Raw genomic sequence first — 51406 nt, forward strand, 5'->3', positions numbered from 1 at the left:
GGAGTGCATGTGTCCTGCATCAGATCTGCCTTCGTCAGCTTTCCTATGCCATAGGAAAATCGTAAGAATTTACTCAGAAAATAGTCACAATTTCATAGGTCTAATGATAAGAACAAAATCCACGATCTTGGTAAGATATAGACGTACCGAGATCGTGGATTTTTTTAAGGGAGGAATGAAATGGCGAGAAAAAGAATGACTGAAAAGTTTCCCTGGCTTCTGCCAATCAGACAAGGGCAGAGAAAGCTGTTTTTTTACGCAGGGATGTATCTAGATCGAAACAAATATGCGCAGACGCAGAAGAGCAAGCATCTGCCCTATGAAATATTTAAAACCAGTTCATTAATGCTGAACCAAAACAGCGGTTTTGATATGAAATATCAATTCAATAAGGTGCACAACCTGAAACTGGCTGCCAAGAAAATTGACGGGCTGCTGATAAGGCCCGGCGAAGTATTTTCATTTTGTTACGCGACCAGAAAAGCAGATCAGGCCGAACCCTATCGAGACGGTCTCAGCCTGGTCAACGGTGAAATCGCCGGTGAATACGGCGGCGGTCTGTGTCAGTTCAGCAACTTGCTCTACTGGATGTTTCTGCACACGCAATTGACGGTGATCGAACGGCACGGCCATGAAGTCGAAGCCATCCCGCCTGCAGAAGCAGATTATCTGGCTGGCGTAGACGCAACAGTCGCAGAAGGATGGCTGGATCTGAAGGTAAAAAACAATACGGCTCACACCTACCAGATTATCATCGATTTTGATGCCAAAAACATAAATGGAACGATTTTGGCCGATAGTAAAAAATGTTTTGATTACGAAATCTACAACCAAACGCTGCGCTACGTGAGAGAGGGCGATAAAATTATCGAGAAATCTGTGGTCAACCGCAGACGCACTAGCCGTTTTACAGGACAGACAGAGGATGAAAAGCTGTACGACAACACTTGCATGATCGACTATCCGCTGCCTGCCAATATAGAGATTACAGAAGAGGTTTAATCATATGAAAAAGAATGTTTTAGTTTTATTTGGAGGCTGCTCTCCAGAATATCCAATTTCGCTGAAGTCGGCTTACGGCATATTAACGCACATCAACGCAGATAAATATAACGTGCTGCCCATGGGCATCACCAGAGATGGCAGATGGCTGCGTTATCATGGAGATTACGAAGAAATTCTCAATGACACATGGCAGCAAAACCACCGGCAGTGCACACCGGCTTTTCTCTCGCCTGATCGTTCAGTTCACGGTATCGGTGAAGTGAAAGAAAATGGCCTCTCCTTTACCTATGTGGATGCCGTCTTTCCTGTTCTGCACGGGAAAAACGGAGAGGACGGCAGTGTACAGGGATTGGTCGATCTGGCTGGAATCCCGACGATCGGCTGCGGAACCCTTTCCTCCGCCCTCTGCATGGATAAGTACCGCGCCCATCAAATCGTCAGTCTGGCGGGAATAAAAGTACCAAAGGCGGCCTTCTTCAATCACAAGCCAACAGCAGAAGAATTATATGAGGAATCAAAGGCTCTGGCCTATCCGCTCTTTGTAAAACCTCTGCGAGCCGGTTCCTCCTTTGGCATCAGCAAAATCGCCGAAAAAACCCAATTGGTCGAGGCTGTTGATTTGGCATTTCAATATGATAGCGAAATCATCATAGAGGAGAGCATCGAGGGGTTTGAGGTAGGCTGCGCCGTTCTAGGCAATGACCAGCTGACCCTGGGCCGGGTAGACGAAATCGAACTCTCTCATGGCTTTTTCGATTACACAGAGAAATACACGCAGAAGACAGCAAAAATCCACATGCCCGCCCGCATCGATGAAGCCACTGAAGCACGAGTTCGAGAGGCTGCCGCAAAGATTTACAAAGCTTTGGCATGCAGCGGTTTTGCCCGGGTTGATATGTTCCTGACACCGGCAGGGGAAATCGTCTTTAATGAAGTAAACACCATCCCGGGATGTACGGACTGCAGCCGCTTCCCGAGCATGCTGCGCGGAATCGGTATGGATTATGCAACAGTCGTAGAAACATTAATCAGTTTGGAGATATCATAATGAGAACGATTAAATTTTCAAAAGGGGATAAATATAAAGGGAATTTGATTTTGGTCAACGGGCTTTGGCCTCTTCAGGATGAGGAGGCACCGCCCTGTGTGCCGATTTTGGATACATTCCCGCAAGTTCTTCTCCACATCAAGGCCTCCGCCTGCCTGCGTCAGATTCTAAAGACGGTCAATGGGTTAGACCGCATCATCCCGGTCAGCGGTTACCGCCCTCTGTCCGAGCAAGAAGAAATCTATCGGGACTCCCTGGCAGAGAACGGAGCAGAATTTACAGGCAAGTTCGTCGCAAAGCCAGGCTGCAGCGAACATCAAAGCGGCCTGGCCATCGATCTGGGACAGAAGGCTGACTACATCGATTTCCTCTGTCCTGATTTTCCCGACAAAGGTGTCTGTGGCGATTTCCGTCGTCTTGCCTCAAAATACGGCTTTATACAGCGCTACACCGAAGAGAAGGAGGAGATTACCCATATCGCCTGTGAGCCTTGGCATTTCAGATATGTGGGGTATCCGCACTCCGAAATTATGGAAAGCCTGGGACTCTGTCTTGAAGAATATATGGAGTATATCAAACGTTTCTCTACCGACGACAGCCTTTTAAAAGTGCAGTGCGGGAGGCGGCAGATTGAAATTGCTTACGTGCCCGAAGCACAGTCAGAAATCCAGGTAGCAGATGAGGCCATCACTGAGATTTCCGGCAACAACGTCGACGGCTGCATCGTCACTCTTTGGAACCGCTGTCTGTATTGATGATATATTTCAAATCTCTTAAATAGCCCTCTAAATTTAATCCCATAATACGCTCCTAACTTTTACCTTTCTCTTTTATACACAAATTTCACCGTAACTGCAAATTTATATAAGCAATACAGAAATTTAGGTCAATTCACCATATTTTTCACAGAAAAAGAAAGATTATATGTTATACTTATTTTATAGCAATACACTATCACAATAATATATTACATCATTGCTGTAATATTGAGAAGGTAAACTTTTAAAATTATAATATAAGGAGGGAAAGATGAACAGAGATTTGAACGAAGTCAGCAGCTTGCAGAGCCAGAACAGCGAAGCAACAGCGGATATCTATTTTAGAAATACCTATACCATTGTATCCACCGTCGCCTATCTGCTAGGCGTACCAGAGAAGATTTTTCAGAACGAGTTCGGTTCGCCGAGACCAGAGATTTATGAGAGATTAGAAAAAGAAAAAAGTGCTCGCATCATACGCAACCTATGTATGCTGAGAACGGCCATAGAGAGAAATTTTGGATATATCAATGAAAAAATGACCTTTGAATATAAAGGACTCATGTCCATGCCAGAACTGATTCCTATTGATGCAATCACAGAATTGGAAAGAGATCATATCAGCATAGTAAAAACGCATTCAAAGCTCGTACATTATGTCATAGACATCAACCGCCTTATCATGGATAGGATTAACAACTGTAAAGACTTTTTCCCTATGTGGCTCAAATGGCAGTATTTGAGAGAAATCTTCATCATGCCCAATGGTCTGACAGAAGAAGGCACCAAGGATGCTGCTAACGTTTATTACATGAACAAGAATTATTACCCTTATCGCATGTACATGAACTGGCCGCCGTCAGATCAGGGGAATATACTCTACAACGATAAAAAATTTGTAACATTATTATACGAATGGAATTTTGATAAATTTGAGGATTTCAGCAAAGTATCCGATGCTGGCAGTCGTACAAAAGGCAATATCTATCAATTTCTCGAGGACAGCGACCGCACCGTGGTCGTCGTCGACTGTGAAAATTCAGATCCATATAAGTTGTGTGCCGTGTTTAATCATTTGGAATCAGCCATGCTGGAAAAAATCGCCCGCATTGTGCTCTTCGATGATGTACATACCACTGACGCTTGGACGATCTTAGAGCAATATGTTCACGTTCCCATTGAGCACATCGTCATTGAACGCATCAAACAGAACAAGTCTCTAGTGGATATCCGTCTCACCGCCGATGCCTGCAAAGAATTCTACCAAAACAAGACAGATTCCTTCGTCATCGTCTCCAGCGACTCTGATTACTGGGGTTTAATCTCCGCTCTGCCAGACGCCCATTTTCTCGTCATGATTGAACGGGAAAAATGCGGTCCGGACATGAAAACAGCTCTGGCAACGTCAGGTATTTTCTATTGTTTTCTCGATGATTTCTACTCTGGTGACAACCAGGATATCATCGTCAACGCACTGATCAGGGAGACGAGAAAATACCTGGACTTTACCGTAAAGTTCAATGTGCAGGACCTGATGAATCACATCCTGCAAGCTACCAGAGTAACCCTCTCCGACGAAGAGAAGAAACAATTTTTCGATAAATACCTGAAGTCTATGCGGCTTGTCATCGATGACAACGGAGAGGTCCGCGTGGAACTGAATTCCTGGAAATAAAGCTGTGCAATGATAAAAGGAGCCGGAAGGCTCCTTTATTTTAATGCTTCTTCATAAACGGCCTGTACCTTTTCTAAAGTCGGTACTCCTTCGTGCATCTTCTTTCCATCCACATAATAGGTCGGCACGTAATAGTAGTCCAACGTATCAGCTAAAGCGCTTTCCCGCTCTTCATCAGCAATACGCACCTCCACAGCCTTGTATTCCGGATGTGCCTCCTGCAGCTGGTCCATCATTTTCAAGGCCTGCTGGCAATAAGGGCAGCTTTCCAGTATCATCATCAAAACTTTCTTCATGAGAATTTCCTCCTGCGTTGTAATAGATATATGATACCCCGGACAAGCCAAAGTAAACGCTGCCCAGGCCTCTAAGCTCTCTCAATAGCCAATCTGTAGATTTCACGCGCTTTGTAAAGGTCATCAATCAAAATATACTCGTCAGGCTGGTGTTCCGTACATTCCCTGCCTGGGAATACCGGTCCGAAAGCGACGATATTGTCCATGGCTCTGGCATAAGTGCCGCCGCCCATGACCATTGGCTCGCTGTCATCACCTGTGACCTCACGATAAGCCGCCAACAGTCCCTGGATAAACTCGCTGTCCTTGTCCAAGAAGACAGAGCGCTCCCCGCCTGCCACATGGACCGCTACCCCATACGGCTCCGCGCGTTCTCTAATGCGTGTCTCCACTTCTTCTGCCGTAAAACTGATCGGATAACGGATATCCAAAGCCAGGTAGACCCACTCCGCATCCGCTTTGATCACACCAGGATTGATGGTTATTTCTCCGCTCTGTTCATCGGACAGTTTGCAGTTCAGCAAAGAGCCGTCGTAAGTGAGACCGATGGTCTCGTTGTAAAAGTCCGCAAACTTGCCGTGAAGTTCCTTTATCACAAGACCGATAGCGTTTTCACCCAGCCAAGGCATACTGCCATGGGCCGACTTTCCCTCTCTCATCAAAGCGTGCTCCATGCCATCCTCATCTAAATAGACAGCCTCGCATTTACCGGCCACCATGTTGGGTGCTTCACCACCTTCCACTGATACGAGACCGGATTGATCTTTTGGCATCCGCAGTACCAGGTCCAGAATCCCTTTTTCTGCGTAGATCAGTGGGAAGTCAGCGTCAGGCGTAAATCCGAAGTCCGGCAGTTCCTCATGGGTCTTATAATATTCCATGTCCTTCCACTCGCCCGTCTCCTCGGAGCAGCCGAAGATGATCCGCACCCGCTTGCCCAGAGGTTTTCCGCTGTCTGCAAGTTCCTTCATCGCATAGATCGCAGCAATGGCAGGACCTTTATCGTCGATAACTCCTCGCCCATAAATACGATCTCCTTTGATCGTGGTGTCAAAGGGTTCCACCGTCCAGCCAGGGCCGGCCGGCACCACGTCCAGATGCACCAGAATACCCATCAGCTTGTCTCCTTCACCGATTTCGGCATAACCCATGTAGTTTTCACATCTCTTGGTGCGGAAGCCTAATTTACTGCATAGTTCTAAGCAGTATTCCAACGCAAAATGGGGTCCCTTGCCAAAGGGCAGCGGGCCTTCGGGCTGTCCGCTGACACTCTCAATGGAGACAAGGCCTTTCAGATCCTGCAGCATGTTGTCTTCTTTGATATAAGCCATATTTCACCTCTATTTTTTATTAAAAGGGATATACGGAACCTCCAGTCCAAAGTGTTTTGGACCAAAACACGCAAGTCCTGCCTCTGTGGTCCAGATTTCCGGGGCCGGCAGCGCAAAGATGTTCAGTTCCATACCCTCTTCAAAGTTTGGCGTCGTCAGCGGCTTGCCGTCTTTATCTACCATGCAGATCAAATCGGGAACCACCACGTCCACCTCGTCATTCCTATATGATATAATATTTTCGTTTTTAAAGCAAATTTTATACGCTTCGCCTTCGTAATCGTCTTTTCCGTTGAGATAGATTTCCCCATAGTTAAAGCCATCTCTCTGTTCCCAAGGCGTTTTTTCTACATTTCCCTTGAACAAGAATTTACCTTCCATGTTCTCCGTGATGGCTTTCGCTACTTTTTCACCGCTTTTGCCTGCTTCACGTTCTTCCCTCAGAATTTCTCCGATTTTCATCGCATAGCTGATGGCGCCAGGAATGATGGACTCTTTATAGTCTTTTCCTTTCATCGGATGATCCGCCACGCCTACCATGGAATTGCTCACTACAGCGATCGCTCTTGTAATTTCCTCTGCTCTGAAGTCGTCCACTGCGTCTTTCAGGATTACCACATCACCGTAGTCGGTGGCTACAGCCATAGGTGTAATCGGCTTGTTCTTTACAAAATAAGTGGAATGCTGCAATTCCGGCACCGATCTTCCCGCCGGGTCTGCGTCCATCAGCGGCAGCTCCAGCTGGCATGCCGTATGTAAAGCTTCTGCAGTGTTGGAGCCGCCCAGTTCTGTGGAAGATACAGCAAAGAACTTCTCGCCGAAGTGCTCCTCCAAGCTTCTGAAGGCCAATATGGATGCCGGATATCCCAGGTGCGGAAGTCTCTTGTACTTTTCATCCTCTTCTGCATCTAAGGCTGGCGGTGCACCGCAGCCGTAAGGTGTAGCGATGTAAGCGTTGTCCGGCAGCTCGTCCAGATCTGCAAGCCGCAGCTGTCTGCCCTCTTGAAAATCCTGCTCCATCATGGCAAGGCCCTCTTCCAGATTTCCGCCGCCCCCTGTACCTAGAACGGTGCAGCCGTAAAGAATATCGATAATGTTTTGTTTTGTCAATGTTTTCATGATGCTCTCTCCTTATTCAATCTGCCGCCAGTTTCTCTCGACTGAGACGGCACAAATTTTTCAACGATCAGATAAATGACGAAGCCCGATAAAATCCCCAAATACTCGATTTTAAACAGGTAAGCGATTATTGCGCCCAAGGCCCAGGAGGCCACTCCCGTCCAGTTAAATCCTTGAACAGGATGCCAGTTTTCAGCTTTCCCTTTGCCGACGATCCAGTAGTCCGCCATCATGACGCCGCCCACAGGACAGACCAGGAAGGACAAAAAGCTGAGGAAGCCTTCAATATGGTTAAGGATTCCCACGGCACCGAGAACGGTTCCCACCAGTCCTGCGATGATGGTGACTTCCCGTCTTCTGTGGTCAGATACACCAAGAGCCATGACAATATCCAGTCCCGCGCTGTAAGCGTTGGTAGAATTTGTCGTCCAGGTAGACAGGATCAGCGATAACACTCCGAAAACCGGAATCCCCACAGCGATGAGTACCATGCTGATATCATAATTGTCGGCGATTTTGGTCAGCAGTACGCCCAGAACCAGGGTAATGACACCCATAGGGAAAACACCCCAGACGACGGATTTGATGGTATCCTTTCTCGATTTCTGAAATCTGGTGATATCAGCAGCAGTGATGGTACCCACTGCATAGAAGTTAAAGGACAACCCTACTCCGCCCAAGAAACTCATGGTCTGGGTCACCTCTTTACCCATGCCGGACATGCCGTATTCTCTGATTGCCAGGTAGGTGCCCAAAGCCATGACCACGATCAGAAACGGAATGGACACATAGTCCAGTTTTTCCAGAGCACTCATGCCGAATACAGCTGTCAGCAGCATGATGAGTCCCCACAAAATGCTGGATACGACCAGCGGAACCTGGACGCCCACGTACTCACTCATAAAATTAGTAAAGGCCTCCCCGCAGACGCCATTCTGAATGCCAAACCAGCCGATCAGGTTGATGGCAAAAATCAAGCTGACAATGTATCTGCCGCCTTTGTCGCCAAAAGTGGACTTTGTCAGAGTACACGAAGCCATTCCCAGGTCGCAGCCCATCATACCCAGAATGGACATGACCACGACCACGATCACATATCCTAGCGTACCAGAAATAATTGCAGGCCATACGGGCATAGCTTCGGCCAATAATGCGCCCTCGAGAAACGAGGGAACGCAGACACAGATTCCGGCCTGTACGAAAGCCATAGAAATCCAGTTTTTCCGCTCATCTTTTCCTATGGGCGTCAATGCATTCGCTTCTGCATTGTTTTTCTTTTCCATTTTTACCTCCTTCATCACTGCAGCGGTTACTTTTTAAATTTTCTGTATTTTACCACTGTCCCCTTTCTCTTGTCATTCGTCATATCATCAAAATACGACCTTATACTTTGTGCATCTGCACATCGACCTCTTGTTTTCACAGCGGGGCTGTGTTACCATAATAGCAGAAAATCAGAAAAGGAGAAATAGATGAGTGTTACGATCAAAGACTGTCTGCAGCTGCCCTCCCTATCTTTAGGCAGTGTCATTGCAGGCGAAAAAGGAATAGACAGCATTGTCAATACAGTTTCCGTCGTTGAATTCGATACACCAGGAGACAGTTATTCCATCTCTAACGAGCTTCTGTTGTCTGCCCTTTACTCTATCAAAGATGATGTTGATGCACAATGCAGAGCTTTGGAAGAATACAAAAAATGCGGAGAAGTAGGATTGGTTTTGTTCTACGCAGACCGCATTTTGGAGAGAATTGACGATAAATTAATAGAGACGGCGAATAGGCTCAATTTTCCCATTATCGTCCTACCTGGGGCTGATATGGGTCTGCGATACAGCGATGTCATCAGTGAAGTGATGGAGGCGGTTTTTATGGACAAGAAAACCCGGAATTTTTTTGTCGATAACACACTGGAACGGTTGTCCCAGCTCTCACCCTCCAAACGCACCATAAACAGCCCCTTGGCGCTGGCCTCTGACTATGCAAAAGCGTCCTTTTTTCTCTGTGATGGAGAAGATAACCTGATCGGCTGCTCCTACTGGCCGAAGACTAACGCCGTCAGCTTTTCAGAAGTCTTATGTATGTTCAGCGGCAAAGCGGACAAATACACAACCCTAGAGAGAGACGGGCAGCTCTATCGCTATTACAAGCATCCTTTCACCAACAAAGACGGTGCCCGCCTGTTCCTGCTGGCTGTCAGCAAAAACAACCGACTGACTTCCGCCATCATGGAACAAGTTGTGGAAATCATTCAGCTGTTTGCCGCCGTCTGGAATTACAACCTGAATCTGACAGCAAAGGAGTCCTTGATCCCTGCTTTGATTGAAGGTGACCTGGATCTGGCCGAACATATCTGCCAGGATCATCTGATCAGTCTATCCGAATACGATGCCTTTGCCATTTTAAGTCTGAATAAGGACGCTGCAGAAAAGACGAGCAACGAGCGGTTTATTAAAAATCTCCGTGAACGATTCTACGATATTGCCAAAAGCGCCATCATCGATTCTTTTGCCAATTACATCATTTTTCTCTTTTCCTACAGTAACAATCTGGCAAAGGATCATATTCTTCTCGACGAAGTGGTGACGGAAATCAATCGCTTTGAAGCGGTGCAAAATTATGCGCTTTTTTCTAATATCGGGTCGGCATCCCAAGTGCGGCATCTGTATATCAGTTATACGGAACACATCGAGACAGCGATGAAAATCTATCCCCGCAAATCCTTTTTCAACAAAAGCGAAATCGACTTTGCAGGAAAATGCCGGGCTGTTATCAGTTCGCTAGATGGTGAAACAGAAAAATACCTGCAGATGCTCTCACCACTGATTGGTGAAACTGATGAGGAGCTCCTGCTGACCCTGACGACCTATTTTCTAGATGCTGACGCAGAAGTAAAAAAGACGGCGGAACTCCTGTACGTGCACCGAAATACCATTCAGTACAGGCTGGCAAGAATTAAAAATTTGATCAACATGGATTTTGGCAAATTTCCCATGTCCTTCGATATTTATATGGCTGTCGCCCTAGAGCGCGTTCTTGCAATGTAAACAGTAAAAATGGCGGGGAACCTTTTGGTTCCCCGCCGTCATCGTCTCCTCCTTCTAATGGGAGGTTTTCTTTATTTGTTTCTTCATGATTTCTTTTACTTTTGACTTTAAAATGATCTTATCTTTTTTATCTTTCTTTCCCACCAGACATAACTGGGGAAAAATCACACACCACCAGTTGTGGCCGTCACCCCTGCCCAATGTGATTTTCAGAGCCTCGTAATTCCCCGCCGGCAGTGTCAGATCCTCGTAGCTTTTCTGCGGGATAAAGCTCACTTTTAGCTTTGCCCTGGCCGGATAATCGTAGCCGTTCTCTTTGATAATCTTTTCGGAAATCTGTTCAATCTCGTCAATATTGTCATTGATATACTGGCGCGCATCGTCGATGTTCTCCTGCCCGTCCATAAATTCAAGGATTCCATCTCTCACTTTCAATTTCAGCTCCTGATCTTCTTTCGAATCGCTGTTGGCGATGACGTGTAAGCGGATCATCCCCGGATGATCATTTGGTGTATGATTTATGTAATAAGTTCCCGTGGCTGCCACCAGCAGAAAAAAAATGAGCCAAACAATGATTTCTCTCTGTAGTAATGTCACTCTCATAAAAAATTCCTGTCCTTTCTGAAACAAGTATGGACAGGAATTCAGGATATATACATTTTTCACAAAAATTATTTAGTACGAAGTCGGACTAGTTTGTTTTTGCCATCTTACAGGAATGCTACTTGACAATCAGCAGCCGCTGCCCGCATTCCGGCTCATCTTCCAGATTGTTTGCCGTTCTGATATGATCTTCTGTGGTGCGGTAGCGTTTTGCCAGTTCCCACAGAGTTTCACCTTGCTTCATGGTGACGATGACCATCGGATACTCTTTTTCTTTCGGTTTGTCGACAAAATGCGGTTTCTCCAGAAGGACGACTTCGCCTTCGTCATAGGTCTCCACGCCCAGCATGATGGTACAATTGATCTCGATCTGCTTCTCGTTGATCAGTTCCACCCAGGCGGATTTGATGAGAGGCCTGCAGCAGGCTTTCTGGCCTGTAACAGCTTTTTCCATATCTACGGAACCTCTAAAGTCAGGCACGATTCTCGCCGCCTTGAAGCAATCGTCCTGATCCTTCCATAAGGCACAGCAGGAAGCGGCTCCTGTCACGATGACCTTGCCTCTTTCGCAGACACATTCGCAATCCAAAATTTTGGCGTTACAGTAAACAGCTTCTGACGCCTTTGCTCCTTCTGGCAAGTTGACAATCTCTCTGATGGAAGCCTCCGACATGGCCGCATCGGAGATGTTGGAAACCTTCTTTGTTGAAAACTCGTAGGCAAAGTTCTTTTCTCGGTGATAGGCGTCGATAATCATATCTCTGCGTCTGCTCTCATAGAGTTCTACCCGGGTCTGCACGTCTCCTTTGATACGGAAGTGTATTTCATCAGGGTTCTCTTCATCGTGTTCGATGACCACCGCCAAATCTTTGCTGTTAAAAAAGGTCTTTACAGAATTCCAGTTTTTACCCCTATGCTCTTTCTCAATAGGCACGAACTGGGTGAACTCAATTCTCTGATTATGTTGGCAGATAACGGACCGCGGTTCTTCTTCCGATGGATCTGCCGCAGAATACAAGAGGCTGCAGAATACAAAGCCATTGATGACCACCTTTTCGGTCGTCACCTGACGATAGTTTTCTGTAATCATAAAATCCTGTTTTAATATGTATTCCGGTTTGGAATTGGTGTCTTTCCCCTTAAAGGTTTCGTCAATGGAAACTTCGTCTTTCTTGATCAGCTCCAGACAGGTCAGAGAGGTCTCCGCCCTTTTCATTTCCAGCTGTTCATCTCTCAGTCCATCAAAAAACTGAAATTCCCTCTCGCAGAACAGCTGTCCGGAAAATTCTAAGGTGATCTTGACGCGGAATTTCCGCTCGTTGATAATCATGTATTCCAGAGCTTTTACCCTGCAGGCAAACACACCTTCTGCCTGATCCAGCGGGTTGAGACTCCACTGATATTTATACGGCACCTTTGATGTAATCGCTACCGGCTCCTTGTCATCAGATTCTGAATCATAGATGGTCTGAATGGTAATCGCTCCTGTAATATTGAGCAAGTCATCTGTCTTGGGAGATACTTTTTTCTCTGCTGGCATGATATCGCACGCTGCATCCATCAAAAGTATTTCCCTCATATCCGGTTTCGTGTCCGGCACCAGTATATCCTCTTCAAACTGGTAGCTTACGGTCTGTTCCTCCGCCGGATAAACAATTTTCTCTGTATTGTAAATAGCTTCTGCCTCGATGGTCTTGGGTGCTCTGGCTGGCTGCAGGGCGTACTCAGGTATATCGTTCTCGTATGTCATGGCTCTTCTCCCTTCAAAGTTGTTCCTGTTAAAAGGTATGCACAAAGAAGTATGAATAGAACAATCGAGGTGAGATTAATGAAAAACTATTGTTCGAAAAATATTCTTGAATCGAAAACCCAAATAGCTGCGTATTTTCGATTTAAAAACTCATTTATGATACATTGTTTTATTATGTAGTAAATATCAATGAATTCGACATTTCGGGAGGTGATTTTATGTTTGATTTTGGTCAGCGCCTGAGGGAACTCCGTGAGCAGCGCCATCTTTCCCAAGAAGCCATGGGCAAAATTGTCGGCCGCAGCAAACCAGTCATCAGCAGTTATGAAAACAATTTAAAAGAGCCACCATTGGAAGTCTTAAAAAATATAGCAGGGTTTTATAATGTATCTCTGGACTACCTGGTAGGTTTCGAGAAAAAAGAGATGGTATCTGTAGAAGGTCTGACAGAATCGCAGAAAGAGATCATTCATTCGCTGGTATTTGAATTCCACGACCCAAAACAGGCCGCTGTCGGTTTTAGTGAAAGGCAACAGGCAATTATGAGTGAGTTGATGAAAGAGTTTTCGAAGAAGAAGTAAGGCGACAAGGTGCGGGAATCAGCGGAGCCAGTGCCTTTTGTATTATCTATATTTCAATAAAAATAGGTTTGCATTTCTGTTATTTTAAGTCAGTTTTGCAAACCTATTTTATATAATTTATCTGTAAGTATTATTCAAAAAATCTATACAACCTTCAGGAACACCCAGCTCACTTTCAAGTATAGAAACGAGAACAGTTAGCTTTCGCTCTATTTGCTCTGGTGTCCATGTAAAAATACCAGGGTCTAATAGAAAGCAAAAAATAGAAAGAATTGTTTCACTTAATTCGAGCGGATAAGCACAATGGAATACTTTTTCTTCATTCCCTTGCTCTATGATCTGTGCAACAATTGGTGAAAGACTGGTTAGTATTTTAGCCAAAGATTTTTGGTGTATACCTGCATTCTGTGGCTTATGGAGATATGCGTCTAAATCACAAGATATGATAGAACTTCGGTAATGAATATATAAGTGCTTTAATTTTTCAATAGCATTTTTTCCAGTAGCCGAGGCAATTTTTTGACAATCATCAATGATAGTCTGATAAGTTCGTTCTACTAAGGCGTCAAAGACTTCTTCTTTTGACTTAAAATAATAGTACATTCCTCCCTTTGCTATTCCAGCTTTTTTTGCTATATCACTGACGGAACAGCTTTCTCCTTTCTTTTCCGACAGTAATTTCAACATAGTATCCAATATTAGGTCTTTCTTTTCCATAAAATCACCACCTTTTGTAGAAATTATATCACAATTCAATGCACTTGAACAACGGTCAATTTTGTGTTATGATAATGTTGAACATTGGTCAAAAAAATAAAGGAGCGGTAAAAATGGTAGAAGTAATTATCTTTTTAGGGTTGTTAGTCTGTATGTTTATCCTCATAGTGACAGAGATTATATGGGGAATTAGTTGGTTATTAAAGAAACGGAAAAAAACTTTATCTTCAAAAAGTCAGGTGCGTTTAAAAAGAAACACCATTTTGCTAACAGTGACAATTATATTAACGGGAGGTCTTATGGCATATAGTCAAATAACAGCAAGTACACCCGAAATCAAAGATGAAAATGGAAAAGTAATGGAAAACAGCATCGCTAAATTAGAAAGAGTTGATTTAAACGACAGAAGTGAGTGGATAAGTATTCGTGGACAAAACAAAAAAAATCCAGTTCTTCTTTTTTTGGCAGGTGGTCCGGGTGGTTCACAAATGGCGGCAGTTAGGCATGAACTTTCAGAATTGGAGAAGCATTTTGTAGTCGTTGTATGGGAGCAGCCCGGTTCTGGTAAATCATATTCTGTTGGAAACGAAAACTTAACTGTAAATACCTATGTTGAAGATGGATTAGCTTTAACAGAATATCTGCGCAACCAATTCAATCATGAGAAGATATATCTTGTAGGTGAATCTTGGGGAAGTGCTCTGGCAGTATTTCTTGCATCAAAATCACCGAACTATTACCATGCTGTAATCGGAACAGGACAAATGGTTGATTTTATAGAAACCGAAAACTTAGACTATGACAAAGCTATTGAAATTGCAACAGAAAAAGGTGATAAAGATAAAATTAATAAACTAAAGGAGAATGGTCGTCCTCCCTATCATGGTTCTGATGTTACATGGAAAAGTGCTGAACATTTAAACTATTTATCTTCGTATATGAGTAGCAATCCTAAAATTCAAAATAGGGGTTATAATACATTTCGTGATATATTTTCATCTGAATATAGCATAATTGATAAAATTAATTATTTACGAGGTATTGTTACTACATTTAATCATGTATATCCGCAGCTATATGATATAGATTTACGCACAGATTATTCAAAAATCAATGTACCGATTTATTTTTTTCTTGGCAGACATGATATCAATGCCCCCACTTCCTTAGTAGAAGATTATTTGAATGTTTTAGAAGCTCCTCATAAAGAAATTATATGGTTTGAAAATTCTGGTCATAGCCCTTGGATAAATGAAAGCGATAGATTTATCAAGGAATTAATATCTATTTCAAAATAAAAGTATTCTTAACTGATTTCAGTTTTTTTGAAGAAAACCGTAGATTATGTGTTACTAATAAGGGAATTACATATAATCTACGGTTTTGGTTTTGTATATTTATCATATGGTTATAATTATAGCGTCATATCAAAGCTCTTTCGTAAATGGTAAATCAGTAGCAAATTTAACTTAACTTTAAAAGGAAGTATTCCCTTTTATCTTCCCAGTAATCTCCTGCCATGAGGATTGCGCTGTTCTTCCCGGCAGAAAAGCTATTGCTAAGGGGAAGCTTGTACTGCTGTTCCTCTGGCAGTTCTAATTTCTCAACTGTAATCTGATCGCCATCAACGATGGCATAATACTGGTTCTTGTTCTCATCCTCAATCAAGAAATAATCTCCGATCGTCGTCATCCATGGATCTTTCAGCTGGATATCGCGGTCGATGGCCTCGCCATTTTTCAGGTTTATAGCCGTAAGATTTTCCTCCGATCCATTTTGCCAACACAAAAGATACTCATCATTTACATCGTACCTTATGTGACCATCATTCCCATCAAACTTTTGCTCCCACAGGATCTTGTTCCCATCAGTTGCAAAATATTTCACGCTCTTGTCGTTCCATATCCAGATATAACAGATGCCGTCCGCCACTTTCATCAATTCCATTTCGTCTATATCGTCGTATTCAGCAACTGTGACGGTTTTACCATCTTCTAATTTTCGTACACCGCAGTGGTAGCCGTCGCTCCAATCTTCATAAGTATAATAAATTACACCATCTTCAACAATCATGGATTTTTGAGAGTTCATTTCTTCTTCTCCCTGGTCGATTACCGTCTTCTTATCGCCTTCCTGATAAATAACCTGCCAATGATAAGGATACTGATTGCTCTGATCTACCCAATAGCAGGAGTACAGAAGTCCATCTTTGTATGGGACCGCCACTCTACCATAGACATCTTTGTCCATCACATACTCTTTGTCGACGCTTTCGTCAGCAATGTCATATATGACGAACCGGTCTGCCGACGTTCCTACCACAAATTCATCCGCATGCTCTCCCCCTATCCGAAAAATCATCTTCTTGCTGTCACTGTAGGATAATACTTCCTGTTCCTCTCGTTCAGCGTCCAGCTTCAAATTCACATTGATCTTGCTGACTTCAAACTCCGGCGCCTTCACCTGCTCGTCTGAAGAAGTTTTCCCGCACCCGGTCATAAGGGCAGCTGCCAGCACCAGGACCATCACCGCAGCACAATACTTTTTCATTTTTCTCTCCTCTCTGCATCACTGTTCATTACAGTCATAACGCTCTCTGTTAAATACCGATTATCATCACACGCTGCGCGCTGCATTTTTGCCAAAATTATAATTCTGGTTTCAATCTATCAGAAAAAGTATCAATTTTTTAGATTTCCTCATACAATGTTTCCATATCGAAAACTTAATTCAATACATATTCGCACTTTAGGAACATCGTTGTAGTACATTGTTTCCTATATGGGAACTATATTTAAGGAGGTGATTCTATGTTCGATTTTGGACAACGCCTGAGAGAACTCCGTCTGCAGCGCCACCTTTCTCAAGAAGCCATGGGTAAAAAAATTGGACGCAGCAAACCGGTTATCAGCAGCTACGAAAATAATTTAAAGCTGCCAACTTTGGATGTCTTAATAGACATTGCGGCACTGTACAACGTTTCTCTAGACTATCTCGTCGGCTTCGAAAAGAAAGAGATGGTTTCTGTCGAGGGCCTTACAGAATCACAAAAAGGAATTATTCACACACTTTTAGTTGAATTCTATGATCCAAAGCAAGCTGCCGCCGGATTCAGTGAAAGACAGCAGACCATCGTGAGCGCGTTAATGAAAGAATTCTCAAAGAAGAAGTGAAAAAACTAGTAAAAAGCGTGAAGAGAGAATTCTATTTTTCCTTTGCGCTTTTTGTGTAGTGGCGGTCAAAGTCAGGAACTCTCCTGCAGATTAAATACCTGCCCCTTCTCGAAAAGGCCAAAGTCTTCCAATACAGTGATTTGGGTATCTGAATTCACTTTAAATTTTAATTTCTTATCTCTCAACCAGTCAAGGACGAGAATATCGCCGTGGAATAAGCTATGTTCTACGTTATAAGATTTTACCAACGTGCCACACGAATCTATAGAGCACACGCCCCCTTCTTGCAGAACAAAATTGCCTGCATACTCTGACAGCGCACACACACTCATCTCCGCATCACGGCAGGAATATCTGCCTGTCTTTGGAATGACAGATGGCTTTTGATGGGAGCTATAAACAATCAAAGTGCAGCCCGCCACTGCCATAATCACCCCAGCAATCAGTAAAACTTTTAAGTTCTTACTCATAAAATCCCCCCTCTCCAATTAAAACTATTAAACCATGTGCAATCCACTAAAAATAGAATCGGCACAGATGATTCAATGGTTTCTTCCCTGTGACAACGTCGTAAGATTGTGCGTTCATTATACCATGACAATTCCTCTGAAATTAGAATCCAACGTCATGATTCAATGAACGCTTCCTTGCGACAACGTCGTAAGATTGTGCGTTCATTATACCACAACCGGCTTTTCTGTTTGTTAATTTTAAGAATTTTTAAAAAAATCCCCCCTTTATCTTAATACACCACTTTTTTCACTGTTTATTGCAATGCCAGAGAACCAATCCGCCAACTTGTACATATCATTTCTGCGAAACCAAACTAGTCCGATTTCGGACTAGTTTGGTTTTGGCAAAAAGGCATGTGCTCTCCTTGAATCATTAATAAGCACTATAAAACCCGGCATCTCTGCCGGGTCATATCCATCACGTTCTGCTTTCACACACGTTCTCGTATTATTTGTTATGTAGGTTACAGGTGCTTGAAGACATCCTCGCCCTCTCTGACGACGAACTCTTTCAGCTTTTTCACATGGTTGTCAGCAACCAGTCTGGCTGTCTCCGCATCACCGCTGGTGATAGCATCGATGATTTCTCTATGCTCTACCGGCATGTTCTCATATCTTGAAAAATCATCATAATACAGGTAGCGGAATCTCAAAGCCAGTTCCTGTACTGTCTCGCTGAGGTGAATTAAAGTCTTGTTTCCACTGCAGGAAACGATATGTTTATGAAACAGTTCATCGTAATGGATGATCTTTTCTGTGTCGCTATTATTAATCGCTTCGCTGTAACCCTGCGTAATTTTGACCAGATCTTCAATCTGTTCCTCACTCATTCTTTCAGCAGCGAGTGCCGCCGCAAGTCCTTCCAGATCCTCTCTCACTTCCAGCGTATCCAACATGTCCTTTACAGAAATATCAGATGCATAGGCGCCTCTTCTCGGCTCAATTGTGACCAGACCTTCCTTCTCCAGTTTTCTGATCGCCTCTCTGACTGGGGTTCTGCTGACGCCCATTTCATCAGCCAGTTCGACTTCCATCATTCTAGTTCCCGGTGTGATTTTTCCAGTTAAAATCTGCATTTTTAACTGTTCATAGACAATTTCTCTTAATGGTCTGTGGTTCTGTAAATCAAAGTTTAACATATCAATCTCCTATTTTATTTTGTGGTTTTTGTCCAGTAAGCTTCATAACGTTGCTTTCTCAGCATCTCGCAGGCGTTTTTCGCATCAGAGATGCTCTTAAAAATGCCGAATACCGTCGGTCCGCTGCCACTCATCAATACTTTTTCAGCTTCTGCATTCTGTGATAATAATTCTTTCAGCTTCTTTACCTCCGGATATGCCCGAAGAGTATAATTTTCCAAAACATTGATGCAATTGTCATAAATTAGAGCAAAATTTCTATCCATTATGCCTTTGGCCAAAGCATCATTATCCGGACGTTCTTTTATTTTACAACTGTCAATTTCACGATATACCTCCGCAGTAGACACACCCATCGGCGGTTTGGCAATTACCAGCGACTGTTTGACCCCCTTTAGAGGCGTCAGCTCTGTGCCGGTTCCTGTTGCTCTGGCACAGGAAACTGCCATCTTGTCTTTTCGAATGCTCTTCGGCAGACAGAAGTTATAACCAGCCTGACCCATGACGCAGAAAGGAACATCAGAGCCCAGTCTTGCACCCAGACTACATAATTCAGACAAACTCAGTCCCAGTTTCCACAACTGATTCAGTCCGTGAAGCACGGCGGCGCCATTCCCGCTGCCGCCGGCAAGCCCGGCAGCCACCGGAATCCTCTTAAAGATTTCAATTTCCACTCTGCCTCCAGGCACTTTGTCCGCATATAGGGAGGACATCAAAGCCGCCGCTTTGTAGGCCAGATTCCTCTCATCCACCGGCAGATAATAGCGGTTCGTCGATACTTTGATATCGACGTTACCTTTAGGTTTTGCTTGGTCAGGTAAAAATCTGACATTTACATCGTCGTGAAAGGATATCTGATGCATGATCATATCCACAGCATGCATACCGTCTTCCGTAATTCCAGTAACATCGATGGAGAGATTTATCTTTGCAAAAGACAATATCTTTATTTCTTCCATGCGTCCCTCTTTATCCGTAAATTTACGTACAAAATGAGCGGTAGGCCGCTCATTTTGCATTAACTATTTTTTCTTTTTCTTTTTAGCGTTTGCGGCTCTTCTTTTTTCAAGTCTTTCTTCTTCTGCTTTTTTCGCTTCTGCGATGGCTTTTCGGCCTGTTATATAACTGCTTCCGCCAGCAGAAACCGGTTTCGGACCTTTTACTTTGTAGTTGCCATTATCATCTTCTTCATAATCATCGTCGTCCACATCTTTCTGACGAGAGATCTTCTTTGCCTCCTTGGCAGCTTTCTTGGCCATTTCCTTTTCATGAATGGCGATGACTTCATCCACAGATTTGCCCGTTTTCTTTGCCTCTTTATACGGGTTAAACGGTTCTTCTCTTACCTTGCCTTCTTCCTGCTGTTTAGCAGTCTGTTTCTTCATCTGGCGTGAAGTAAAGAAGAACATGCCGCCCATCATGATTACCATCATGATCATGTACACCTTGGTACTCTGGCCCTGGTTCAAAGTAGTAAAAGAAATCTTCTGATCCTCACCCAGGGTATTCCCAGCTTTATCCTGCAGCTTTCCGGAAATAGTCAACGTGTACTCTGTGTTGTCCTTAATATCCTTGGCTGTATTGATCTTGTTCGTGTCCGCCAGTACCATGATCTGTTTCTTGTCTTTTGGGTTATTGTAGAAAACTTTGATGGGAATTTTCTTTCCCTTTGGATCGGTAATGGTAAAGCAATCCTTGTTTACCTTTTCCAATTTCTCACTGTCCATATCGTTGTTGAACCACAGCTTTACGCACATGTTGTCCTTGGTGGTGTTCTTCTGTCCGTCGTCCGGATAGTTATCCACCAGTTCCAGTGACTGCGCGCCAAAACAGACAGAAGCTGTCATTGTTACAATTAGTGCTGCAAGGCATACGATAGCGCCTATTCTTTTCATGTCCTACTCCTCCGATTTGTTGTTTTTCTTTCTATTTCTAAGCTGGGTAAAGAACGCTTTGATCATCTCACTGCATTCCTTTTCCATGATTCCTGTTTCTACATTGATTCTGTGATTCAGCCTGTCATCGCAGACGATATTGAATACTGATCCGCAGGCCCCCGCTTTGGGGTCCATCGCCCCGATATATATGTTGTCTATTCTGGACCAGACCATGGCACCGGCACACATGGTGCACGGTTCTATCGTAACATACAAGCTACAGCCAATCAGTCTCCAGCCTCCCAAATTCTGTGCGGCCTGACGAATGGCCAGCATCTCAGCATGGGCAGTAGGGTCCTTCATGGATTCCGTTAAATTATGACCTCTGCCTACAATTTGTCCATCTTTTTCTATCACAGCCCCGATAGGGATTTCCCCTATGGCGAAAGCTTTTTTTGCTTCCTCCAGGGCTTCTATCATAAACTTATTCATATACCTTTCAATGTTACCACAATTCCATACAGTATTCAACAGTTTTTTGTATTGAATTTTGTGCAACTAAAGCGGAATAATCTCACCACTGACCGTGTCGATTCCCCCAATCCAATATCCAAAGATTTCCTCCTGCAGCTTTTCCGTCAGCTCCGAGAGTTCCTTGAAGAATTTTTCCCCTCCGCGAATAGGCTGCCAAAGAACAAAACATTTCAGCTCACGCAGGGGCTGTTCTCCCTGCAGAAATCTGCCTGGAATGCCGATATAATAGGAAGATTCCCTTTGTCCTACTATGTAGTGCCCGTATTTTTCGACTTGTTCTCTGCAGTTAATCAGTGGAAGCGGGATCTGGCTGCCGCAGCTGACACGATACCACTTTGCTCCTGTTTCATCCATACTTTCTGAGAAGGCAGCTACAACGTTTTTGTCACTTACATTTTCAAAAATACTTTTCCAGGTCTCGTCAAATTGACACGATCCAGCCGGCTCCTCTGACATTTCTTCCTCTGGCTTGTGAAAAAACGGCATCTCGCCGGACATGATTGTCTCAATGCTGCCGTCAGCCCGATCTGCCGAAACCAGCAGACAATGGGTATAGCACTCCAAGGCTGGACCGGTGAATTTTTTAAAAAAGCTGCCGTCTCCTTTTTGATCGACAAAAAAAGAGCCGAAATCCCGATGAATGATTTCTCCCTCGTTTACGCCCATCAAAATCAGTCGATACTCTCTGTTCCCCTGGGACAGCAGGCTGGCAGACGGCAAAAGGTTTGATACTGCAAAGTAAAGGGATCTTTTATCTTTATAGGATTCCACAATGCATGTGCTGCCGTCAATTCCGCTCCTCCAAAGTCTGTATTCGTCGTTCATAAGCTGCATCTCTACTGTAAATTTCCTGTAATCTCCGCCCATAACACATTCTCCTTGTATTGCATTTTAAAGATAATTTTAGTAATATAATATATGTAGAAAAAAACAACCTATTCGAATAACGGAGATAATATATGAACTTGGGACCAGGAATTATTCTAGACATCATCGTCTGTGCAATTTTACTATTTTCCACCATCATGGGAGCAAAAAAGGGGGTCGCACAGACTGTCGTCAGTTTTATGCAGTGGTTTGTCTGTATCATCGCAGGCTTTCTCTTCTGCGACAAAGTCAAAGGCCTTTTCATCGACTACACCACCATGGACGAGAGCATCAATCGATATATTTTAGCCCATATCGAAACTTCTGCTGTCGACAGCAGCTCTTACCAAGCCATGCCGGCTTTGTTCAGCGACTGGGTCAGTGACGCTGCCGATACCTTTATATACGGTACTTCAGCGGCAATTACCTCCACTTTGATGACGGTCATCGCTTTTCTGTGCATCGTACTCGGCATCAAATTGGTCGCTTTTGGCCTGGTCCGTCTCTTTTCACGCAAATATCACCACGGCGTCGTCGGCTTTTTCGATGGTTTTATGGGATTTCTTTTCGGCGGCGTCAGAGGGTTGATCTACGTATTCCTGTTTTTTGCCCTGTTGGTTCCGATTCTGGGGCTGATCTGGCCGGGACTGTCCGAAACCATCGTCAAATCATTAGACGATTCCTATTTCGCCGGTTTCCTATATAATAACAACGTGCTGTTGATTTTAGTGCGGGACTTCTTCTCGTAGAAAGGATGATACAATGGAAATGATTCAAGTACGCCCATCTGTACTGGCGGATTGCCAGCAGTTCTATCAGTGGGAACAGACTCCTGAGGTAACCGAGTTTTTCAGCATCGCCGACGGACAGACCTACGAGGAAGTGATCAGAGATTTTGTTCTGAACGAGGCAGACCCGGAAAAAGAGCAGTACACCATCACCGACCAAAGCGGCAACCCTATCGGCAGAATCTACCTCAATGGAATCAGCCGTAAGCTGGACTCCCTGGAAGTTTACCGCATCTACATCGGAGATCCTGCCCTGCGCGGCAAAGGCTATGGCCGCCAGGCGCTCAAGTGGGTTCTCGACAGAGCCTTCAAGGAAGATACCTTCCACCGTGTCTATCTGGACTACTACACAGGTAACGAGCCCGCACGTCGTCTCTACGAGTCCATGAGGTTTCAGCACGAGGGCTGCGCCCGCGGCGCCTGCAAGAAGATGGGCCAGTATCACGACGTGCACGTCATGGCGATATTGAGAGAGGATTATTTGGGGTGAAAATGGGAATTGATGCGCTTGAGAAGTGCGAGCAGATGCTGCAGCTACAAGAGATGTTATTGGAAGTGGAAGAAAACCGTCTTCGCGGGAAAAGGGGACATTCTATTGAAGAAGCAGATGAAATACTGAGAAATGTCATTGATGAGGCGGCAAGATGAGTGTTCCTCTAAAACATAAAGTTAATCTTAAAATAACAATCATCTAAATATCCAAGTGAGGAATGAATTCAGTGATTGCAAATTTATTATACCTAATATAAAGGATATGAACCATTTAAAAGCACGGACGTTAGAATTTCAACGTCCGTAAAAATTTTGGTGCATAATTTGAAATTAAACTTTCTGAACCAGAGGCGTACTAATTTTTGTTTACTTTACACAGATTTTTTACAGTGTCCCCATCTCATTCTTCTGTATCTATTGGTGCAAAGCTATTTTCATAAATGTCTACGAAACTCGCTACAATATTTGCTTGCCGTTTTGTTTCCGAATCACCCGACACTGTCAAATCATAATCAACATAAGCTCCGTAATTTCTACGAAAGCCCATTGGCGCGCCCTCCTTTTGCATGGCTCTAATCCCATCCTTATAATCTCTGCAAATTGCATCCATTGCTTTTCTAGGATTCTTGAATACTGCATAGCCATCTTTATTTGCACCAATGACAAATTCTTTGCCTAAAGCTTCCCACTTGTCTGTGTCGACGTGACCTTTAATATTACCTGTATCCGGTATATATTCTTGTGTGTAAAGCAAGTCTTCATGTGGCTGTCCTTGTATCCAGAGAACCACTCGGTAACCTCCTAATACTAGAAGCGCAATAAGAAGAACAATAAGAAACGCCTTATATTTTTTTAAGACCTGGATCATTGCAGGCTATCCCCTTTCACAATTAGATTTTTAGTTTACTATAGCAAAAACAACCTTACTATTCTTTTCTGGTAGTTCCTCCCAACCGTTCTTACCATCAGACGCCCAATTATGGTAATTAGTCGTATGCTGTGCAACCTTAAAATCCTTGTAAGTCGTCCCATGATAGGTTATATTTCGTCTGCTAGATTCTCCAGAATGGAATAAATAGGTAACGAAAGCATTATGGTTCCAACTGCCTTCCCCTTCTTTATCATATGCTATAAAAGAGCCTTTTTTAATCGCTGCAGCGAAATTCACGAATGACGTATATCTTCCAGAGCTTGCAGCATATTTACTCTTTACACCAAAGAATTTCACAAATTTATCAGCATTAACCCATCTTGCAGCATAATTATACCTTGGTAATACAGAGGTTCCTGTTGTGTTCTGCTTTAGATTCCATCCGTCGCTGTCAGATGCAGTTTTATAGAATGGTACTCTACCTTCGTGCTTGATTTGCGATACAAAATTAGTGCAATCCTGAGTCAGCAGTCCATAGTGCAAAGTATTAGGTGATGTTGTATATTTTACCGCATAAGTTACGCCTTTTTCAACATTAAACTTAGAATTTCCAGAATATGCGAATGGCTGTATCTGTGTCAGAAGCTTCCATTTTGCATGCATCAATCACTTCTGCGCCGCCCGTATTATATGGCAGCATTATTCTAAGCTCGTCTAATTCTTGTGCCAAATTATTATTGACACTTTTTAGGCTTGCTTTAGCCTGTGTTTTTTCTACATCCGCAATTTTCTTTACAATTTGAGCATTCGAATTATCATTCTCATAAATGTCCCAGAAGCTCTCCATCAGACTAATCTAATCCATTTTGCCTCATATTTGGTTTCGGCAATTGTGCCATTTTCAAAAGAATCGGCTAGATTTTCTGTGTACATCGGTAGATATTCGTAATACTCCGGTACGGTTGCATTGTTAAATGCTTCCAACTGGTACAATTCCTGCATTGCTGATAAAGCTCCATTACATTGATTACTGATATTCACAAGGGCACCGGTTACATCATCAAAGGTCGGGTATAAATTATAAACCTCCCCATCAATTTTCAATGCTTTCTTGTAACTCACTACACCAATATCCGTCAACAGCTCACTCATTTCAAAGTTTTGGCTAACCTCTACAACATCGATTTCTTTGTCTAGTGTTTCTTTTTGAGAAATGCTTTCATCCTGAATAGCAAAAAACCTGGGAACAAGGGATTGTTTTTTCACAGCCCCTTTATTATGCAGCTTAACGTTTTTAAAATGCCAAAAAAGCCCCTGTAGATCATCCATTTAACCCCTATTGTCACAAAAAAGGTCAAAAACGCCTAAAAAAACTGCGGGCTGCAAAGGGAGTGTCCCCGCAACGCCTGCTGTAACCGTTGAAACTTCGTCGCAGTTCCTGCCCAGGCTGCCGTTGCGGAGCCTCAGCAGCCGAAAGTTGTAGGCGTTTTTGGCCTTTTTTCATAAAATGACGGGTAAAACCAGCACGACAACCCTCTCCTCCCCCCTCATTACGGAGTTTTTGACAGACCTGCAGTGACGCGCGGTGTGCACGCTTTGAATACATTTTTTAGAACTTTTCTTAACCCTATTGACAAGCATACAAATCCATGATAACATATTGAAGATTTGAGCAAAAATAATTTTAATATGAAGAAAGGAGCCGGAAATCCATGACAACTTTATTCAAAAATGGTACTGTTTTTACACCAAGAGGATTCGAAAAGAGAGACGTTTTTGTTTCTGACGGTAAAGTTTTTGTTAATTCCTTAAGCTCTTTAAATATCGACCGTGCAGACAGAATCGTTGACTGCACCGACAAGGTCATAGTGCCGGGTTTCACAGATGTACATGTGCATTTGCGTGAACCTGGCTTTTTTTATAAAGAGACCATTGCCACAGGCACAGCGGCGGCAGCTAGAGGGGGGTATACCTGCATCTGCCCGATGCCTAATCTGAACCCCGTCCCTTCTACCATGGAAGCCCTGCAAGTTCAGCTTGACATCATCAAAGAGAATGCCAAGGTCAAGGTCGTTCCTTACGGAACCATCACCATGGAGCAAAACGGCCGCAGCGCCCTCGCAGACATGGAAGAACTAGCACCCCACGTATGCGCATTTTCTGACGACGGAAAAGGCGTACAAACAGGAGACCTGATGGAATCCGCAATGGAGCGCGCAAAGAAGCTGAACAAGCTGATCGTCGCCCACTGCGAAGACGAAAGTCTCCTGGACGGCGGCTATATCCACGACGGAACTTACGCCGAGGAGCACGGACACAAGGGTATCTGCTCCGAAAGCGAATGGAAACAAGTCGAAAGAGATGTGAAACTCTCCGAAAAGACTGGCGCCGGTTATCACGTATGTCACATTTCAACAAAAGAAACGGTTGACATCATCCGATGCGCCAAGGAAAAAGGCATCGACGTCACCTGTGAGACAGGACCGCACTATCTGGTGCTTTCTGATGCAGACCTGCAAGAGGATGGTCGTTTCAAGATGAACCCGCCACTGAGAGATGCCAAAGACCGTGACGCTTTGATCGCCGGAATCCAGGACGGAACCATCGACATGATCGCTACGGACCATGCCCCTCACAGCGCAGAGGAAAAGGCAAAAGGGCTTGCCGGAAGCGCCTTCGGCATCGTCGGTCTTGAAACCAGCTTTCCAATTCTCTACACCCATTTAGTGAAGAAGGGCATCATTTCCCTGGAAAAGCTGATTGAACTCATGTCAGTGAACCCGCGCAGACGTTTCGGTCTTGCCGGCGGCACCATCGAAGACGGACAGCCTGCCGACCTGACGGTTATTGATCTGGCAGAACACTACACCATAGATCCGGCGGAGTTCGCCAGCATGGGCAAGGCGACGCCTTTTGCCGGATGGGAAGTAGACGGACGCATCACCATGACCCTTGTAGAAGGAGAGATTCAATATGAAGAAACAACTGCTTAAAATAGACCACCTGAAAAAAATTCAAAACGGTATTTTTGCAATGACCCTGACGGGCGACTGCAGCGAAATCAGCGCACCAGGGCAGTTCATCAACATCAAGCTGGATGGGTTTTATCTGAGAAGACCCATCTCCATCTACAGCTATGGACCCGACTTTCTGACCATCATCTTCAAGGTAGTGGGAGAAGGAACAAAAGCCCTGTCCGAAATGCAGAAGGGCGGCTTGCTGGACGTCCTCATGCCTCTGGGAAACGGTTTTGACACAGCAAAGGGCGGCAAGCAGCCACTTTTGGTCGGCGGCGGCATCGGTGTCCCTCCGCTCTACGGGTTAGCCGAAAGCCTGGTCGACCAAGGTGTCATCCCCAAAGTCATCACCGGCTTCAACGGAAGAGAAGACATCATCCTGACCAAGGAATTTCAGGTGCTGGGAATTGAACCGATCATCACCACCGTCGATGGTTCCATGGGAATCAAAGGCTTTGTCACCGACGCGATGAAGGAGATCAATTTTGATTATGTCTACACCTGCGGACCAGAACCGATGCTGAAAGCCGTTTACGACACCTCGCCAGACGGGCAGTTCAGCTTTGAAGCGAGAATGGCATGCGGATTCGGCGCATGCATGGGCTGCACCTGCGAGACAAAATACGGGTACAAGCGAATCTGCAAGGACGGCCCAGTTCTGTATAAGGAGGAAATAAAATGGTAGATACAAGAGTAGTTTTAAGCGGTATCACACTGGACAATCCAGTCATCCCTGCCAGCGGCACCTTCGGATACGGACGAGAATTTGCTGAAATTTACGATATCAATATCCTGGGTTCCATCTCCTTCAAAGGGACCACCAAAGATGCCCGCCTAGGCAATCCTCTACCGCGAATCGCTGAATGTCCTGATGGATTGATCAACTCCGTGGGACTGCAGAATCCCGGAGTGGAAGCCGTCTGCAGAGAAGAACTGCCCAACCTGGCAAAAATCTATCAGAAGCCGCTTATCGCTAACATTAGCGGTTTTTCCATAGAAGAATATATTACCTGCGCCCGCGCCATGGACAAGGAACCGCAAGTGGGAATCATCGAAGTCAACGTCAGCTGCCCCAATGTCCATAACGGCGGCATGGCTTATGGCGTCTGTGCTGACAGCGCCGCCGAAGTCACTCGCGCAGTAAAAGAAGTGACCACCAAACCAGTCTATATCAAGCTGAGCCCCAATGTCACTGACATTGTAGAAATCGCCAAAGCCTGCGAAGATGCAGGAGCTGACGGCATCAGCCTGATCAACACCCTGCTGGGCATGCGCATCGACATCAAGACGAGAAAGCCGGTAATCGCCAATAAGATGGGCGGCTTCTCCGGCCCCGCTATCTTCCCTGTCGCCCTAAGAATGGTCTACCAGGTTGCCAATGCGGTCAATATTCCCGTCATCGGCATGGGTGGCGTCAGCTCTGCCGCAGACGTCATCGAAATGATGATGGCCGGTGCCACCGCCGTGCAAGTCGGCGCAGCAAACCTGGTCAATCCGTATATATGCAAAGAAATCATTGAGGAACTGCCTGCTCTCTGCGAAGAATTGGGCATCGAAAAGCTAGCCGACATCATCGGCATTGTAAAATAAAGGAGGAGATTGAATTATGGGTAAAGACGTAATCATAGCCTGCGACTTCCCTTCCAAGGAAGCAACACTGCAATTTTTAGACAAGTTTACTGGTAAAAAGCCTTATGTAAAAATCGGCATGGAGCTGTTTTACAGCGAAGGACCGTCAATTGTAAGAGAAATCAAAGAGAGAGGTCATCAGATCTTCCTTGATCTGAAGCTCCACGACATCCCCAACACCGTAGAGAAAGCCATGTCTGCCCTCTCTAAGCTGAATGTGGATATGTGCAATCTTCACGCTGCTGGTACCAAAGAGATGATGGAAGCCGCCATCCGCGGTCTGACCAGAGATGACGGCAGCAGGCCCCTTCTAATTGCCGTAACGCAATTGACTTCCACAAGTCAGGAAAGAATGCAGCAGGAGCTTTTGATCAATGAAGACCTGGATAAAGTGGTCATCAAATACGCACAAAATGCGAAAGAAGCGGGTTTGGACGGCGTCGTCTGCTCCCCTCTGGAAGCAGGCAAAATCCACGAAACCTGCGGAGAAGAGTTTTTAACCGTAACGCCCGGCGTTCGTTTTGCCGATGCAGCAAAAGACGACCAGGTGAGAATCACTACGCCGGAAGGCGCAAAAAAGATCGGTTCCGACTACATCGTGGTTGGCAGACCGATTACCAAAGCTGACGACCCTGTTGCGGCATACGAAAGATGTTTAAACGAATTTGTAGGATAGAGAAAAGCGAGGTAGCGAAAATGAAAAGTGAAATTGCAAAAGGTCTTCTGTCCATCGAGGCAGTCTTCTTAAGACCAGAAGAGCCTTTTACCTGGGCCAGCGGCATCAAAAGCCCAATTTACTGCGACAACAGATTGACCCTGACAGCCCCGGAGGTGAGAACCCTGGTGGAAAACAGCCTGGTAAAGACCATCCAAGAACATTATCCAGAATGCGAAGTGGTCATGGGAACCAGCACGGCGGGCATTGCCCACGCAGCCATTGTCGGACACTTAATGGGCATCCCTATGGGTTATGTGAGAGGCTCCGCTAAAGATCACGGCCGCACCAATCAGATTGAAGGCAAACTGCTGCCAGGTCAGAAGGTCGTCGTCATCGAGGATCTGATTTCTACTGGCGGATCGGCTATCGACACCGTGGAAGTCCTGCGGGCAGCCGGCGCTGAGGTTTTAGGAATTGCCAGTATCTTTACATATGGCATGCAGAAAGGCCTGGATCGCTTTGCCGCAGCTAACGTAAAAAATGTCAGCCTCTGCGACCTGGATGCTTTAGTAGAAGTTGCAGCGGAAACCGGCTACATCAAAGCAGAAGACAAAGAAAGAATTATCAAGTTTAGAAACAATCCTTCAGATGAAGGATGGATGAAGGGAGATAAATAAATGAGTGAAATCAGAAATCTAATCAACATTACTGACCTGTCAGTAGAAGAAATCGACGAACTAATCAAAATTGCAGACGATATCGTGGAGAACCATGCTGCCTATGAGGACATCTGCGCACACAAGAAACTAGCAACCCTCTTCTTTGAGCCGAGCACCAGAACCAGACTCAGTTTCGAAGCTGCCATGTTAGAACTGGGCGGAAGTGTCCTCGGATTTTCAGAAGCCAGTTCCAGTTCCGCAGCCAAAGGTGAAAGCGTAAGCGACACCATCAGAACTGTCGGCTGCTACGCAGACATCATCGCCATGAGACATCCAAAGGAAGGCGCTCCAGTTGTCGCTTCCCAGAGAACGACAGTACCTATCATCAACGGCGGCGACGGCGGACACTTCCATCCGACCCAGACTTTGACAGACCTTCTGACCATCAAGAGAAAAAAAGGCAGACTTTCTGACATGACCGTGGGACTCTGCGGAGACCTGAAATTCGGCAGAACGGTTCACTCCTTGATCGAAGCCATGCTCAGATACGAGAACGTCAAATTCGTTCTGATTTCACCAAATGAACTGCAGGTTCCTGATTACGTCAAAGAGAAGATGGATGCTGCCGGAGCAGAGTGGAAAGAGGTCGAAAGACTGGAAGATGCCATGGAAGACCTGGACATTCTCTACATGACCCGTGTACAGAGAGAGAGATTCTTCAACGAAGAGGATTACGTAAGACTGAAGGACAGCTACATCTTAGACTTAGAAAAACTGCAGGTGGCAAAGGAAGACCTGACCATCATGCATCCTCTACCAAGAGTCAATGAGATTTCTGTAGAAGTGGACGATGACCCGAGAGCCTGCTACTTCTTCCAGGCACTCTGCGGAAAGCACATCAGAATGGCACTGATTCTGTATTTACTGGGAATCAAAAGAGAAGCGTAAACTATAGAGCTATTATACGACTAGCGCCTTGCCGCCGCGTCGCTTGCGGGGCGCTAAAGCATAAGGTCTGCCCATCGATTTCTTTTCAGAAATCGGGGGCCAGAACCATTACTGAAAGTGAGGAATACATATGAATATAGATGGAGTTAGCACCGGTATCGTTTTAGACCACATCAAAGCAGGCAAGAGCATGCAGATTTACGAACTGCTGAAGCTGGAAAAGCTGAACAACTGTGTGGCTGTCATTCAGAATGCGGACAGCTCAAAGTACGGCAAAAAAGACATCATCAAAATCGACCAGCTCATCGATCTGGATCTGGATGTCCTCGGTTACATCGACAGCAACATCACTGTCAACATCGTAAAAGACGGCAAGCTGTTTGAGAAAAAACGCCTCGAACTGCCAGCAACCCTGACCAATGTCATCAAGTGTAAGAACCCTAGATGCATCACATCCATCGAACAGGAAATTACACAGAAATTCAAGCTGGTTGACAAAGACAAGAAAGTCTACAGATGCGCATACTGCGACGCAGAGCATAAATAAGATTAAAAACGGTGATCAATTCGATCACCGTTTTGTATTAAAAGTTTACACCCATAGAGGCTTTGATGTTCAATCATGATACATCATCTGTAACAATGGGTTTCACCCAATCAAGCATTTCTTTTGCCATTTTCAGGGCACCCTCGCCATTTGATTCTTCAGCTCCTCAATTTCTCCCATTGGCATAGTCGTCACCACCTTTTTCACACCCTCAGCATCCGGTACCCCACACCCACGTGGGTCTGAATGTACTGAGGCGAGGTCGAACTTTTTTCCAGTTTCTTTCGCAGAGTCGCCATGAAGACCCGCAGAGACGCCACGTCGTTATCCCAAGAACTTCCCCATATCTCCTTTGTAATATAAGTATGGGTGAGAACCTTGCCCACGTTTTTCGCCAGCAGACAAAGCAGTTTGTACTCGATGGGCGTCAGGTGAAGTTCATTCTCTCCCATAAAGGCACAGCCCGCCGCATAGTCGATTTTCAAATCCCCATTTTTAAAGATAGAGTTCTGTGTATCCTGGCTGCCAAGAACGTAGTTCAGCCGCCGGAAAGTGACGCGCAGCCGTGCCAGCAGTTCTTCCACAGAAAACGGTTTCGTCAGATAGTCGTCAGCACCTGCATCCAGGGCTTCAATCTTATCTGTATCTTCAGACCTGGCACTGATAACGATGATGGGCATCAGCGACCATCCTCTGATCTTCTTGATGATCTCGATACCGTCAAGATCGGGCAGTCCCAAATCCAGCAGCACCACATCAGGATTGTGAGAGGACGCTTCCAAAATCGCCGACTCCCCGTTAGGAGCCACCTGGAACCTGTAGTCGTGGGTTTCCAAAGTCGTCGTGATTAAATTTCTGATGGCCGCATCGTCTTCAACGACCAAAATCAATGGTTTATTCATGTAAAGTTACCTCCTCTGCCGGAAGCGTAAATCGGAAAACCGCACCTTTCGGCTTGTTATCGAAAACGGAAATCTCTCCTCCGTGAGCGTTGATGATGGACTTGCACAAGGCAAGCCCCAACCCCAGACTTCTGTGGCTGTCAGCGATTCCCGTACCCACCGTATAAAACATGTCAAAGATTCGTTTTTTTGCCTCATTCGGGATGCCGCCTCCGTCATCGGCGATGCTGACCACGATGTGGTTCCCGTCCCTGGCGGTGGTAATGACAATTTCTGACCCCTTTGGCGTGTATTTGATGGCGTTGTCCACCATATTGATGATCACCTGTATAATCAGCCTTGCATCCATCTTTGCCATGAGAAAATCATCTGGCTGATGGACGACCAGTTTGTGCTCCACACTTTTCCGATTGATATGCTGCAGCGCTTCGTCGATGACTTCATCCATCAGCTGGGCGCTGGAATTCAGATGCATGGAACCGTCTTCCAGCCTGGTGACAGACAGCAGGTTTTCTACCAGATTGATGAGCCACATAGAGTCATCGTAAATCGCCCTATATAATGTAAGCTTTTTTTCTTCACAGATAGTATCGCTGTTTGTCATCAGAATCCCGGCGTTGCCGGAAATGGAGGTCAGCGGCGTCCGCAGATCATGGGAGATAGCCCGCAGCAGGTTTGCCCGCAGTTTCTCGTTCTTAGCAAGGAGGTCCGCCTCTGCCTTTTCCCTCATGGCTTGTTCATTTTCCAATGCCATGGCACATTCTCCCAGGATGGACAGCGTGATATTGTTTTCGAAAGTGTCCAAAGGCTTTCCGTCAATGGCGATCCCCACAACGCCGTAGACTTTGCTGTTGATGCGTACGGCTAAATACAGGCATTTGGCGCTGCTCAGCGTATCAGTAGTAGCTCCGGCATGTTTGTTATTTTTAAAAGTCCACGCAGCGACCGCTTTTTCATTATCGCTGAGATAATCATTCTTGTCGCCCCCCTCCTCCGCTCGGAAGACGACAGGCGATCCCAGCTTTTCCTCCGCTGCCAGATAAAAGATCACGTCCCTCTTCAGCAGCTTGGTCAGCTGCGTAGAGATGATTTCCACGATTTCTCTCCGCGGCTTGTTGCTCTGCAGCATTTGATTAGTCTCTAACAAAATCTTTGTTCGGTAGGCCGTCCGCACCGCCTCTCTTGCGTACTGCTTGAGCCTGACCACCAGGGTACTGGTGAGAAAGGCAGTCATCAGCATGACCAGAAACGTCACCGGATAACCGTTGTCATAGGCGTTAAAGGTGTAGCGCGGATTGGTAAAGAAAAAGTTGAAGATCAGTACGCTGACTACGGAACTGACCAGGCTGTACCCTTTACCACTTGTAACCATGGAGGTGAACACCACCCCCAGAATGTAGATCATGATGATATTGGCTTCACTGAACCCCATATCATAAAAGGCGAATCCCAGCAGAGTTGCCGCTGCCAATATGACGATGCTCTTCAGTGTGTCAGGAAGAATAAACTTCCCCGTCCCTTTACCCGCTGCCCGCGGTTTATAATAAGGAACGTCTTTGTCTGGAATCACATAGATTTCCAGGCTCGGTGCCGCCTCGATCAATTTGTCCGTCAGCGACTGCCGTCCGAACAAAACTTTCTTTTTCGCGTTATATCTGCCCATGACGACTTTTGAGACGCCTGACAGCCGTGCAAAGTCCGCAATCTGCAGAGCGATATCATCGCCATAAACAGTCTCGATCTTTGCCCCCAGCTGTGTCGCCAGGCGGATGTTTTCCTGCAGACGTTTTTTGTCCGCCTCATTGATTCCTGCAAAATCCGGTGTCTCCACGAAGAGGGCTGTCAATGTCCCTTTGAAGGCGCTGGCCATCCTTGCCGCAGTGCGGATGATCTTTTTGTTGGACGGTGAAGAGGAAATGCAGACCAGGATGTGTTCGTCGTTGTAATACTCTGCATTGGTGATATTCCTGACCCGCTCTGACAGTTTATTCATCCTGTCTGCACATCTGCGCAAGGCGATTTCCCGCAGCGACGTCAGATTTTCTATGCTGAAAAAGTTGATCAAAGCTCTCTGCGCCTGTTCATCTCGATAGATTTTCCCTGCGTTGAGCCGATTAATCAAGTCTTCCGGCTCGATGTCCACCAGTTCCACCTGATCCGCTTCGTCAAAGACGGAATCGGGGATCCTCTCCTGCACCGCAACACCCGTGATGGCGGCAACCATGTCGTTAAGGCTCTCGATATGCTGGACGTTAACCGTGGTATAGACGTCAATGCCCGCTTTCAGCAGTTCTTCTACATCTTTATATCTCTTTTCATGCCGGCATCCATCAGCGTTGGTGTGCGCCAGTTCATCGACGAGGATCAATTGGGGTTTTCTAGTCAGGGCCTGGTCCAGATCAAATTCCCGCAAGGTGATGTTCTTGTGACTGACCTCCTTGACAGGCAGCTTTTCCAAATCCCGCATCAGTTCCATGGTTTCCGGCCTGGCGTGAGGTTCAATATAGCCCGCTACTACATCGACGCCTCTGTTCTTTGCAGATTGTGCCGCCTTTAACATAGTATAGGTCTTTCCTACCCCTGCAGCATAGCCGAAAAAGATTTTCAGATGTCCCGCCTGCTGCTTTTCGTCTGCCCTTTTGATGGTCTCTAATATTTTGTCCGGGTTTACCCGTGTTTCTTCCATATGCGCTGCCTCCGATTTTTCATAGTATCAGTATACCACGAAGAGAGGCGCGTGCAATCTGTATTTCTAAGTCGCTTTTGCTCAGAACACAAACTCCATACGTCCCTCTTCAAGAATCTATTTCAAAATCCCGTCCAGCATCAAATTGACTTTTAATACGTTGACGGTCTTTTCGCCGAATACACAAAGAAACTTTCCTTTTGAGCATTGATCGATGATGACTCTGATCTGCTCTTCGGTCATGCCGTTTTCCGCAGCAAGTCTAGGCACTTGATACTCTGCTGCAGCAGGCGAGATATCCGGGTCCAGACCGCTGCCGGAGCAGGTGACCAAATCTACCGGAATCGGAGTTCCTTCCCTTTGCGGGTTCGCCGCGCGGATCAACTCCACTCTGTCTGCAATCATCTGCTCATATTCATCACTGGCGGGACTTTTGTTGGACGGCGCTGCATACATCAGCCGCTTGCCCTCTTTGTCAGTATAGGTGGATACATCCACGTTCATGATGCGCCCCCACATATGTTTTTCATCATTGTACTGCTGCGCCAGCAGTTCTGATCCATATTTCACACCCTTCACTTCGATGATGCTTCCGTTGGCTTTATCCGGGAAAATCAACTGCGCCAAACCAGTTACAACTCCCGTATACAGGATGCCGCAGACTACCGAAAATATGATGAAGATCATTGCCGCCTTCGGCAGCACTGATTTAAAAGTTTGCATTTTCCATTCCTCCTAGTCGTATTCTTTATATTAACCCACACACTGCCAGCAGCATGTCAATGGCCTTGATACAGGCAAACGGAGCGACGATACCTCCAAGGCCGTAAATGAGAAGGTTCCGCGAGAGCAGTTTTCCAGCTGACACCTCCCGATATTTGACGCCTTTCAGTGCCAGGGGAATCAAGGCGATGATGATCAAGGCATTGTAGATGATTGCCGCCAGGACTGCGCTCAGCGGAGATTCCAAGTCCATGATGTTCAGCGCCGACAATCCAGGGTACAGACCCATGAACAAGGCCGGAATGATGGCAAAGTATTTTGCCACATCGTTGGCGATGGAAAAGGTGGTCAGACTGCCTCTCGTCATCAAAAGCTGTTTGCCGATCCGAACAATATCAATGAGCTTTGTGGGCGAGGAGTCCAGGTCGACCATGTTGCCGGCCTCCTTTGCCGCCTGGGTTCCGGTATTCATGGCTACTGCTACATCCGCCTGCGCTAAGGCAGGCGCATCGTTGGTACCGTCGCCGGTCATTGCCACCAGATGGCCTTTGCCCTGATAATCGCGAATCATGTTCAGTTTGCTCTCTGGCGTTGCCTCTGCAAGGAAGTCATCGACCCCGGCTTCTGCTGCGATGGCAGCCGCAGTCAAAGGGTTATCTCCTGTAATCATGATGGTCTTGATGCCCATCTTGCGCAGGTCTGCAAATTTATCTTTTACACCTTTTTTGATGATATCCTTCAGATGGATGACACCGAGAATCTTATGATTCTTCGCGACGACGAGAGGCGTTCCGCCCTGTTCCGCAATCCTCGTGACCACATCCTCACATTCACTGCTGTAGGTACCACCCTCCGAGATAACATAATTGCGTATGGCGTCAGCCGCACCCTTGCGGATTTCGTTGCCGTCATAATCCACACCGCTCATCCGGGTCTTGGCTGTGAACGGAATAAAGGCGAACTGCTTGTCACTGAGATTTCTCTCTCTGATACCGAATCTCTCCTTTGCCAGAACCACGATGCTCCTGCCCTCTGGCGTTTCATCCGGCAGGGACGAGAGCTGCGCCGCGTCCGCCAGTTCTTCTTCCGGCGTACCGTCTACGGGAATAAAGCTGTCCGCCTGCCTGTTGCCCAGGGTAATGGTACCCGTCTTATCCAGCATCAAAATGTCCACATCACCAGCCGCCTCTATGGCACGGCCGCTCATAGCCAGGACGTTGGCACGGTTCAGCCTGCTCATGCCGGCAATGCCGATGGCTGAGAGCAGGGCGCCAATGGTAGTCGGCGCCAGGCAGACCAGCAAAGCCACCAAGGTTGTTACAGAAGTCGGATTGTCGATTCCCGCCTGCTTTGCTGAGAAAAGGGAGTAGGTGTACAGTGACAGCGTAACCAGAATAAATATGATAGACAAAGCGACTAAGAAAATCTGCAGAGCCAATTCATTAGGCGTCTTCTTTCTGGACGCACCTTCAACCATGGCGATCATCTTATCCATAAAACTCTGTCCCGGTTCACTGGTCACACTGACGATGATCCAATCGGACAGTACGTTGGTGCCGCCTGTCACCGCGCTTCTGTCGCCGCCGCTTTCGCGAATCACAGGAGCGGACTCTCCCGTGATGGCGCTTTCGTCCACAGAAGACGCACCGAAAACCACATCACCGTCAGCAGGAATCTGTTCTCCTGCTTGCACGATGACCAGATCTCCCTTTTTCAGTGAGGCTGCAGGAACTACGGTAATTTTCTCTCTTTCCTCGATAGAGGAAATTTTGTTGGCATCTACATCTCTTCGCGATGCACGAAGTGCATCGGCCTGTGCCTTTCCCCGACCTTCTGCAATGGCTTCTGCAAAGTTCGCAAAGAGGCAGGTGAACCACAGGATGATGGCGATAGCCAGAGTATACCCGGCCGGCGCATCCTTCGCACCCGCCAGAGCTGCAATCCAAAGAATCGTCGTCAGTATCGCTGAAACGTATACCAGCAGCATGACAGGATTTTTAGCCTGTATCTTCGGACTCAGTTTGATAAAGGAATCTTTAACAGCTCGCTGCAGAATTTTCTGATCTGCCATGGAGCTTTTTACTTTCTCAGTCATCTATGCATACCTCCTAGTATAATACATTGCTGACAAATTCAGCGATTGGCCCCAATGCAAGAGCTGGGAAGAAACTCAACGCACCCACCAGAAGAACGATCATGATCAGCAGGAACACGAACATTCCGTTGGTCGTGGACAGCGTGCCTGCTGTCACTGCAATCCGTTTCTTCTGTCCCAAGCTGCCTGCGATGGCGAGGGTTCCGATAATCGGCAAAAATCTTACAAACAGCATAACCAGACCAAGTGTTACGTTGAGGAATACGGTATTGGCGTTAAAGCCAGCAAAGGCTGAACCGTTGTTTCCTCCTGCCGAAGCGTAAGCGTAGAGCACTTCCGATAGGCCGTGAGCACCGCCGTTATTGAGGCTGGCAGCCACTTCCGGCACCGCCGCCGCCAGACCACTGCCAATGAGAATGGCAATCGGTGTTGCCAGGCAGACCAACACAGCCCACTTCATCTCGTATGGTTCAATCTTTTTACCGAGAAATTCCGGCGTACGGCCCACCATCAGCCCCGCGATGAACACCGTCAAGATGGCAAAAGCCAGCATGCCGTATAGGCCGCAGCCTGTACCTCCGAAGATGACCTCACCTAGCATCATTAATAGCATCGGTATCATGCCTCCCATCGGCGTGTAGCTGTCATGCATGGAGTTGACCGATCCGTTGGATGCAGCTGTTGTGAAGGTTGCCCAGGTCGCAGAAGTGGCGATACCAAATCTGCTTTCTTTGCCTTCCATATTGCCGCCGGCCTGATCCACCATGCTGATGTTGACCGCCCCGTCCTGTGCTAACTGTGGTGTTGCAATTTGCTCGTTATAGCCTACCACTGCCAGGCTGACCGCCAGACATAAGAACATCGCCATAAAGATTGCCACGCCCTGCTTTTTGTTCTTCACATTCCGCCCAAAAGTAAAGCACAGAGCCACTGGAATCAGCAGCAAAGATATCATTTCCAGCAGATTTGTAAAGGCATTGGGGTTTTCCAAGGGATGCGCCGAGTTGACGCCCATATAGCCGCCGCCATTTGTGCCAGTCTGCTTGATAGCCACTTGGCTGGCAGCAGGGCCCATCGGTACAAAGCCTTTCTCAACTATCTCCGCATCTTTCACTACCTTATCATCGACAGTAACGACGTTTTTCTCCAAGTCGATATCTGCACCTTCGATGATTTCGCCCTCTTGGGTAACTGCAATGGGCTCTACCAGCTTGACTTCCTCCGCCGGTTTCAGGTTCTGAATGAGACCGCCGCCTACCAGAGCCAGGGCGATGACCAAATTCAGCGGAATCAGTACGTGGATTACAGTTCTGGTCAGATCCACCCAGAAATTGCCGACACCTTTTTCCTTGATCTTGGTAAAGCCGCGGATCATAGCGAATAGCACCGCGATACCCGTAGCGGCGGATACAAAGTTCTGTACTGTCAGTCCCAAAGCCTGTGACAGGTAACTGAGAGTGGATTCCCCGCTGTAGGCCTGCCAGTTGGTATTTGTCACAAAGCTGATGGCCGTATTGAGAGACAAATCCCACTTCACGTTGTCAAGACCCTGGGGATTTCCTGGCAAGAAAGCCTGCAGCATCTGTAGTAAAAATACGAAGAGAATTCCGATTCCAGAGAAGACCAAAACGCTGACCGCGTATTTCTTCCAGGACATGTCCTCTTGCTTGTCGACTCTCATGACTTTGTATACCGCATTTTCACATGGCATCAAAATTGGTGAAAGGAGGGTCTTCTCCCCATTCATCACCTTGCCGATGTAAGTGCCCAGGGGAATGCCCAAAGCCACCAGTATCAGAACATATAGTATGTATTGTATCACCGTAGCACTCATTGTTTATCACCTCGCATCAAAATTACGAAATAGTAGATAAGCATAACGACAGCCGCTGCGCCTATCACAGAAATAAGTATGTTCATAAGTTCTTCCTCCCTTAATTTTCATATTACGAGTCTAACACGCTGCGTTTTAAGACGGCATTAAAGGACTTCCCAACTGCATTAAGATTGTATAAAGATTAAATCCAGCCCATGATGACTGAAATAGGGTATAAAACCACCAGGGCTGACAAGAATACTCCGGCGAGAATCACTGCCGGCAGCCCGACGGCTATGAATATACGGAAAACAAATCTGTGAACTGATATTGACATCTTTATCCCTCCCTTCAGTCTCTATCATGAACCATCCGTCATTAAATTGGTAAAAAGGGGTAGGCGAAAAGTATTAAGAATTCATAAACCAAAGACTGTCTCTGAAGCGGCAATTCTGCGCTAAGGGTTTCAGAAGGATGTATTAGTTTTCTGGGAGAACACGTTTTGCTGATTTTGAAAACCATGCCGCCTGGTGCTTTTCCTAGTGATGAGATTTAAAAAACCAACAAAAAAGAGGCTGTGCACATCAGTATAAACCGATGCGCACAGCCTTTTTTTCTTTGATATATTAAACTTGTTTTTAGAAAGGTCCGTAGTCGATGGCGTTTGCGATGACGATGAGTACAAATCCGGAAACGATCATGGTCAAGAATGTCTTCCATGAAGCTTTCAGCCAGTCGCCGTAGTTTGTGCCAGTCAGTGCGCAGCATACCATGCCGCCGCCCGGCCATAACATGTTCGTAAGACCGTCACCAAGCTGGTAAGTGAGTACCATTACCTGCTGGTTGATTCCGAGCATCTTGCCCAGAGGGCTCATGATCGGCATCATCATGACAGCCTTGCCGGAACCGGATACGACCAAGAAGTTAAATGCAGTAACGAAGAGGAAGATCAGCAGCAATGTGACAACTGCGCTCTTGCCCTGGAGGCCGTTACCCATGTAGTATACGATGGTATCCATGATCTTGCCCTGATTGAGCAGTACCATGACGGAACGAGCCAGTGCGATAGCAAATGCAGCGCCCAGTACCTGAGATGCGCCCTGTGTGAACAGCTGGCAGAACTGATTGACATTGATTCTGAAGATCACGGCCAGGATAATTGCCATTACAACGTAAAGTGCTGCGAACTGTCCCAGACCAAATTCTAACTTCAGACATCCATAAGCGGTGAAGAGCACGACTGCTACAAAGATGATCAGTGCAAGTTTTCTCTTTCCATCAAATGGAACCTGCTCTTTTTCGTCATCTTTTGATTCAGCCTGTTCAGCTAACTGCGCCTTATATTCATCTGCAACATAGCTCTTGTCTGGATTCTTTCTGATTTTGCTGCCATAGAGCAGTGCACTAACCAGACCGATGATGAACATGACGGCAAATACGACAGCACGGTAACCGATACCAGAGAATAGAGGCAGACCAACCAGCTGCTGTGAGATACCTGTTGTAAACAGGTTTACCATACCGCAGGCAAAGCCTGCTGTGGCTGCGAAACAGATGGTCATCATACCCATGATGCGGTCATATCCCAGAGAGATAACGATTCCAGTAACGATTGGGAAGAAAGGATAGCATCCTTCGCCTGCTCCCATGATGTTCATTCCTGCGAAGTAGATGTAGAAAATCAGGATTGCGATAACGTTTTTTCCGTTAGTCACTTCTGTCAGTTTGCGGATACCAGATTCCAGTGCTCCGCTGTAGTTGAGGATTGCCAGTGATCCTGAGCAGATCAGCAGGGAACCCATGATGGTGCCAGCTTCTACGAAGCCAGTGTAGATGGACGAGAAGAAGTCCATGAAACCGATTGGATCTTCGTTCTTAATAAACTGGAAGTTGTCTGTGTTAACGAGTGTCTGCCCTGATTCAGTCAGAGTCCTTTCAAATTCGCCATTCGGAACTATGTAAGATAATAGCGTTACAAGTAACATGATAATAAATAGAATGGCATAAACGTGTGGCATTTGGAAACCTTTTTTCTTGTTTAATGTTTCTCCCATGTTTTCAGTGCTGCAGCGTGCTGCTACAGTTCTCCTTTTACAAATTTAGATTTTTCCAGGCAATCTATAAACCTTTTTGATCATCTCTAAATTTTTTCCTACCCCGTGAATGTTGAGCACATTTCATTATTTCTTTTATGAGCTTTCGTGCCTATATAATGCAAATGTAGTGCCAACTTTCGAAATTGTCTAAAAATGCACCTTTCTCATCATATGCTCAGAACTTGAAAAACTGCCTGTAAATTTTTATTAACGTATTTTGTAAAAAAAAATACACGGTGTAAATTTTTATTTACACCGTGTTTTGTTGTCAATTTTTATTGACGCTTGTACGCAATTTTACCTTCTACCATAGTCAGATCTACAGCCGCCGTATGGATTTCGTCGGCCGGAATCTCAAAGATATCTTTATCGACGACAACCAGATCTGCGTATTTTCCAACAGTGATACTTCCCCTGACATTTTCAGCAAAGGACGCATAAGCGCCTTCGTAGGTAAACAGTTTCACTGCTTCTTCCAACGTCACCGCATTTTCCGGGTACCAGGACTTCTGCAGTTCTCTGTTAGTTCGCGTTACAGCGTATTCAATGTTTGGCAGGATATCGAACTTTTCAACCGGGCAGTCCGAGCCGCCGCTCTGATGTACGCCCAAATCTTCAAATCGGCGCCAGTTATAGCTGGTCTTTGCCAACTCGCTTCCCACACAGTCATCGACGATGTTCATATCATAGCGGACAAAGACCGGCTGGACGTAAGCGAGAAGATTTTGTTTTCTGAACTGATCCTGCTGCTCTTCGTCCATGATCTGGCAGTGAACGACACCATGGCGGCAATCCGTGCGCGGATTTTCCATCTGCACTTTTTCGTAAGCGTCCAAAATCTGCTGCAGCGATCCGTCCCCGATACAGTGGGTGGCAATCTGCATGCCATGGTCGTGAGCCAGTTTACACATTTCATACAACTGCTCGTCTGTGTAGTTGGCCTTTCCCTTTGTCTGCGGATCGTTAGCATAAGGCTTTCTCATATAAGCCGTATGCGCGCCCAGAGAGCCATCGGTCACGATCTTCAAAGGTCCGACTCTATAAAATCCGTAGGATTCTCCTGTTCTGTGGCCCTTGTCTATAAATTGCTGCAGCAGTTCTTTGCCCCAGAGCATGCACTGCTGGTAAATTCTGATCGGCAGCTGACCCGCTTCTGAAAGTTCCCGATAGGCCTCCATGACTCTTTCTCCGGCTTCTCCAGGAATCAGGAGAAAATCGTCGGAGTGCAGTTCTGTAATCCCCTGTGCGGCCGCCTGATTACAGCCAAAGAGAATCAGCTTTTTGATTTCCTCTTTGTTCGGCAGCGGAAGCGCATCCGTTACCGCATTCTGACTGTCTTCTTTCAAGATGCCATTTGGACTGCCGTCTTCATAAAATCCCATATTGACCTGAGTAGAGTCTTCTTTTTCGTCCATCAGTGCCATTGCCTCCATGGCTTTTGTATTGCAGACCGTAATATGGTGGCAGGTTCTGCGAATGGTCAGCGGTACTTCTTCCGTAATCTGATCCAGATCTTTTCTGGTAGGAATGGTCTTCACATCCCAGTCGTCCTGATTAAATCCCGTACCCTGTACCCACTTTTCATTTTCTTTTGCCCAGGAAACCTTTTCTGCACAAAGCCGCTTCACATCGTCGTAACTTCTGCAGTCCGTCAGATCGATCAGGCTGGCTTCCTGCGCATAGAACAACATGTGCAGATGGGTATCTACAAATCCCGGCAGCATCAAACGTCCCGCCAGATCTATTTTTTCCGTTTCAGCCTCTGCCATCTTCAGTATTTCTTCGTCCTCTCCCAGTGCCACAATGACGCCATTTTTCACCGCTAGCGCACTGCAAAGCGGGTACGCTTTGTCCTCTGTATAAATCTTTCCGTTATAGAAAATTGTGTTCATTATGTTCTCCTCCTCTTCATCAAACTGCGTTAACAGGTATTCTAATCGCTCTTCGGCAAAATGTAAAGAAAAATTCTGAAAATATTTTTTGTGTCTTGCAGACCGAAAAAAAGTGTGCTATAATGCAGAAAAATATCTATGAGCTTCCTAACCCCGATCAATATTGAGCACATTGATGAGCCAATTCATGTAATATGAATGGTTTTAAGGAGGAGAAAGATGAAAAGTATATTGGAAGCTTCACAAGCTATAAAAGATCAGATTATAGAAGACCGCCATAATCTTCACAGAAGACCAGAATTCGGTTTTGATCTGCCGGAAACTGCCGCTTATGTTCAGAAGAGATTAGCCGAGATGGGTATCGAGTCCCAGCCTTGCGGCGGACCGATTGATCCAGATCTGAGAAAGAAATTTACTTTTGCAGGGTTTCCTGACATGGAAAATTCTACAGGTGTAGTTGCTACCATCGGTAAAGGAGAACCTTGTATTTTGTTGCGTGCAGATATGGATGCTCTGCCTATGCAGGAAGCGGAAGGTCTCGTTGACTTTGCCTCCGAAAAACCGGGCGTGGCTCATATGTGCGGCCACGATACACATACCGCTATGCTTCTGGGCGCTGCACAGCTCCTCAAAGATAGAGAGGATGAGCTCTGCGGTACAGTCAAGCTGATGTTCCAGACCGGCGAAGAGTGCGGCTGCGGTTCCAAATTCATGGTCGACCACGGTGTTTTGGAAAACCCAAAAGTAGACGCAGCTTTTGCAATTCACATCATGTCCAACGAAGAAAAAGGCGTGGTCGGATATACTCCTGGCATCACATCTGCCGCCATGGATACCTTCATGATCAAAATCAAAGGGAAAGGCGGGCACAGTTCTATGCCGCAGGACTGCATCGACCCTCTGATGATTATCAATCAGCTCTACACCACACTGAATCTGCTCAGCTGCAGAGAAATCGACCCGAGAGAGACTGTAGCACTGACAGCCGGAAAATGCGGCGGCGGTACTGCTGCTAATGTCATCCCTGATACTGCTGATATGCAGGTCGCTGCCAGAACGTTCAACAGGGAAGTTACAAACCACCTGGTGCAGAGAATTCCTGAAATCGTAGATCACACCGTAAAGATGTGGAGAGGGGATTACGAAATGCTGCCATTCCATACTCCATCTACATATACCGATGCCGATCTCTGCGACGAATTAAAACCATTTATCTCTGAGGTCATGGGAGAAGACAAGGTAAAGGTTATGCCGTGCATGGCTGGAACTGAGGACTTTGGATACGTGACTGAAAAAGTGCCTGGTATGTTCGCATGGTTAGGTGTCGGCAGCAAAGAGTCCGCTCCGATGCACAATCCAAATATGTTTGTCGACGAAGAAATGCTGCCATATGGATCAGCAATTCACGCAAACGTCGCCATCGAATGGCTGAAGAAAAATCAGAAATAAATCATATCAGCCCGGGCTAAGGTCCGGGCTTTTAACATATCCAGGAGGGGAATATGAACGAAATACTTAGCGCTTCAAGAGCAATAGAAGAACAAATAAAAGAGGACCGGCATAACTTGCACAGAAAGCCGGAGGTCGGCTTTGACCTAAAGGAAACCGCCGCTTACGTGGCAAAGAGGCTGAAAGAAATGGGTATCGAAGCCAAAGCCTGCGGCGGCCCCATCGATGAGAAGTTCCGTGCTGATTTTGTGAAAGCCGGCTTTCCCGATATGGCCGAATCTACCGGCCTGGTGGCTACCATCGGCAAAGGGGCACCCTGCATCCTGCTTCGTGCCGATATGGACGCTCTGCCGATGCCCGAGGCCGAAGGTTTGGTAGATTTTGCATCGGAGCATCCGGGGATTGCCCACACCTGCGGTCATGACGCTCATACTGCGATGCTGCTGGGAGCCGCCAAATTGCTCAAAGAAAGGGAAGGGGAACTCAAGGGCACCGTAAAGCTGATGTTCCAGACAGGAGAAGAATGCGGCTGTGGTTCCAGATTTATGGTGGAAAAAGGTCTTCTGGAAAACCCAAAGGTGGACGCCGCCTTTGCAATTCATATCAATACGCAGCTGGAAGTCGGCACGGTTCGCTATACCGCTGGTATCACCTCATCGGCAATGGACACCTATATAATCAAAATCAAGGGCAAAGGCGGACACAGCTCCATGCCGCAGGACTGCATCGATCCTCTGATGATCTCCAGCCAGCTCTATACTGCCTTGAATCTGCTGATCTGCCGTGAGGTGGACCCAAGAGAAACAGCGCCTCTCACCGTCGGCAAGTGCGGCGGCGGTACGGCGGCCAACGTCATTCCTGATACCGCAGATCTGGCTGTTTCGTTCAGAACCTTTAATCGGGACGTTCGAAATCACCTGGTAAAGAGAGTGCCCGAAATGATCGACCATACGATTAAAATGTGGAGAGGCGATTATGAAATGATAGATTTCCATACTCCATCCACTTTTACTGATGAAGCCCTCTGTGGGGAACTTGCCCCATTCGTAGCAGAAATCGTCGGATCGGATAAACTTGCCGAAGCTCCTTGCCAGCCGACGACGGAAGACTTCGGCTACGTCACCGAAAAAGTTCCCGGCATGTTCGTCCTTCTTGGCGTAGGCAAAGAAGGAGCCGCACCGATGCACAATCCGAACATGTACATCGACGAAAGCGCCCTGGCTTACGGCAGCGCAATCCATGCAAACGTAGCAATGGAGTGGCTGAAAAAGAATCAGAAATAGAATTAATGTCAACACAAAAACTGGCGAGCCTGTGGTTTCAACCACCGACTCGCCATATTTGTTTATGATTTCTATAATTTCTCCGCATACTTCTCTGTAATCGTAATCCAGCCCCCGTCAGCCAGCTGTCCGCGGCTCTTCTTCTTATTGGTCTTGACAATCTCATAGGATTTCCCCTTTGTAAGAAGTCCGATGCGCTTTGATGTCAGCAGAGAAGACTTCCTCACAATCAAGTTTCCTTTTGCCTTGATCTTCTGATGCTGCCCCGTCAGCTTTGCGTGGAGCACCTTCCACTTTGATGCTTCGATGTACGGATATGGACAAAGTTTGCCGTTGACGTCAAAGTGTCTGATGACATGATTATCGTCAATGCCCAGTCGCTTCTGAATCGCCTGTACTAAATCAGCCGTGTTTTTAATGGTCTTTTCTGTGATATACAGCTTTCCTTTGGCGTTTTTCTTGCAGCACATTTCAATGCTGATGCTGTTTTGATTGGTGCACTTGCCAAAGAGGATGCCGCCATATTTTGCATAGGGGCTGCCCTGGTCGAGAAGACCGTGGCTGCCCACCGCCCAGGCGATATCTCTTTCTCTCACTGATTTGACGATGTGGGTGTCGTTGACAAAGTAATGGGCGGAGGCACCTCTGTCCCCGCCCTGAAAATAGGTGCCGTTGTTGACAGCTGTAGACGCTGCGCCGACCCAGTGAATCACGATATATTTGATCTTACGGCCGGACGTTTTGTCGTGGTTGTACTTCGTCAGCATCTCGGTGACCTTTAGCATGAGCCGTCACCGTCCTCCCTATTTTTCACATCTTTCAGTCCGCTGCTGGAAGGGTCCACAAAGACCCCAAGCACCGCGATTGCCACGGAACCCAGCAGGTAAGGGTTCTTGATCAGCTCAGTCAGTGCGTCTGCTACTGCCTGCCAGGTGGTAAAAGTCTCTGCATTGACTCCCATTGCCGTCAAAACGACGCCGATGATGCCAATCCAAAAGTATGGATTTTTAATTCTGTTTCTCATATATATAACCCCTTTCCGTTCATTAACACGAGCGCTGATAGCTCTCGTACCACTTCGTTCTCTTTTCTACAATCGGTAAATCTTTGCACTTCTCGTATAGCTCGGTGCCAGTTCCGTTTCCACCCAAGGCGTGATACCCTTCGTAAAGATACTCAAGATTCTTGAGTTCATCTATGGTGATCTCGCCGGTCAAAATGAAAAAGGTGCAGGCCTGATAAAGGCGGTCATGGTTGATTGCCATGACCGCCTGTGATAGCCCTCGGAACTGCTTGAACAAGTGCGTGGTGGCACCTACCGCACTGGTCATGACGAGGGTGCACATAATACCGATGATATTTTCACTGATTGATTCTAGCATTGCAGACCCCCTTTTTGTAAATACGATTATGCTCTGGACAATCGTTCCAGCATTGCATATTCTTTTTCACCGATGATTGGCAACGCCCATTCTTTTGGACAGTGCATTTGGAATCGTTTATCCTCACCCTGTTTCTGGTAGTATTTGTTCCAGAAGTACACGTTGGCAAGAGATGCTGCTTTATGGGTCACACAGATATGGGTAAGCCTTTTATTGGGCGTACCTGTTTCCTGATAGTTCAAAGCCGTGCACCAGCCACAGCCTTTGGCAATCGGACAGTAAAAACACTCGTCAGTGGACTGCGATTTTCTATCGACACACTGCAAACAATCGATGCAGGATTTATGCTTTTTATCAATACCGATACCTTCCTCCACAGTACCGATTACCATAGGTTCTACATCGTCTCCCACGGACGTCTCCAAATAGCGAAGACACGGATACAGTCTGCCGTCAGTACCGCATGCCAGCATCATACCGTTGCCGCCGCAGTAGTTTTGTATATCATTCTCTTCCATCGGTCCATAGTTGTCCTCATTCAAAAGGGCAAAATAAATATCGTCGGGATTCACTTCATTATCATCAGATAACAGATAATCTGCAATTCGCTTCAGTTCCTTGTAGAGAATCTTCGCATGTTCTATGTTCCATCCCTCTTCGTAGACACAGTTGATGTTGATGTCCTGATATCCCATGTCCATCATGTGTTTTGACGCTGTAAAAGTATGCATTACGTTTTCTGGACACAGAGTAATCTTGCTTCCCATATAGTTACCTCTGTCCATCCAGTCTTTACAGGCTGCATAGGCGATATCATAGGAGGGCGAACCATCAGGGAACACCCTGCACGAGTCGTGAAGTTCCTTGTTACCGTCTAGTGTAACCGAGAAGGAGAGTCGTCCTGCATTTTTCTGCAGAAATTCCTGTACCTTTGGTTCTTTGTAGGCAACGCCGTTGGAGCAGATGCTGATCATAAAATGATCAGCCCATGTATGTCCCATCAACAATGCCTGTTCACGGAAATAATCCACGATTTTGTCTATCAGTTCGATTTCAAGCAGCGGCTCGCCGCCGATGAACTCCAGTATGATTCCGGGACTCTCCTCTTTGTCGATATAACCGTCCATACCCTTGCTGCCAGCAAGCAGCATATCGATAAATGCCTTTGCCGTGTCAAAAGACATGACGGCATTGTTCTTATGCTGCTGATAGCAATAGGTACAGGCCAGAGAGCAGCGGTTGGTGACGACAAAGGTTACTGTCTTGGCAGTGCCTCCGCCCTGTCCTGGAGTTCCCTTTTTCGCACATTCGGGATATAACCTGCCTAAAAAATCATTAAATTCTTCAATTCTGCCTCTTTTCATTGGTTACACCTCGCAATCGCATAACTGATTGATGATTAAAATCTTTCGCCTAAAATCTATGTTCCACTCTATACGGTGCTGCTTATATTTTTCTGGAACGAACTTCTCATATATTTCCTGCATTCCTCGGTTCAGATTTGTTTTAGCCTGAATCTGATTTTGTTGGTACTTCCTGAAAAGACTGCTCTGCATGAATTCTTCGTCATAGCTGAAGTGCTGAACCATATACGAAACGTTATCCCTTAACGTTTCGTATTCATAGTTGAGCCGTTCGATATAAGTTATTACATCGTGGCTTAATTCAATGGTGTACTGCTTCACTCCTCTGCACCATACCCTTCTGGAATCGCTTTGTATTCATCCTTTGAGAGAACGATGACAATCTGGTCACCAAAATCATCAATATTCTGAGAAATTCTTGCAAAACGGACAAAATTGTCCGATATGTTCCCAATCTCACGAACAAATGTGACTTCTGATACATTTTCTGGTGTCAAAATCTCCTTTAGCTGATCCATTGTGATACCTCCATTTTCACTTACGTTCATGATTATGGAAGTCTGATTAAGTTTGCTGTTAAAATAAGCGGAATGATCCAATGTTTTCTTTACGCTTGTTACTTTAAATTCCGTTCCGTCCTTTAATTTGATTTTCATATCTATACCTCTCTTTGATTAATAATAACTGATACCGTCGACTGCCCTGTGCAAGTCTTAAAACATGTACTCTCACACGATGACAAACAAGATGCCGCACAGCCGTTGCTGCATCCTGCATTGCATGAGCCAGTGCATCCTCCAGTACATATGTTTGCACATGAACTGCAGGCCTGACAGCCTGTACAACTCCCAGTACATCCACTGCAACTGCTGCAGCCACTACAAGTGCCCGTGCATGTACCAGTGCAACTGCTGCATGTGCCAGAGCATCCACTACAACTGCTGCAACTAGTGCAGCCAGTACAGCTACTGCATGTGCCAATACACGTATTGCTGCAGCCTATTCCGCACCCGCTGCATCCCGTACACGCAGTACAAGTACCACTACAACCTTTACAGCTACTGCAGCCGGATGAGCACGTAGCACTACATGCGCTGCTGCATAGGCTGGTACATGGATTACAAATCGCCATAAAACTCCTCCTTTCTTTTACGCATACATCGAGCTATTGGCACAGCCTGTACCGCATGTCGCCGTACAGCCGCTGCAATCCCCCGTACATGCGTCACTACATCCGTTGCATCCTCCGATGCAGCTTCCAAAACATAAACCGGTACACGCTCCTCTGCAGGAACTGCTATCACCCTGCATGGATTCATTTGATAATGTATTGAGAAATGTCTCCAAGTCCAAATACTTCTCGTGCGTTGGCAGCAGCCCATTGGCTACTACATAGTCAACACTGTCGATATCCTTAATCTCATATAGAAAGTTAATCGTCTTATCACCGTGTTCCTTTTTGATCAAAGCGCCTTTCTGCACCGGATTGGTAAAATTCATATCAGCCGTAATCGGCCGAAGCGAACCGAAATCTATGGAATTAGATTGGTCCATGTCGTTCAGACAGCGCTTTTTTACCTCCGTGTTTACCTTTTCCTTAAATTCTTTAAATTGATCTGCCGTCAACACGCTATCACCCCCAAGTCGCTGCAACGTTGACCCAGGTGGTTCCATCGTGATATTTTGCAACGCCGCCGCTAGCTGTATCAATCCACAGCACATTGTTGTACGGAGGGTTCGTTGCGCTGACGATGACGCCGCCTTGGCCAACAGGGATATTTTCTGTCCCCGTTCCTATGTAGACTGACTTTTCATCGATGGCAAAACCTAGTTCACCTTCGGCCAGAGTCGGCATATCCTTTTTCAGACCTCGCTTAATTTGTAATTTTCTAGCCATCATCTTCCCTCCTTAAAAGGTCCCGCCGTCGATGTCTCCTACTGAAACGACACCTGCTTCGCTAACCAGGCCGCTGCCAACTTTCACGCCGCCAAGGGTAGACGTCGTCGCAGCTGGCAGAGTATAGACCGTATCCTGCGCCGGGATGCCCAATGCGGTGATATCCGCTTTGGCTACGGCTGC

The 51406-nt window shown here is 46.1% G+C and carries 55 protein-coding genes; 20 read left to right on the top strand and 35 right to left on the bottom strand.

Going from position 1 to position 51406, the window contains the following annotated elements; translation table 11 throughout:
* The first annotated feature begins 180 nt into the window (after positions 1 to 180).
* The 4 genes from vanW to ACMQ5W_RS14700 all read left to right on the top strand — a co-directional run bounded on the left by vanW (position 181) and on the right by ACMQ5W_RS14700 (position 4486).
* The gene (vanW, locus tag ACMQ5W_RS14685) at positions 181 to 1002 is read left to right on the top strand and encodes a glycopeptide resistance accessory protein VanW (RefSeq protein ID WP_419025813.1); all 822 of its coding nucleotides are present in this window, start codon (positions 181 to 183) and stop codon (positions 1000 to 1002) included.
* Between the two features lie 4 nt (positions 1003 to 1006).
* Complete coding sequence (gene vanG / locus ACMQ5W_RS14690; RefSeq protein WP_419025814.1) at positions 1007 to 2053, top strand: D-alanine--D-serine ligase VanG; 1047 nt, start codon at positions 1007 to 1009, stop codon at positions 2051 to 2053.
* Positions 2053 to 2808, top strand: a complete 756-nt coding sequence (locus ACMQ5W_RS14695) for a D-alanyl-D-alanine carboxypeptidase family protein (RefSeq protein ID WP_419025815.1) — start codon at positions 2053 to 2055, stop codon at positions 2806 to 2808. Before vanG ends, ACMQ5W_RS14695 begins: the two co-directional genes overlap by 1 nt.
* Positions 2809 to 3082: 274 nt before the next feature.
* Entirely contained in the window at positions 3083 to 4486 is a 1404-nt protein-coding gene (locus ACMQ5W_RS14700) for an NYN domain-containing protein (protein ID WP_419025816.1), read from the top strand.
* Positions 4487 to 4521: 35 nt separating this feature from the next.
* Here the strand turns inward: ACMQ5W_RS14700 and ACMQ5W_RS14705 are convergent, their stop codons facing one another.
* The 4 genes from ACMQ5W_RS14705 to ACMQ5W_RS14720 all read right to left on the bottom strand — a co-directional run bounded on the left by ACMQ5W_RS14705 (position 4522) and on the right by ACMQ5W_RS14720 (position 8515).
* Positions 4522 to 4782, bottom strand: a complete 261-nt coding sequence (locus tag ACMQ5W_RS14705) for a thioredoxin family protein (RefSeq protein ID WP_419025817.1) — start codon at positions 4780 to 4782, stop codon at positions 4522 to 4524.
* A gap of 71 nt (positions 4783 to 4853) precedes the next feature.
* Entirely contained in the window at positions 4854 to 6113 is a 1260-nt protein-coding gene (locus ACMQ5W_RS14710; protein ID WP_419025818.1) for a Sapep family Mn(2+)-dependent dipeptidase, read from the bottom strand.
* A 9-nt stretch (positions 6114 to 6122) separates the two neighbouring features.
* Positions 6123 to 7232: a DUF917 domain-containing protein gene (locus tag ACMQ5W_RS14715; RefSeq protein ID WP_419025819.1), complete on the bottom strand. Its 1110-nt coding sequence runs from the start codon at positions 7230 to 7232 to the stop codon at positions 6123 to 6125.
* Positions 7229 to 8515: a cytosine permease gene (locus tag ACMQ5W_RS14720; RefSeq protein ID WP_419025820.1), complete on the bottom strand. Its 1287-nt coding sequence runs from the start codon at positions 8513 to 8515 to the stop codon at positions 7229 to 7231. Before ACMQ5W_RS14720 ends, ACMQ5W_RS14715 begins: the two co-directional genes overlap by 4 nt.
* Before the next feature lie 189 nt (positions 8516 to 8704).
* Here ACMQ5W_RS14720 and ACMQ5W_RS14725 point away from each other — a divergent pair, with 189 nt between their 5' ends.
* Positions 8705 to 10276: a PucR family transcriptional regulator gene (locus ACMQ5W_RS14725; RefSeq protein WP_419025821.1), complete on the top strand. Its 1572-nt coding sequence runs from the start codon at positions 8705 to 8707 to the stop codon at positions 10274 to 10276.
* Positions 10277 to 10330: 54 nt separating this feature from the next.
* On the opposite strand, the gene spoIIR is transcribed toward ACMQ5W_RS14725, so the two are convergent.
* Together spoIIR and ACMQ5W_RS14735 are read right to left on the bottom strand one after the other, a co-directional pair.
* The gene (spoIIR, locus tag ACMQ5W_RS14730; RefSeq protein ID WP_419025822.1) at positions 10331 to 10879 is read right to left on the bottom strand and encodes a stage II sporulation protein R; all 549 of its coding nucleotides are present in this window, start codon (positions 10877 to 10879) and stop codon (positions 10331 to 10333) included.
* 118 nt (positions 10880 to 10997) lie between these two features.
* Positions 10998 to 12629, bottom strand: a complete 1632-nt coding sequence (locus ACMQ5W_RS14735) for a LysM peptidoglycan-binding domain-containing protein (protein WP_419025823.1) — start codon at positions 12627 to 12629, stop codon at positions 10998 to 11000.
* 218 nt (positions 12630 to 12847) lie between these two features.
* Here ACMQ5W_RS14735 and ACMQ5W_RS14740 point away from each other — a divergent pair, with 218 nt between their 5' ends.
* Entirely contained in the window at positions 12848 to 13210 is a 363-nt protein-coding gene (locus ACMQ5W_RS14740; protein WP_419025824.1) for a helix-turn-helix domain-containing protein, read from the top strand.
* Positions 13211 to 13327: 117 nt separating this feature from the next.
* Here ACMQ5W_RS14740 and ACMQ5W_RS14745 read toward each other — a convergent pair whose 3' ends face one another.
* Positions 13328 to 13927, bottom strand: a complete 600-nt coding sequence (locus ACMQ5W_RS14745; RefSeq protein WP_419025825.1) for a TetR/AcrR family transcriptional regulator — start codon at positions 13925 to 13927, stop codon at positions 13328 to 13330.
* Between the two features lie 113 nt (positions 13928 to 14040).
* On the opposite strand from ACMQ5W_RS14745, the gene ACMQ5W_RS14750 reads away from it, so the two are divergent.
* Entirely contained in the window at positions 14041 to 15225 is a 1185-nt protein-coding gene (locus tag ACMQ5W_RS14750; protein WP_419025826.1) for an alpha/beta fold hydrolase, read from the top strand.
* A 166-nt stretch (positions 15226 to 15391) separates the two neighbouring features.
* On the opposite strand, the gene ACMQ5W_RS14755 is transcribed toward ACMQ5W_RS14750, so the two are convergent.
* The gene (locus ACMQ5W_RS14755) at positions 15392 to 16477 is read right to left on the bottom strand and encodes a hypothetical protein (RefSeq protein WP_419025827.1); all 1086 of its coding nucleotides are present in this window, start codon (positions 16475 to 16477) and stop codon (positions 15392 to 15394) included.
* 260 nt (positions 16478 to 16737) lie between these two features.
* Between ACMQ5W_RS14755 and ACMQ5W_RS14760 the strand changes: the two genes are divergently transcribed.
* Positions 16738 to 17100 (top strand): helix-turn-helix domain-containing protein, encoded by a 363-nt coding sequence (locus ACMQ5W_RS14760; RefSeq protein WP_148490827.1) that lies wholly within the window; start codon positions 16738 to 16740, stop codon positions 17098 to 17100.
* A 71-nt stretch (positions 17101 to 17171) separates the two neighbouring features.
* Here the strand turns inward: ACMQ5W_RS14760 and ACMQ5W_RS14765 are convergent, their stop codons facing one another.
* From ACMQ5W_RS14765 to ACMQ5W_RS14790, 6 genes are all read right to left on the bottom strand, one after another.
* Positions 17172 to 17570 carry a hypothetical protein gene (locus ACMQ5W_RS14765; protein ID WP_419025828.1) on the bottom strand — a complete coding sequence of 133 codons (399 nt, stop codon included), beginning with the start codon at positions 17568 to 17570 and terminating at the stop codon, positions 17172 to 17174.
* 506 nt (positions 17571 to 18076) lie between these two features.
* Positions 18077 to 18751 carry a GntR family transcriptional regulator gene (locus ACMQ5W_RS14770; protein WP_419025829.1) on the bottom strand — a complete coding sequence of 225 codons (675 nt, stop codon included), beginning with the start codon at positions 18749 to 18751 and terminating at the stop codon, positions 18077 to 18079.
* Between the two features lie 14 nt (positions 18752 to 18765).
* A complete protein-coding gene (gene ispE / locus ACMQ5W_RS14775) occupies positions 18766 to 19710 on the bottom strand; it encodes a 4-(cytidine 5'-diphospho)-2-C-methyl-D-erythritol kinase (protein WP_419025830.1) in 945 nt (314 codons plus the stop codon).
* Positions 19711 to 19773: 63 nt separating this feature from the next.
* The gene (locus tag ACMQ5W_RS14780; protein ID WP_419025831.1) at positions 19774 to 20646 is read right to left on the bottom strand and encodes an Ig-like domain-containing protein; all 873 of its coding nucleotides are present in this window, start codon (positions 20644 to 20646) and stop codon (positions 19774 to 19776) included.
* Between the two features lie 3 nt (positions 20647 to 20649).
* Positions 20650 to 21120 (bottom strand): tRNA adenosine(34) deaminase TadA, encoded by a 471-nt coding sequence (gene tadA, locus ACMQ5W_RS14785; RefSeq protein ID WP_419025832.1) that lies wholly within the window; start codon positions 21118 to 21120, stop codon positions 20650 to 20652.
* A gap of 66 nt (positions 21121 to 21186) precedes the next feature.
* A complete protein-coding gene (locus tag ACMQ5W_RS14790; protein WP_419025833.1) occupies positions 21187 to 22029 on the bottom strand; it encodes a hypothetical protein in 843 nt (280 codons plus the stop codon).
* Positions 22030 to 22121: 92 nt separating this feature from the next.
* On the opposite strand from ACMQ5W_RS14790, the gene ACMQ5W_RS14795 reads away from it, so the two are divergent.
* From ACMQ5W_RS14795 to ACMQ5W_RS14805, 3 genes are read left to right on the top strand one after another with little or no spacing between them, the layout of a single operon-like run.
* Entirely contained in the window at positions 22122 to 22778 is a 657-nt protein-coding gene (locus ACMQ5W_RS14795; protein WP_419025834.1) for a CvpA family protein, read from the top strand.
* A 13-nt stretch (positions 22779 to 22791) separates the two neighbouring features.
* The gene (locus ACMQ5W_RS14800) at positions 22792 to 23307 is read left to right on the top strand and encodes a GNAT family N-acetyltransferase (protein WP_419025835.1); all 516 of its coding nucleotides are present in this window, start codon (positions 22792 to 22794) and stop codon (positions 23305 to 23307) included.
* On the top strand, positions 23304 to 23465 hold the full coding sequence (locus ACMQ5W_RS14805) for a hypothetical protein (RefSeq protein ID WP_419025836.1): 162 nt from the start codon (positions 23304 to 23306) through the stop codon (positions 23463 to 23465). Before ACMQ5W_RS14800 ends, ACMQ5W_RS14805 begins: the two co-directional genes overlap by 4 nt.
* A 244-nt stretch (positions 23466 to 23709) precedes the next feature.
* Here the strand turns inward: ACMQ5W_RS14805 and ACMQ5W_RS14810 are convergent, their stop codons facing one another.
* The 3 genes from ACMQ5W_RS14810 to ACMQ5W_RS14820 all read right to left on the bottom strand — a co-directional run bounded on the left by ACMQ5W_RS14810 (position 23710) and on the right by ACMQ5W_RS14820 (position 25509).
* Positions 23710 to 24177 carry a hypothetical protein gene (locus ACMQ5W_RS14810; protein WP_419025837.1) on the bottom strand — a complete coding sequence of 156 codons (468 nt, stop codon included), beginning with the start codon at positions 24175 to 24177 and terminating at the stop codon, positions 23710 to 23712.
* A 30-nt stretch (positions 24178 to 24207) separates the two neighbouring features.
* A complete protein-coding gene (locus ACMQ5W_RS14815) occupies positions 24208 to 24843 on the bottom strand; it encodes an amidase domain-containing protein (RefSeq protein ID WP_419025838.1) in 636 nt (211 codons plus the stop codon).
* Between the two features lie 183 nt (positions 24844 to 25026).
* Entirely contained in the window at positions 25027 to 25509 is a 483-nt protein-coding gene (locus ACMQ5W_RS14820; protein ID WP_419025839.1) for a hypothetical protein, read from the bottom strand.
* 383 nt (positions 25510 to 25892) lie between these two features.
* Here ACMQ5W_RS14820 and ACMQ5W_RS14825 point away from each other — a divergent pair, with 383 nt between their 5' ends.
* The 7 genes from ACMQ5W_RS14825 to ACMQ5W_RS14855 all read left to right on the top strand — a co-directional run bounded on the left by ACMQ5W_RS14825 (position 25893) and on the right by ACMQ5W_RS14855 (position 31638).
* Positions 25893 to 27173, top strand: coding sequence for a dihydroorotase (locus tag ACMQ5W_RS14825; protein ID WP_419025840.1), 1281 nt, complete (start codon positions 25893 to 25895; stop codon positions 27171 to 27173).
* Positions 27154 to 27882, top strand: a complete 729-nt coding sequence (locus ACMQ5W_RS14830; protein ID WP_419025841.1) for a dihydroorotate dehydrogenase electron transfer subunit — start codon at positions 27154 to 27156, stop codon at positions 27880 to 27882. The genes ACMQ5W_RS14825 and ACMQ5W_RS14830 overlap by 20 nt, the downstream gene beginning before the upstream one ends.
* A complete protein-coding gene (locus ACMQ5W_RS14835) occupies positions 27876 to 28787 on the top strand; it encodes a dihydroorotate dehydrogenase (RefSeq protein WP_419025842.1) in 912 nt (303 codons plus the stop codon). The genes ACMQ5W_RS14830 and ACMQ5W_RS14835 overlap by 7 nt, the downstream gene beginning before the upstream one ends.
* A gap of 16 nt (positions 28788 to 28803) precedes the next feature.
* The gene (pyrF, locus tag ACMQ5W_RS14840; RefSeq protein ID WP_419025843.1) at positions 28804 to 29502 is read left to right on the top strand and encodes an orotidine-5'-phosphate decarboxylase; all 699 of its coding nucleotides are present in this window, start codon (positions 28804 to 28806) and stop codon (positions 29500 to 29502) included.
* A 20-nt stretch (positions 29503 to 29522) separates the two neighbouring features.
* Positions 29523 to 30161 carry an orotate phosphoribosyltransferase gene (gene pyrE / locus ACMQ5W_RS14845; RefSeq protein ID WP_148490793.1) on the top strand — a complete coding sequence of 213 codons (639 nt, stop codon included), beginning with the start codon at positions 29523 to 29525 and terminating at the stop codon, positions 30159 to 30161.
* Entirely contained in the window at positions 30162 to 31091 is a 930-nt protein-coding gene (gene pyrB, locus ACMQ5W_RS14850) for an aspartate carbamoyltransferase (protein ID WP_148490791.1), read from the top strand.
* A 130-nt stretch (positions 31092 to 31221) separates the two neighbouring features.
* Positions 31222 to 31638 carry an aspartate carbamoyltransferase regulatory subunit gene (locus tag ACMQ5W_RS14855; RefSeq protein WP_419025844.1) on the top strand — a complete coding sequence of 139 codons (417 nt, stop codon included), beginning with the start codon at positions 31222 to 31224 and terminating at the stop codon, positions 31636 to 31638.
* 203 nt (positions 31639 to 31841) lie between these two features.
* Here ACMQ5W_RS14855 and ACMQ5W_RS14860 read toward each other — a convergent pair whose 3' ends face one another.
* The 8 genes from ACMQ5W_RS14860 to ACMQ5W_RS14895 form a co-directional block, all read right to left on the bottom strand.
* Positions 31842 to 32540: a response regulator gene (locus ACMQ5W_RS14860; RefSeq protein WP_419025845.1), complete on the bottom strand. Its 699-nt coding sequence runs from the start codon at positions 32538 to 32540 to the stop codon at positions 31842 to 31844.
* Positions 32533 to 35226 (bottom strand): DUF4118 domain-containing protein, encoded by a 2694-nt coding sequence (locus ACMQ5W_RS14865; protein ID WP_419025846.1) that lies wholly within the window; start codon positions 35224 to 35226, stop codon positions 32533 to 32535. Before ACMQ5W_RS14865 ends, ACMQ5W_RS14860 begins: the two co-directional genes overlap by 8 nt.
* 117 nt (positions 35227 to 35343) lie before the next feature.
* Positions 35344 to 35949 (bottom strand): potassium-transporting ATPase subunit C, encoded by a 606-nt coding sequence (locus ACMQ5W_RS14870; protein ID WP_419025847.1) that lies wholly within the window; start codon positions 35947 to 35949, stop codon positions 35344 to 35346.
* A gap of 25 nt (positions 35950 to 35974) precedes the next feature.
* Positions 35975 to 38044, bottom strand: coding sequence for a potassium-transporting ATPase subunit KdpB (gene kdpB, locus ACMQ5W_RS14875; protein ID WP_419025848.1), 2070 nt, complete (start codon positions 38042 to 38044; stop codon positions 35975 to 35977).
* Between the two features lie 13 nt (positions 38045 to 38057).
* Positions 38058 to 39878, bottom strand: coding sequence for a potassium-transporting ATPase subunit KdpA (gene kdpA, locus ACMQ5W_RS14880; protein WP_419025849.1), 1821 nt, complete (start codon positions 39876 to 39878; stop codon positions 38058 to 38060).
* A gap of 184 nt (positions 39879 to 40062) precedes the next feature.
* Positions 40063 to 40197 (bottom strand): hypothetical protein, encoded by a 135-nt coding sequence (locus tag ACMQ5W_RS14885; protein WP_419025850.1) that lies wholly within the window; start codon positions 40195 to 40197, stop codon positions 40063 to 40065.
* A gap of 301 nt (positions 40198 to 40498) precedes the next feature.
* Complete coding sequence (locus ACMQ5W_RS14890) at positions 40499 to 41878, bottom strand: YfcC family protein (protein WP_419025851.1); 1380 nt, start codon at positions 41876 to 41878, stop codon at positions 40499 to 40501.
* A 353-nt stretch (positions 41879 to 42231) separates the two neighbouring features.
* Positions 42232 to 43848, bottom strand: a complete 1617-nt coding sequence (locus ACMQ5W_RS14895; RefSeq protein ID WP_419025852.1) for an amidohydrolase — start codon at positions 43846 to 43848, stop codon at positions 42232 to 42234.
* 219 nt (positions 43849 to 44067) lie between these two features.
* Here ACMQ5W_RS14895 and ACMQ5W_RS14900 point away from each other — a divergent pair, with 219 nt between their 5' ends.
* Both ACMQ5W_RS14900 and ACMQ5W_RS14905 read left to right on the top strand, forming a co-directional pair.
* The gene (locus ACMQ5W_RS14900; protein ID WP_419025853.1) at positions 44068 to 45297 is read left to right on the top strand and encodes a M20 metallopeptidase family protein; all 1230 of its coding nucleotides are present in this window, start codon (positions 44068 to 44070) and stop codon (positions 45295 to 45297) included.
* 53 nt (positions 45298 to 45350) lie between these two features.
* On the top strand, positions 45351 to 46580 hold the full coding sequence (locus ACMQ5W_RS14905; RefSeq protein ID WP_419025854.1) for a M20 metallopeptidase family protein: 1230 nt from the start codon (positions 45351 to 45353) through the stop codon (positions 46578 to 46580).
* Positions 46581 to 46651: 71 nt separating this feature from the next.
* Here ACMQ5W_RS14905 and ACMQ5W_RS14910 read toward each other — a convergent pair whose 3' ends face one another.
* The 10 genes from ACMQ5W_RS14910 to ACMQ5W_RS14955 form a co-directional block, all read right to left on the bottom strand.
* Positions 46652 to 47365 (bottom strand): N-acetylmuramoyl-L-alanine amidase family protein, encoded by a 714-nt coding sequence (locus ACMQ5W_RS14910; RefSeq protein ID WP_419025855.1) that lies wholly within the window; start codon positions 47363 to 47365, stop codon positions 46652 to 46654.
* Positions 47359 to 47604, bottom strand: coding sequence for a phage holin (locus ACMQ5W_RS14915; RefSeq protein WP_148490772.1), 246 nt, complete (start codon positions 47602 to 47604; stop codon positions 47359 to 47361). The genes ACMQ5W_RS14910 and ACMQ5W_RS14915 overlap by 7 nt, the downstream gene beginning before the upstream one ends.
* A 22-nt stretch (positions 47605 to 47626) precedes the next feature.
* Entirely contained in the window at positions 47627 to 47962 is a 336-nt protein-coding gene (locus ACMQ5W_RS14920) for a hypothetical protein (protein WP_419025856.1), read from the bottom strand.
* A 26-nt stretch (positions 47963 to 47988) separates the two neighbouring features.
* Entirely contained in the window at positions 47989 to 49326 is a 1338-nt protein-coding gene (locus ACMQ5W_RS14925; RefSeq protein WP_419025857.1) for a radical SAM peptide maturase, CXXX-repeat target family, read from the bottom strand.
* A gap of 3 nt (positions 49327 to 49329) precedes the next feature.
* A complete protein-coding gene (locus ACMQ5W_RS14930) occupies positions 49330 to 49647 on the bottom strand; it encodes a hypothetical protein (protein WP_419025858.1) in 318 nt (105 codons plus the stop codon).
* Positions 49644 to 49982 (bottom strand): hypothetical protein, encoded by a 339-nt coding sequence (locus ACMQ5W_RS14935; protein ID WP_419025859.1) that lies wholly within the window; start codon positions 49980 to 49982, stop codon positions 49644 to 49646. The genes ACMQ5W_RS14930 and ACMQ5W_RS14935 overlap by 4 nt, the downstream gene beginning before the upstream one ends.
* On the bottom strand, positions 49948 to 50307 hold the full coding sequence (locus tag ACMQ5W_RS14940; protein ID WP_419025860.1) for a hypothetical protein: 360 nt from the start codon (positions 50305 to 50307) through the stop codon (positions 49948 to 49950). The genes ACMQ5W_RS14935 and ACMQ5W_RS14940 overlap by 35 nt, the downstream gene beginning before the upstream one ends.
* A gap of 168 nt (positions 50308 to 50475) precedes the next feature.
* The gene (locus tag ACMQ5W_RS14945) at positions 50476 to 50955 is read right to left on the bottom strand and encodes a hypothetical protein (RefSeq protein ID WP_419025861.1); all 480 of its coding nucleotides are present in this window, start codon (positions 50953 to 50955) and stop codon (positions 50476 to 50478) included.
* A 4-nt stretch (positions 50956 to 50959) separates the two neighbouring features.
* A complete protein-coding gene (locus ACMQ5W_RS14950; RefSeq protein WP_419025862.1) occupies positions 50960 to 51226 on the bottom strand; it encodes a hypothetical protein in 267 nt (88 codons plus the stop codon).
* Positions 51227 to 51235: 9 nt separating this feature from the next.
* Positions 51236 to 51376, bottom strand: a complete 141-nt coding sequence (locus tag ACMQ5W_RS14955; protein ID WP_419025867.1) for a head fiber protein — start codon at positions 51374 to 51376, stop codon at positions 51236 to 51238.
* Positions 51377 to 51406: the final 30 nt, after the last annotated feature.

The sequence above is a fragment of the Emergencia sp. genome (genome assembly GCF_048465375.1).
Lineage (GTDB): Bacteria > Bacillota > Clostridia > Peptostreptococcales > Anaerovoracaceae > Senimuribacter.

What these genes read in the sequence shown, in the direction of transcription:
- ACMQ5W_RS14695 (WP_419025815.1), top strand. Translation starts at nt 2,053, where the DNA reads ATGAGAACGATTAAATTTTCAAAAGGGGATAAATATAAAGGGAATTTG.
- ACMQ5W_RS14925 (WP_419025857.1), bottom strand. Translation starts at nt 49,326, where the DNA reads ATGAAAAGAGGCAGAATTGAAGAATTTAATGATTTTTTAGGCAGGTTA.
- ACMQ5W_RS14855 (WP_419025844.1), top strand. Translation starts at nt 31,222, where the DNA reads ATGAATATAGATGGAGTTAGCACCGGTATCGTTTTAGACCACATCAAA.
- ACMQ5W_RS14895 (WP_419025852.1), bottom strand. Translation starts at nt 43,848, where the DNA reads ATGAACACAATTTTCTATAACGGAAAGATTTATACAGAGGACAAAGCG.
- pyrB (WP_148490791.1), top strand. Translation starts at nt 30,162, where the DNA reads ATGAGTGAAATCAGAAATCTAATCAACATTACTGACCTGTCAGTAGAA.
- ACMQ5W_RS14820 (WP_419025839.1), bottom strand. Translation starts at nt 25,509, where the DNA reads ATGGATGATCTACAGGGGCTTTTTTGGCATTTTAAAAACGTTAAGCTG.
- ACMQ5W_RS14700 (WP_419025816.1), top strand. Translation starts at nt 3,083, where the DNA reads ATGAACAGAGATTTGAACGAAGTCAGCAGCTTGCAGAGCCAGAACAGC.
- ACMQ5W_RS14795 (WP_419025834.1), top strand. Translation starts at nt 22,122, where the DNA reads ATGAACTTGGGACCAGGAATTATTCTAGACATCATCGTCTGTGCAATT.
- ACMQ5W_RS14745 (WP_419025825.1), bottom strand. Translation starts at nt 13,927, where the DNA reads ATGGAAAAGAAAGACCTAATATTGGATACTATGTTGAAATTACTGTCG.
- ACMQ5W_RS14900 (WP_419025853.1), top strand. Translation starts at nt 44,068, where the DNA reads ATGAAAAGTATATTGGAAGCTTCACAAGCTATAAAAGATCAGATTATA.
- ACMQ5W_RS14790 (WP_419025833.1), bottom strand. Translation starts at nt 22,029, where the DNA reads ATGGGCGGAGATTACAGGAAATTTACAGTAGAGATGCAGCTTATGAAC.
- vanG (WP_419025814.1), top strand. Translation starts at nt 1,007, where the DNA reads ATGAAAAAGAATGTTTTAGTTTTATTTGGAGGCTGCTCTCCAGAATAT.
- ACMQ5W_RS14710 (WP_419025818.1), bottom strand. Translation starts at nt 6,113, where the DNA reads ATGGCTTATATCAAAGAAGACAACATGCTGCAGGATCTGAAAGGCCTT.
- ACMQ5W_RS14905 (WP_419025854.1), top strand. Translation starts at nt 45,351, where the DNA reads ATGAACGAAATACTTAGCGCTTCAAGAGCAATAGAAGAACAAATAAAA.
- ACMQ5W_RS14870 (WP_419025847.1), bottom strand. Translation starts at nt 35,949, where the DNA reads ATGCAAACTTTTAAATCAGTGCTGCCGAAGGCGGCAATGATCTTCATC.
- ACMQ5W_RS14910 (WP_419025855.1), bottom strand. Translation starts at nt 47,365, where the DNA reads ATGCTAAAGGTCACCGAGATGCTGACGAAGTACAACCACGACAAAACG.
- pyrE (WP_148490793.1), top strand. Translation starts at nt 29,523, where the DNA reads ATGAAAAGTGAAATTGCAAAAGGTCTTCTGTCCATCGAGGCAGTCTTC.
- kdpA (WP_419025849.1), bottom strand. Translation starts at nt 39,878, where the DNA reads ATGAGTGCTACGGTGATACAATACATACTATATGTTCTGATACTGGTG.
- ACMQ5W_RS14810 (WP_419025837.1), bottom strand. Translation starts at nt 24,177, where the DNA reads ATGATCCAGGTCTTAAAAAAATATAAGGCGTTTCTTATTGTTCTTCTT.
- kdpB (WP_419025848.1), bottom strand. Translation starts at nt 38,044, where the DNA reads ATGACTGAGAAAGTAAAAAGCTCCATGGCAGATCAGAAAATTCTGCAG.
- ACMQ5W_RS14890 (WP_419025851.1), bottom strand. Translation starts at nt 41,878, where the DNA reads ATGCCACACGTTTATGCCATTCTATTTATTATCATGTTACTTGTAACG.
- ACMQ5W_RS14720 (WP_419025820.1), bottom strand. Translation starts at nt 8,515, where the DNA reads ATGGAAAAGAAAAACAATGCAGAAGCGAATGCATTGACGCCCATAGGA.
- ACMQ5W_RS14800 (WP_419025835.1), top strand. Translation starts at nt 22,792, where the DNA reads ATGGAAATGATTCAAGTACGCCCATCTGTACTGGCGGATTGCCAGCAG.
- ACMQ5W_RS14780 (WP_419025831.1), bottom strand. Translation starts at nt 20,646, where the DNA reads ATGAAAAGAATAGGCGCTATCGTATGCCTTGCAGCACTAATTGTAACA.
- ACMQ5W_RS14760 (WP_148490827.1), top strand. Translation starts at nt 16,738, where the DNA reads ATGTTCGATTTTGGACAACGCCTGAGAGAACTCCGTCTGCAGCGCCAC.
- ACMQ5W_RS14915 (WP_148490772.1), bottom strand. Translation starts at nt 47,604, where the DNA reads ATGAGAAACAGAATTAAAAATCCATACTTTTGGATTGGCATCATCGGC.
- ACMQ5W_RS14815 (WP_419025838.1), bottom strand. Translation starts at nt 24,843, where the DNA reads ATGCATGCAAAATGGAAGCTTCTGACACAGATACAGCCATTCGCATAT.
- ACMQ5W_RS14865 (WP_419025846.1), bottom strand. Translation starts at nt 35,226, where the DNA reads ATGGAAGAAACACGGGTAAACCCGGACAAAATATTAGAGACCATCAAA.
- ACMQ5W_RS14950 (WP_419025862.1), bottom strand. Translation starts at nt 51,226, where the DNA reads ATGATGGCTAGAAAATTACAAATTAAGCGAGGTCTGAAAAAGGATATG.
- ACMQ5W_RS14765 (WP_419025828.1), bottom strand. Translation starts at nt 17,570, where the DNA reads ATGAGTAAGAACTTAAAAGTTTTACTGATTGCTGGGGTGATTATGGCA.
- ACMQ5W_RS14885 (WP_419025850.1), bottom strand. Translation starts at nt 40,197, where the DNA reads ATGTCAATATCAGTTCACAGATTTGTTTTCCGTATATTCATAGCCGTC.
- tadA (WP_419025832.1), bottom strand. Translation starts at nt 21,120, where the DNA reads ATGAATAAGTTTATGATAGAAGCCCTGGAGGAAGCAAAAAAAGCTTTC.
- ACMQ5W_RS14830 (WP_419025841.1), top strand. Translation starts at nt 27,154, where the DNA reads ATGAAGAAACAACTGCTTAAAATAGACCACCTGAAAAAAATTCAAAAC.
- ACMQ5W_RS14770 (WP_419025829.1), bottom strand. Translation starts at nt 18,751, where the DNA reads ATGTTAAACTTTGATTTACAGAACCACAGACCATTAAGAGAAATTGTC.
- ACMQ5W_RS14825 (WP_419025840.1), top strand. Translation starts at nt 25,893, where the DNA reads ATGACAACTTTATTCAAAAATGGTACTGTTTTTACACCAAGAGGATTC.
- ACMQ5W_RS14860 (WP_419025845.1), bottom strand. Translation starts at nt 32,540, where the DNA reads ATGAATAAACCATTGATTTTGGTCGTTGAAGACGATGCGGCCATCAGA.
- ACMQ5W_RS14920 (WP_419025856.1), bottom strand. Translation starts at nt 47,962, where the DNA reads ATGCTAGAATCAATCAGTGAAAATATCATCGGTATTATGTGCACCCTC.
- ACMQ5W_RS14735 (WP_419025823.1), bottom strand. Translation starts at nt 12,629, where the DNA reads ATGACATACGAGAACGATATACCTGAGTACGCCCTGCAGCCAGCCAGA.
- ACMQ5W_RS14935 (WP_419025859.1), bottom strand. Translation starts at nt 49,982, where the DNA reads ATGAAAATCAAATTAAAGGACGGAACGGAATTTAAAGTAACAAGCGTA.
- ACMQ5W_RS14705 (WP_419025817.1), bottom strand. Translation starts at nt 4,782, where the DNA reads ATGAAGAAAGTTTTGATGATGATACTGGAAAGCTGCCCTTATTGCCAG.
- ACMQ5W_RS14725 (WP_419025821.1), top strand. Translation starts at nt 8,705, where the DNA reads ATGAGTGTTACGATCAAAGACTGTCTGCAGCTGCCCTCCCTATCTTTA.
- spoIIR (WP_419025822.1), bottom strand. Translation starts at nt 10,879, where the DNA reads ATGAGAGTGACATTACTACAGAGAGAAATCATTGTTTGGCTCATTTTT.
- ACMQ5W_RS14755 (WP_419025827.1), bottom strand. Translation starts at nt 16,477, where the DNA reads ATGAAAAAGTATTGTGCTGCGGTGATGGTCCTGGTGCTGGCAGCTGCC.
- ispE (WP_419025830.1), bottom strand. Translation starts at nt 19,710, where the DNA reads ATGGAAGAAATAAAGATATTGTCTTTTGCAAAGATAAATCTCTCCATC.
- ACMQ5W_RS14750 (WP_419025826.1), top strand. Translation starts at nt 14,041, where the DNA reads ATGGTAGAAGTAATTATCTTTTTAGGGTTGTTAGTCTGTATGTTTATC.
- ACMQ5W_RS14715 (WP_419025819.1), bottom strand. Translation starts at nt 7,232, where the DNA reads ATGAAAACATTGACAAAACAAAACATTATCGATATTCTTTACGGCTGC.
- ACMQ5W_RS14835 (WP_419025842.1), top strand. Translation starts at nt 27,876, where the DNA reads ATGGTAGATACAAGAGTAGTTTTAAGCGGTATCACACTGGACAATCCA.
- vanW (WP_419025813.1), top strand. Translation starts at nt 181, where the DNA reads ATGGCGAGAAAAAGAATGACTGAAAAGTTTCCCTGGCTTCTGCCAATC.
- ACMQ5W_RS14740 (WP_419025824.1), top strand. Translation starts at nt 12,848, where the DNA reads ATGTTTGATTTTGGTCAGCGCCTGAGGGAACTCCGTGAGCAGCGCCAT.
- pyrF (WP_419025843.1), top strand. Translation starts at nt 28,804, where the DNA reads ATGGGTAAAGACGTAATCATAGCCTGCGACTTCCCTTCCAAGGAAGCA.